The sequence below is a fragment of the Nodularia harveyana UHCC-0300 genome, from assembly GCF_034931085.1.
Lineage (GTDB): Bacteria > Cyanobacteriota > Cyanobacteriia > Cyanobacteriales > Nostocaceae > Nodularia > Nodularia harveyana.
In genome coordinates, this window is sequence record NZ_JAYGHG010000003.1 from 173014 (window position 1) to 225049 (window position 52036).

At 39.9% G+C, this 52036-nt stretch carries 40 protein-coding genes and 1 tRNA gene (1 of these 41 cut by a window edge); 16 read left to right on the top strand and 25 right to left on the bottom strand.

All coding sequences use genetic code 11. From position 1 onward, the window contains the following. From VB620_RS03485 to VB620_RS03500, 4 genes are all read right to left on the bottom strand, one after another. Positions 1–3619, bottom strand: the 5' portion of a protein-coding gene (locus tag VB620_RS03485; protein ID WP_323194742.1) for a TonB-dependent receptor. It extends 98 nt beyond the left edge of the window; the window shows 3619 of its 3717 coding nt (coding positions 1–3619); its start codon is at positions 3617–3619; the stop codon falls past the left edge of the window. Then, positions 3616–5070, bottom strand: a complete 1455-nt coding sequence (locus tag VB620_RS03490; protein WP_323194743.1) for a DUF11 domain-containing protein — start codon at positions 5068–5070, stop codon at positions 3616–3618. Before VB620_RS03490 ends, VB620_RS03485 begins: the two co-directional genes overlap by 4 nt. A gap of 225 nt (positions 5071–5295) precedes the next feature. After that, on the bottom strand, positions 5296–5862 hold the full coding sequence (locus VB620_RS03495; protein ID WP_323194744.1) for a hypothetical protein: 567 nt from the start codon (positions 5860–5862) through the stop codon (positions 5296–5298). Between the two features lie 151 nt (positions 5863–6013). After that, positions 6014–8524, bottom strand: a complete 2511-nt coding sequence (locus tag VB620_RS03500; RefSeq protein WP_323194745.1) for a beta strand repeat-containing protein — start codon at positions 8522–8524, stop codon at positions 6014–6016. Between the two features lie 545 nt (positions 8525–9069). Between VB620_RS03500 and uvrA the strand changes: the two genes are divergently transcribed. The 4 genes from uvrA (at position 9070) to VB620_RS03520 (ending at position 12966) form a co-directional block, all read left to right on the top strand. Beyond that, entirely contained in the window at positions 9070–11958 is a 2889-nt protein-coding gene (uvrA, locus tag VB620_RS03505) for an excinuclease ABC subunit UvrA (protein WP_323194746.1), read from the top strand. 201 nt (positions 11959–12159) lie between these two features. Continuing rightward, a tRNA-Met gene (locus VB620_RS03510) sits at positions 12160–12233 on the top strand. 152 nt (positions 12234–12385) lie between these two features. Beyond that, on the top strand, positions 12386–12721 hold the full coding sequence (locus VB620_RS03515) for a DUF6883 domain-containing protein (RefSeq protein ID WP_323194747.1): 336 nt from the start codon (positions 12386–12388) through the stop codon (positions 12719–12721). After that, entirely contained in the window at positions 12718–12966 is a 249-nt protein-coding gene (locus VB620_RS03520) for a DUF4926 domain-containing protein (RefSeq protein ID WP_323194748.1), read from the top strand. Before VB620_RS03515 ends, VB620_RS03520 begins: the two co-directional genes overlap by 4 nt. Positions 12967–13003: 37 nt before the next feature. On the opposite strand, the gene VB620_RS03525 is transcribed toward VB620_RS03520, so the two are convergent. The 5 genes from VB620_RS03525 to VB620_RS03545 all read right to left on the bottom strand — a co-directional run bounded on the left by VB620_RS03525 (position 13004) and on the right by VB620_RS03545 (position 19062). Continuing rightward, the gene (locus VB620_RS03525; RefSeq protein WP_323194749.1) at positions 13004–13819 is read right to left on the bottom strand and encodes a DNA adenine methylase; all 816 of its coding nucleotides are present in this window, start codon (positions 13817–13819) and stop codon (positions 13004–13006) included. Positions 13820–13909: 90 nt separating this feature from the next. Then, complete coding sequence (locus tag VB620_RS03530; protein WP_323194750.1) at positions 13910–16315, bottom strand: exonuclease domain-containing protein; 2406 nt, start codon at positions 16313–16315, stop codon at positions 13910–13912. 129 nt (positions 16316–16444) lie between these two features. Continuing rightward, complete coding sequence (locus VB620_RS03535) at positions 16445–16810, bottom strand: hypothetical protein (protein WP_323194751.1); 366 nt, start codon at positions 16808–16810, stop codon at positions 16445–16447. Then, positions 16807–16968: a plasmid partition protein ParG gene (locus VB620_RS03540; protein WP_323194752.1), complete on the bottom strand. Its 162-nt coding sequence runs from the start codon at positions 16966–16968 to the stop codon at positions 16807–16809. Before VB620_RS03540 ends, VB620_RS03535 begins: the two co-directional genes overlap by 4 nt. Positions 16969–17019: 51 nt before the next feature. After that, positions 17020–19062: an amylo-alpha-1,6-glucosidase gene (locus VB620_RS03545; protein ID WP_323194753.1), complete on the bottom strand. Its 2043-nt coding sequence runs from the start codon at positions 19060–19062 to the stop codon at positions 17020–17022. A gap of 139 nt (positions 19063–19201) precedes the next feature. On the opposite strand from VB620_RS03545, the gene VB620_RS03550 reads away from it, so the two are divergent. The 3 genes from VB620_RS03550 to VB620_RS03560 all read left to right on the top strand — a co-directional run bounded on the left by VB620_RS03550 (position 19202) and on the right by VB620_RS03560 (position 21397). After that, on the top strand, positions 19202–19813 hold the full coding sequence (locus VB620_RS03550) for a peroxiredoxin (protein ID WP_323194754.1): 612 nt from the start codon (positions 19202–19204) through the stop codon (positions 19811–19813). Between the two features lie 231 nt (positions 19814–20044). Further along, positions 20045–20581: a peroxiredoxin family protein gene (locus tag VB620_RS03555; protein ID WP_323194755.1), complete on the top strand. Its 537-nt coding sequence runs from the start codon at positions 20045–20047 to the stop codon at positions 20579–20581. 216 nt (positions 20582–20797) lie between these two features. Continuing rightward, positions 20798–21397, top strand: a complete 600-nt coding sequence (locus VB620_RS03560; protein ID WP_323194756.1) for an MBL fold metallo-hydrolase — start codon at positions 20798–20800, stop codon at positions 21395–21397. 97 nt (positions 21398–21494) lie between these two features. Here the strand turns inward: VB620_RS03560 and VB620_RS03565 are convergent, their stop codons facing one another. Together VB620_RS03565 and VB620_RS03570 are read right to left on the bottom strand one after the other, a co-directional pair. Continuing rightward, complete coding sequence (locus VB620_RS03565) at positions 21495–22394, bottom strand: ABC transporter ATP-binding protein (RefSeq protein ID WP_323194757.1); 900 nt, start codon at positions 22392–22394, stop codon at positions 21495–21497. A 52-nt stretch (positions 22395–22446) separates the two neighbouring features. Next, positions 22447–23220 carry an ABC transporter permease gene (locus tag VB620_RS03570; protein WP_323194758.1) on the bottom strand — a complete coding sequence of 258 codons (774 nt, stop codon included), beginning with the start codon at positions 23218–23220 and terminating at the stop codon, positions 22447–22449. A gap of 369 nt (positions 23221–23589) precedes the next feature. Between VB620_RS03570 and VB620_RS03575 the strand changes: the two genes are divergently transcribed. After that, positions 23590–25530, top strand: coding sequence for an FAD-dependent oxidoreductase (locus VB620_RS03575; RefSeq protein ID WP_323194759.1), 1941 nt, complete (start codon positions 23590–23592; stop codon positions 25528–25530). 102 nt (positions 25531–25632) lie between these two features. Then, positions 25633–26763 (top strand): Gfo/Idh/MocA family protein, encoded by a 1131-nt coding sequence (locus VB620_RS03580; RefSeq protein WP_323194760.1) that lies wholly within the window; start codon positions 25633–25635, stop codon positions 26761–26763. Positions 26764–26934: 171 nt separating this feature from the next. Here the strand turns inward: VB620_RS03580 and VB620_RS03585 are convergent, their stop codons facing one another. The 4 genes from VB620_RS03585 to glgX all read right to left on the bottom strand — a co-directional run bounded on the left by VB620_RS03585 (position 26935) and on the right by glgX (position 32602). After that, complete coding sequence (locus VB620_RS03585; protein WP_323194761.1) at positions 26935–27669, bottom strand: FkbM family methyltransferase; 735 nt, start codon at positions 27667–27669, stop codon at positions 26935–26937. A gap of 176 nt (positions 27670–27845) precedes the next feature. Further along, positions 27846–28664, bottom strand: a complete 819-nt coding sequence (locus VB620_RS03590) for a class I SAM-dependent methyltransferase (RefSeq protein ID WP_323194762.1) — start codon at positions 28662–28664, stop codon at positions 27846–27848. A 315-nt stretch (positions 28665–28979) separates the two neighbouring features. Then, positions 28980–29666 carry an HAD family hydrolase gene (locus VB620_RS03595; RefSeq protein ID WP_323194763.1) on the bottom strand — a complete coding sequence of 229 codons (687 nt, stop codon included), beginning with the start codon at positions 29664–29666 and terminating at the stop codon, positions 28980–28982. 785 nt (positions 29667–30451) lie between these two features. Further along, a complete protein-coding gene (gene glgX / locus VB620_RS03600; protein ID WP_323194764.1) occupies positions 30452–32602 on the bottom strand; it encodes a glycogen debranching protein GlgX in 2151 nt (716 codons plus the stop codon). Between the two features lie 523 nt (positions 32603–33125). Between glgX and VB620_RS03605 the strand changes: the two genes are divergently transcribed. Next, positions 33126–33977, top strand: a complete 852-nt coding sequence (locus tag VB620_RS03605; RefSeq protein WP_323194765.1) for an alpha/beta fold hydrolase — start codon at positions 33126–33128, stop codon at positions 33975–33977. Beyond that, positions 33961–35166 (top strand): 4-Cys prefix domain-containing protein, encoded by a 1206-nt coding sequence (locus VB620_RS03610; protein WP_323194766.1) that lies wholly within the window; start codon positions 33961–33963, stop codon positions 35164–35166. Before VB620_RS03605 ends, VB620_RS03610 begins: the two co-directional genes overlap by 17 nt. Before the next feature lie 76 nt (positions 35167–35242). Here the strand turns inward: VB620_RS03610 and VB620_RS03615 are convergent, their stop codons facing one another. Beyond that, on the bottom strand, positions 35243–36910 hold the full coding sequence (locus VB620_RS03615; RefSeq protein ID WP_323194767.1) for a bifunctional lysylphosphatidylglycerol flippase/synthetase MprF: 1668 nt from the start codon (positions 36908–36910) through the stop codon (positions 35243–35245). Positions 36911–37110: 200 nt separating this feature from the next. On the opposite strand from VB620_RS03615, the gene VB620_RS20830 reads away from it, so the two are divergent. Beyond that, a complete protein-coding gene (locus VB620_RS20830; protein ID WP_407674179.1) occupies positions 37111–37215 on the top strand; it encodes a DUF4282 domain-containing protein in 105 nt (34 codons plus the stop codon). Position 37216: 1 nt separating this feature from the next. On the opposite strand, the gene VB620_RS03620 is transcribed toward VB620_RS20830, so the two are convergent. The 4 genes from VB620_RS03620 to VB620_RS03635 form a co-directional block, all read right to left on the bottom strand. Next, a complete protein-coding gene (locus VB620_RS03620) occupies positions 37217–38731 on the bottom strand; it encodes a hybrid sensor histidine kinase/response regulator (RefSeq protein WP_323194768.1) in 1515 nt (504 codons plus the stop codon). A gap of 2 nt (positions 38732–38733) precedes the next feature. After that, positions 38734–39189: a response regulator gene (locus VB620_RS03625; protein ID WP_323194769.1), complete on the bottom strand. Its 456-nt coding sequence runs from the start codon at positions 39187–39189 to the stop codon at positions 38734–38736. Positions 39190–39280: 91 nt separating this feature from the next. Further along, a complete protein-coding gene (locus tag VB620_RS03630) occupies positions 39281–41551 on the bottom strand; it encodes an ATP-binding protein (RefSeq protein WP_323194789.1) in 2271 nt (756 codons plus the stop codon). Between the two features lie 779 nt (positions 41552–42330). Continuing rightward, positions 42331–43218: a cation diffusion facilitator family transporter gene (locus VB620_RS03635; RefSeq protein ID WP_323194770.1), complete on the bottom strand. Its 888-nt coding sequence runs from the start codon at positions 43216–43218 to the stop codon at positions 42331–42333. Positions 43219–43553: 335 nt separating this feature from the next. On the opposite strand from VB620_RS03635, the gene VB620_RS03640 reads away from it, so the two are divergent. Then, positions 43554–43907, top strand: a complete 354-nt coding sequence (locus tag VB620_RS03640) for a hypothetical protein (RefSeq protein ID WP_323194771.1) — start codon at positions 43554–43556, stop codon at positions 43905–43907. 289 nt (positions 43908–44196) lie between these two features. Here the strand turns inward: VB620_RS03640 and VB620_RS03645 are convergent, their stop codons facing one another. The 3 genes from VB620_RS03645 to VB620_RS03655 all read right to left on the bottom strand — a co-directional run bounded on the left by VB620_RS03645 (position 44197) and on the right by VB620_RS03655 (position 45811). After that, positions 44197–44442 (bottom strand): DUF4327 family protein, encoded by a 246-nt coding sequence (locus VB620_RS03645; RefSeq protein WP_323194772.1) that lies wholly within the window; start codon positions 44440–44442, stop codon positions 44197–44199. A 624-nt stretch (positions 44443–45066) separates the two neighbouring features. Beyond that, positions 45067–45480 (bottom strand): 30S ribosome-binding factor RbfA, encoded by a 414-nt coding sequence (gene rbfA / locus VB620_RS03650; protein WP_323194773.1) that lies wholly within the window; start codon positions 45478–45480, stop codon positions 45067–45069. Positions 45481–45604: 124 nt separating this feature from the next. Then, positions 45605–45811, bottom strand: a complete 207-nt coding sequence (locus tag VB620_RS03655) for a DUF751 family protein (protein ID WP_323194774.1) — start codon at positions 45809–45811, stop codon at positions 45605–45607. 158 nt (positions 45812–45969) lie between these two features. On the opposite strand from VB620_RS03655, the gene VB620_RS03660 reads away from it, so the two are divergent. After that, a complete protein-coding gene (locus tag VB620_RS03660) occupies positions 45970–46803 on the top strand; it encodes a DNA adenine methylase (RefSeq protein WP_323194775.1) in 834 nt (277 codons plus the stop codon). Positions 46804–46951: 148 nt separating this feature from the next. Here VB620_RS03660 and VB620_RS03665 read toward each other — a convergent pair whose 3' ends face one another. Beyond that, the gene (locus tag VB620_RS03665) at positions 46952–47494 is read right to left on the bottom strand and encodes an NUDIX hydrolase (RefSeq protein ID WP_323194776.1); all 543 of its coding nucleotides are present in this window, start codon (positions 47492–47494) and stop codon (positions 46952–46954) included. 232 nt (positions 47495–47726) lie between these two features. On the opposite strand from VB620_RS03665, the gene VB620_RS03670 reads away from it, so the two are divergent. Then, positions 47727–49262, top strand: a complete 1536-nt coding sequence (locus tag VB620_RS03670; protein ID WP_323194777.1) for a dolichyl-phosphate-mannose--protein mannosyltransferase — start codon at positions 47727–47729, stop codon at positions 49260–49262. Between the two features lie 31 nt (positions 49263–49293). On the opposite strand, the gene VB620_RS03675 is transcribed toward VB620_RS03670, so the two are convergent. Then, positions 49294–49782 (bottom strand): hypothetical protein, encoded by a 489-nt coding sequence (locus tag VB620_RS03675; RefSeq protein WP_323194778.1) that lies wholly within the window; start codon positions 49780–49782, stop codon positions 49294–49296. Between the two features lie 164 nt (positions 49783–49946). Between VB620_RS03675 and VB620_RS03680 the strand changes: the two genes are divergently transcribed. Continuing rightward, entirely contained in the window at positions 49947–51818 is a 1872-nt protein-coding gene (locus tag VB620_RS03680) for a serine/threonine protein kinase (RefSeq protein ID WP_323194779.1), read from the top strand. Positions 51819–52036: the final 218 nt, after the last annotated feature.

A 52036-nucleotide genomic window follows, 5' to 3' on the forward strand; every position in this document is an offset into this window, starting at 1 on the left:
GTGGCTGGGCTGGGGGAATTTTTTGTAACCCAAACCCGTTAAATAGTTCGTTGAGTTTGACAGTTATACCTATATAGGGACCACCGCCGGAACGTGTCCCGGAAAAGTCTCGGTCGTCAACTTTACCCAAAACATAGCCGGCGGCTAGTCTGAGGTTAGAGGTGAGGTAGTAACCAGCTTCCACCACAAACCCTGTCTCTGTATAGTTTGGTTGATGAATTACACGAGCCTCACCGACTAAATCCATGCTGTATCCCAAGCGATAGGTAGCCCTTAATTGTCCCAGATTAACTGTACTTGTACCGGCTAAATCGTTAGCTAAGTAAGAGGTGCTGTTACGTAGGGCATATTTACCGTAAAATTCCCATTGCCAATTTGGGGCGTAAATTGTTTCCAGGGCAAAGGTATGATCTTGAGAACCTGTACCAGTTCCTAACAATACGGTTTCGGGAATGGTTGCGGGATTTTTGCGGTATTCATAACGCAATAAGGCGTTAAATTTATCATTTTTGGGGTTACGGTAGGCTAAACCCACTTTCATGCTGGCTGTATCTCCTAGTCCGATTAATCTTTGGTTGGCGGAACTAGCTTGCTGATAACGAACTAAAGCGGTGAGGGATGATGAAACTTTGCCGATCACTCCTGCGGAAATTACGGTGTTACTACCACTGCCAGAGCTACGATGTTCATAACGGGCGCTGGCTTTATAGTTGGGGTTTTCTGTATATTCCAAGCCGACACTGTAACTATCGCCACCTGCGAAGCCAAGAGAGGCAGAGTTTTGACCAATGGCGACGGGTTGGAGGAATTGTTGTCCTGCACCGGTAGTTCCCAGAAAATCACCAAATACGTGTTCGTAAGCGACATTTAGCCGCAAACCAGGGGAAATTGTCCAACGGTTTTTTAAACCCACTGCGCCTTGGGTGGTCATTTGGTTAGCACCACCGAAAATTGAGTAGCGTCCGGTAATGCTGGTATCGGGAGTGAGTTGGTGTTCGCCGTTTACACTCAAATTGGTGATGGAGTTACCTGCAAATTGACCACCACTATAAAACTGTTGGGACAGACTAACATTCACTCCGGGTATTGCTGCCCAATTGATACCTAAGATGCTACGGTCTGGATAAACTGTGTCTGTTTGGTTGGAGACGGTGAGTTCGTTTTGGGCGAGGAAGGTGAGGTTTTTGGCGATGGGAAGGGTGAGACGCGATCGCAATTGGTCGGATTTGCGAGTTAAGGAGTCGCTAGCCAGGCGGTCTTCCCGATTTCGATGAATCCAATCAAAGTTTAAAGCCGCATCACCCAATTTTTGTTGTATCCCGGCGGAAATTGTGGTTAGGGAATTATCAACTTGGTTACCGGGAATGGCTGTAGAAGTTGGTGTAAATAATTCCTCGAAGGTATCTAAAGGTTGGGGTGCAATGCCAAAGTTATCTTCGTGGTCGTATCTTAATCTCGCTCTAGTTGTGGAGGTTAATTTACCTGTTAATTGCGCTCCATACCGAGTTTGTCCGGGGACAAAACTAACAGTGGCATTATTGGCAAAACCAGTATCCGCAAAGCGGTAATATGCACGACCTTGAAGACCATTAAAAATATCTCCTTCGGCTTCTAAGCGATAGGCTTGACCACTGACTAATCCCATTAAGTCGGAATCGTTGGTGGAATGGGCATATTCTCCGATCAATTTCCGGCCTGAACCCAGGGAAATCATGGCATCTGCGCCATACATTTCAAAGCCGCGCACTCCTTGATTTTCTTGGATGTAAGTTGCACCTAACCAGCTTTCTTCGTTAATGACGCGAGATAGGTTGTATTGCAAGCGTCCAGCATAGATGTTGCTCTCGGATTCTTGACCATCATATTGATAACTGGTGACGATGCGGCGAACTAATACTTCTCCATCCTCACTGATGTCTGTACGCAGGATGGGTTCCCGGAATAAAATTGTCCCGCGATCGTAATCAATTTCATAATCTGGGCCGCGGTTGAGTCGTTGACGTTGTAGAACGGTTCCGGGGCGATTCAGTTCTTCTAATTCCAAAAAGACGTTTTCACTACCGGGAACTAATAGCCGGCGTGAGAGGAAGTAAAAACCGCTAGTGCCATCTGGGGCGATCGCATCTCGTTGGAAAGCCTGGAGATTATTACCGTAAAAACCCGTAAATTCTAAGTCACCGAAGTTATAATTAGTTTTTAATCCGTGCAGTTGCCGAGTCAGGGCTGTATATTGCTGTGACTGGCGGGCAAATTCTTCGGTGTCGTAGTCTCCCCACATAGCATAATCGGGGCTGCTACCTGGGATCTCGCTGGAACGCTCAAACCGCAGATATAAGCTGTCACGGGAAGGAGTGAGGGCGTTAATTGTGGAACTATCACCGTAAACTGGATAGTTTTGCTCACGAAATTGATCTTGGCGAAATAACCGACTTTCACAGTTACAATCTTCGTTGAGATTATTCTGACTGTCATAAGCACCAGTAAATAACCAATCTCCTACTTTCCCGGTAGCAAATACTGCCGAACGCACGTCTAATTGGCTACTATTATCTTGGTCTGGGGGTAGAAAATCCCGAAATCTGCTGTAAAAATTAGTGCTTCTACCTCCAAAGCGGACATCTATCACCCCAGTTACTAAACTAGAGCGTAAAGCGGTTTGGAATTGTAATTGCGTAAAGGCTTCTAAATCGTTAGATGCGGCGCGGATTCTTACTGTTTGGGCTTGTAAAGGCGATCGCAATTGGGCTGTAAATTGTCCCCCCTTGGCTTCTACCTGAAATCCCGGCTGGTCTGGTTTGAAATCGGTACTGATAAACTCACCAGCTGTAGGAATCAGAGTAACAACACTCTTACGATTGGAGAGATTACCATTTTCATCCAGCAATTGACCCCTGACTGTAGCCACAGAACGACCATCAGCAGGAACACGCGCTTCTAGGGTTTCCACTGTGAGTTGGGTGGGCGCTCCCCGCACTGTGACACTAACGGTAATTGCGGTTTCTGTGTCACCTGCTATTTGTGCAGAAATCTCGTTTACCCCTTCTTTCAGGGAAACACCATACCATGTCTGCGTGACTAAGTTAGTCTTTTCATTAGTTTCTGTTCTCCCAATTAAACTCACATCTGCTAATACGCCGTTGACACGCAGTTCGATTTCTTGACCTACGGGAAATTGCAAAATTACTGTACTGGCTGGTACATCTGCAATGGCGTTGGGAGCGGGTGTGAGAATGTTAACAACAGGCGGTGTTTCTGGTGTCTGTGCTAGTTGAATTAAACCTTTGGGTAGTGGTTGATCTCCTGTGGGTTGAAATGAGGGAATTTCTTTGGAAGGGGTGGGTAAAACAGGTGTTTGACTCTCGGCTTTTAACTTGGCTATTTGACGCAACTTTTCCCGGAATTTCGGGTTTGTTGTGGGTTGCGGTTTGGTTAATTCAGATGATAAGGAATCCCCAGTCTCCAATTCCTGCTCCCCAGTCCCCTCGAAGTTAAGAGAAGTATCAGAGTTTTCCGGCGCTGCGGCCTTAGCGATCGCGGGATATAATATCATGCTGATAGATCCGGCTATGGCTACCATCAACTTCAAATTTAAGGTATTTCCTGGTATTATGGCTTTCATTTCTCAACTTGCTCCTCAAGGCTGGGGGTAACGGCGAAGTTCATACGTACCAACCCACCAGGCTCTAAACGGACTAAGCGAGATTGGCTATTGCGTTCGCGGAATTTTTTATTAGGAGCCAAGGTATAACCAGGGATGCTACTGAGGTCTAAAACTCCTGTATGACTTCCAGGTAACATATTGGCTACGGAAAATAAGCCGTTTATATCAGTAGTAATGCGGTTACCATTTTGTAAAATTACCACAGCATTACTAATACCCGGTTCTCCCTCTTGTTGTTCACCATCAAAGTTTTGATCAACAAAAACCCGTCCGATAATGGTTCCTGAATCTGAGGTAATTCCGGCTCGGATTCTTAAGTAGTGGCTAGCTGGTCCATCTTTGATCTCAAAATTATTATCAACCCGTTGTGCATTCACAATCGCACTATTGCGACCAGAACCCCGCACAGCATCGGGAGTTAGTTGCACAGCGTAGGCTATATTTAATATTTTCCCAGTGGGAATGGTTGTTGGTAGCTCAAATGTGATGGTAGAACCGTTGTGTGAGGCAGCTATTTCCACTGGTTGACGATCCATTTCTGCTACAACTGATGTGGATAAAAACCTAAATCCTAAAGGTAAATTATCAGTCACTATTAAATTGTTTAAAGCTACATCACTTTGATTCCGAATCGAGAGCCGATAAATGGCTGTATCACCGGGTTCTGCTGTGGAGCGATCGCCTGTTTTAACAATCTGTAACTGATTACTTTGACACATCCCCGTGCTAAATCTAAAAGCTAATAAATCTAGTCCCACAGTTTCAGCATTGGGGACAACAGCCACTGTATCTGTGATGCTAGTACCCCCTGTAGTCGTGATGGGTTCACCATCTAAAGAAGTCGCCAAATATCGAATAACATTATTATTACTGTCCCCAGTATTTTCTAATATTTCAATTTTTACCCGTCGTTGTTGATAAATAGAATTACTTGGGGGATTGACTACAAAAATATAGGTTCTTCCGGGGTCAGTTTGACCAATATTCGGATCTAGTAAAAAGTTATAAGTACCGCGTGGTTGTTCATTACTCAAGACATAGGGATTAATATTCTGACTATTTGGTGCTAATCCAGCCGGAATATTATTATTAGGAATATTCGGTACTTCTGTTAACGTCAAGGGAACTATGTTGCCTAATTCTGTTCCTGTGGGGTCGTTAGGATTAGGTTCATAAACACCTACAGAAAAACCTGTATAGTCTGGTAAAAGTTCACCACTACAACCCAAAATTCTGCCGAAGGGGTCAATTAATGCCGTGTTAACCGTCTCTATATTTCCAGAACTACCTTGAAATTGTAAATCGGTCCCAGGAACTGTATAAGTATAACTAGCCTGATTTTTAATAGCTGGCGCAGTCTCAGATTTTGCGGCTTTGATATAGATAGAACTGTATAATATACCTCCCATAATCAAAGTTGTGGTTAACCTTGGTAACCATCTGTAATTAAAAAACTTTTTTTTGTTATTTGCAACCCGATTCACTAAATATTTCTCCTCTGGCGTGGGTAGTAAATAGAGGGATGTAGAGATATAGTTTTAGTCAATCTCTACAATAATTTGGCTTCATATAAAATCGGTTTTATCAACAGAAATAATAAGACCAAATTTCCCATCAAAAAATTCCCCAACAATTTAGCGCACTTGCACTTGATAATTGGCTGTGACTGTGGTTTTGGCATTTACCACTGGTAAATATAAGCGGATATGAGTGTAAGCTGTGGCTGGTGCTGGTTTAACTTCTACATTGCCATTAGGAAGAGTAACTTTAACTGTAGGTTGATCTACAAAGCTACGTCCGCCATCAATGCTATAAGTGATTTTGCTGTTTGCACTCACATCAGTTTTTGCTGATTTCAGCACATATACCATCCCTTGAGGAATGGGTTGGTTGAGAGTCAGATTTTTGACTGGGCGATCGCCTGTGTTTTCGCCCTTTAAGGTATAACGTAGTACGTCCCCTGGTTGGACGGTGGCTTTACCTTGTAAAAGTTGCCATTTTTTAACTTGCTTACCTTGCTGATCTTCGGTTGTTACTTGCTTTTCGGCTTCTAAGCGTAACTGGACTTGACCTTTTTTAGCATTTTGCGCGATCGCAATCCCAGATTCCCCAAGATTGCCTAATACTGGTATATTACCGACAAATGGCACTGTGGCAATTAGAGCGATCGCACCTAAACCGACAATTGAAAATCTTTTCATTTTTATCACCTCAAAAACTGCTGTGATCTGATTGTTATTGTTAGATGTAGAGACATAGCATTGCTACATCTCTACTAGATGACAGGGCTAAAAGATTGCATTTTCTTGATATTTATGCTCTAAATTAGCTCTGTCAATCCATTACACAGACTTAGTTCACTCTGCGTTGGAAAGTAAAGGTCCCAGTCCCAGTGATACCGGGAGGAACAGTTCCCACAGTATTAGTATACTGAGTCACATCAGTAGCTGGGGTTGTCCCGGTTATGTCAGTACCGAGAGTTACAGGATTACCATTGAAGAACTGAATCGTTAAAGTTCCAGAAGAAGCCGCAGCCGAGCCTACGACGTTGCTGGTATCAATAACAGTATCGCTATTGTTATCTAAAGCCCAGTTATTCGGTGCAGTAATACCATTTTCCACAATTACCACATTGCTAGCGCTCAAAATCACGTTAGTGTTACTACCATCTTGAGCTTCGGAAATATTGGTATAGGTAATCCGGTACTCAATAATGTTTCCTGGTGCTGGCTGCTTATTAGTGGTGCTAAAAGTGCCATCAGTACCCTGTACAGCAGGGCCAGTTCCCGGTAAGATCCGTGAGACTTTCTCTAGTTTCAAGAACCCAGTATACACACGGTCGATAGTAGTATTCTGAGTTTCAGTTTGTAAACCAGGGGTAGCATCATCCACAAAAGCTGTAACGGGTACTGGGAAACCCCTGTCAATATCAGTAGATAACGGACTATTAGCAGGTAAATCCACTGAAACAGTGTAGTTTACATTGCCTCCTGCTGGGACGTTAGGAATGGTGATGTATTCAGCAGCGTTATCAATTGGAGTACCACCAAAAGTAAACTGAGTACCATCCCAGACGTAAGTTCTCGTCTCATTATTAGCGTTAATGGTGACTTCTGTACCAGTAGGTAAATCACCAGGAGTTGCTGGTGGTGTGGGTACTAGGGAAATCGGAGCCGCAGCACCACCAGTATTTTGTATTGTGTTATCGAAAGTTACAGCACCTGGGTCAAGTGTGTCGCCTGGTGCTAAACCTGCGGGAACCGGAGTTGATCTGTTGGTGAAGTCGTCATTATTATTGTTGGGACCAACTGCATCTGGTTGATTATTCGGACCATTGAGAACAGAAACGGGAGCATTGATGTCAAAGGTGTTGGCTTCACCACCAGGACCAGTACCCTGGTTGTTATTGGTGTTGTCACCAATGGGGTCAGTACCAGTGTTGGTTAGGTCTGTTGGGTCGTTAATGAAACCATCGGAAATTCCAGGAGTTGTATCTGGAACACCATCTCCATTGGTATCTGTACTCACGCCATTCTCATCTAGAGGAGGATTAACACCATCATAGTTACTGGGATTATCGTCCCCAGATTCGTCATAAATAATGTTATCTGGAACACCATCCGTATTCGCGTCTACTGGTGGAACACCATCGGTTTGACCAAATAATTGGGCAATGTTGTTGACAGTTACAGTCGCAGCAGTCACAGTATCTCTAACTTTGACCTGCAATGAGAAGCCAGGTACTGTTACACCAGGAGCAACACTTGTCAAGGTTCCGGGGTCATTAATAAAACCAACACGGGTGACAGTACTCAAATCACCAGGAGCAGCAGTAGTCCACGCTGCTTGATTAGCATCAGTTGTCACTGGAGTAGTGGTATACACAACTTGCCAATTAGCTGGTGCTGTGGGGGTGGCGGCTAGTTCAGTATTTAGGGGAATTGCATCAGAAACTAAGATGCGAGGTTGTTGCGAACCATTGAGGTTGATGTTTGTTCCCACTAATGCTGTGGGGACAATTCCACTACTTGTGGGGTCGGTATTCCCAACTTCCAAACTCAAGCTATAGTCTAATGTGTCATCTGTGATGGCTGGAGTTCCTTGGTTGGTATAAGTACCCCTAACTTTGCGAACTGTAGCGAAGGCATAAGGCTTCGGCGGCACAGCACCTACAGTCGCCTCTGGGGTAGCACTAGCTTCTCTAATATCCGTTGGGTCTGTTAGTTGTCCAGGTACTTCATTAGGAACACCATCGGCGTTATCGACAGTATAAACATCAAGAGCGTCAGGAGTACCCCTCTGTTGGTTCTGATCATCATTAGGTGTATTACCTAATTGAACGCCAATGATCTGATTTTCAGTCGCACCAGCGTTTACAGTCACAGGAACCCGGACTAACACTGAACTATCGGGGGGAACTGAACCAGTGATTAATTCAGTACCAGGAATAGTATTCCAAGTATTTCCACCATCTTCACTGACTTCTATAACACCCGCAGTACCAGGTCCAGTGACAGTTACCGCATTTGGAATACTAAATCTACCTGGGTCGTTACCAACGTTAGTAACAGTGTACGTATATAAGAGGCTATCGCCGGGTACTGGTGATGTATTATCCACGCTACCAACAACGGTAACACCGGCGACTTCAGCTACAGTTACTATAACTGGGTTAGATGTGGAGTTGATGGTTGTTCCATCAGGGTCTTCATAGGTAGCGGTGGCGGTGTTACTAATGTCTTGGCCTCCGGCAGCACCTGCACCTATTACAGGTAAGGCAAATTGGAAAAAACTACTAGTTAATAATGCTGTTGCTACTAACGAGCGATAAAATTTTGATTGCTTTTTCTGGGAATGCTTCATCTCAATTCTTATTTATGTGTTTGTACATAGTTACGGATGGTTGACCAAGTTCTGATACATAAATTTACTTTACGTCCTCAGTCAATTTGCTGGTTTTTTGCGTCCTGAAATCAGGTCTTTAGAGGCATGAAAATCATCATATTCTTATATGGGCATAAATATGTCCTGTGTTTATACTTATTTAATTATGTTGATTTGATGAAATATATTGAATCAATCTAAGTAAATTCCTATGGTCATCAAAGGATGATATTCTTACAATTCTTACTAGACAAGACTTATAAGCCAAAGACTATTTTTTTCATTATCAGAATAAAAAATACAAGTTATTTAAATTAGTCGGTGATGGAAAATTACTTATTAATATGATTACTGTGAGTATTAGTATCTTTATAAAGAAAGCATAAAAAATAGCACAAACATATCCGCAGAATGTTATGGACACATTACAGCTTGCAACAGTACGACTGTTCTGTGATAACTGAATTAAAGATAGTATTATGAAGGATTGTTTCTAGTCGCCTCTTAGGTATCACTAAGCCGATATGTCAGATCACAAGCTCGCCCCATCTTTAAATGGACATCTGCCCCATTCTCACGACAATAGCCAGAATACCATTCGGATTCGGGGTGCTAGGCAGCATAATCTGAAAAATATTGATTTGGAATTACCGCGCGATCGCCTGATTGTGTTTACTGGTGTTTCGGGTTCGGGTAAGTCTTCTCTGGCCTTTGATACCATTTTTGCTGAAGGTCAACGGCGGTATGTGGAGTCCCTCAGCGCCTACGCGCGGCAATTTTTGGGTCAATTGGATAAACCGGATGTGGAAGCCATTGAGGGCTTAAGTCCGGCGATTTCCATCGATCAAAAGTCTACTTCCCATAACCCCCGTTCTACTGTGGGGACGGTGACGGAAATTTACGATTATCTGCGGCTATTATTTGGTCGTGCTGGTGAACCCCATTGTCCAATATGCGATCGCTCCATCGCACCCCAGACCATAGATGAAATGTGCGATCGCATTTCCGAACTACCAGACCGGACTAAGTTCCAAATTCTTGCGCCGGTTGTCCGGGGAAAAAAGGGGACTCACCGCAAGCTGTTATCAAGTCTCGCTTCTCAGGGTTTTGTCCGGGTGCGTGTAGATGGGGAAGTGCGGGAACTCTCTGACTCGATAGAATTAGATAAAAATATTACCCACACCATAGAAGTTGTTATTGACCGCTTGGTGAAAAAAGACGGTATTCAAGAGCGTTTGGTAGATTCTTTGTCTACGTGCTTAAAACAGTCTGGTGGAATTGCTACCATTCTTGTCAGTGTGACATCTGAGAATGGTGAAGATACAGAAGAAGAATTAGTATTTTCCGAAAACTTTGCTTGTCCGGTACATGGGGCGGTTATGGAAGAGTTATCCCCCCGCTTGTTTTCCTTCAACTCCCCTTATGGTGCTTGTCCCCATTGTCACGGCATCGGGACTTTAAAGACATTTACGCCTGATTTGATTGTACCAGACCCGGAAGCACCAATTTACGCGGCGATCGCACCCTGGTCGGAAAAAGATAATTCTTATTATTTGGAACTGCTTTATAGTGTCGGACAATCTACTGGTTTTGAGTTGCAAGCAAGGTGGAGTCAGCTAACAGTAGAACAGCAGCATACAGTGATGTATGGGGAGAAGAAGGAACGAACCGCAGAGGCGCAGAGGACACAGAGTTTTAAGGGTGTGATTCCGATTTTGCAACGTCAATATGAGGGTGGAACGGAGTTAGTTAAGCAGAAGTTAGAGCAATATTTGGTTGACCAACCCTGTGAGGTTTGCGGGGGAAAACGTTTAAAACCAGAGGCTTTAGCGGTACGTTTGGGACAATATGGTATTTTAGATTTAACAGGGGTTTCCATTCGGGATTGTCGGCAAAGAATTGATCAGTTAAAATTGAGCGATCGCCAAATTCAAATCGCTGATTTAGTCCTAAGAGAAATCAAAGCTAGATTGCAATTTTTATTAGATGTAGGCTTAGATTATCTCACCCTCGACCGTCCCGCCATGACCCTTTCTGGTGGAGAAGCCCAACGCATACGTTTAGCCACACAAATCGGTTCTGGGTTAACAGGTGTACTTTACGTTTTAGACGAACCCAGCATAGGTTTACATCAACGAGATAATGGACGCTTACTCAAAACTTTAACTAAATTACGCGACTTAGGTAATACTTTAATCGTTGTAGAACACGATGAAGAAACCATCCGCGCCGCCAATTATATAGTTGATATTGGACCCGGTGCAGGAATCCACGGCGGAAACATTATTTCCCAAGGGAATTTAGAAACCTTACTCGCAGCCGAAGACTCTTTAACAGGCGCTTATTTATCCGGAAGACGAGTCATTCATACACCCGCAGAACGGAGAAAAGGAAACGGGCGCAGTTTAGTTATTGAAAACGCCCATCGCCACAACTTAAGAAATATCAATGTCGAAATTCCTTTAGGTAAACTCGTCGCGGTTACAGGTGTTTCTGGTTCCGGTAAATCAACCCTAATTAACGAATTACTTTATCCCTCATTACAACATCATTTAACCAAAAAAGTTCCCTTACCCAGACATTTACAAGAAATTAAAGGCTTAAATGCAGTTGACAAAGCGATCGTCATCGACCAATCACCCATAGGACGCACACCCCGTTCTAACCCCGCAACTTATACAGGTATATTCGATGCAATTCGGGATGTCTTTTCCCAAACAGTCGAAGCCAAAGCCAGGGGATATAAACCCGGACAATTTTCTTTTAACGTTAAAGGTGGACGTTGTGAAGCTTGTAGCGGTCAGGGTGTAAATGTCATTGAAATGAACTTTCTTCCCGATGTTTATGTCCAGTGTGAAGTTTGCAAAGGTGCAAGATATAACCGGGAAACCTTGCAAGTCAAATACAAAGATAAATCAATTTCAGACGTTCTCAACATGACCGTTGAGGAAAGTTTAGAATTTTTCCAAAACATTCCTAAAGCTGTTACCCGTTTGCAAACCTTAAATGATGTCGGTTTAGGTTACGTCAAACTTGGACAACCTGCAACCACCTTATCAGGAGGAGAAGCCCAACGGGTGAAATTAGCCACAGAATTATCTCGCCGGGCGACAGGTAAAACCCTGTATTTAATAGATGAACCAACCACAGGGTTATCTTTTTATGATGTCCATAAATTGTTGGATGTGTTGCAAAGATTAGTAGATAAAGGAAACTCAATTTTAGTCATTGAACACAACTTAGACGTGATTCGTTGTTCTGATTGGGTGATTGATTTGGGTCCAGAAGGTGGCGACAAAGGCGGAGAAATCATTGCTGCGGGTACACCAGAAGAAGTCGCCAAAAATTCCCGTTCTTATACTGGACAATATTTGCAGCAGGTGTTACAGCAATATCCGGCGGTGAGGACATAAGAGGATGTTTCACGCAAAGGCGCAAAGGCGCAAAGGTGGAAAGGTTGGAAAGCTGGAAAGGTCAGGATTCAGTAGTTACATATTCATGAACTCTTCTCATCCTCTCCGCGCCTCTGCGCCTCTGCGTGATCAAAAAATAATCTCTCAAAACACTAGCCATCCCCAAAATTCTATGCTATGATGACAAAGTATGAAACGCAAGGCTCAGTAGCTCAGTTGGTTAGAGTACGGGACTCATAAGCCTGGGGTCGTCAGTTCAAATCTGACCTGAGCCATTTAAAACAGATAAATTTAATTATTATTTAACTATTGAATAATGGGTGCAAACTCTTTATTCATAAACCTTTGTCTAGTCTTATGCATCTGCATCAAGCTTTTTGAACCATATTCTTTACTAATTAAAAAATAAATAGAGCAAAACTGAATAGTGAAAACACCAGGAAATATCATTATTCCACAGGAAAAGCTGACTTGCTATCTTCTAGTCCCCCGCATCAAAGATGATAAATCCAAGTTTTTAGCCCAAGCAGGATTTACACAAAGTAACCCAGAAGATTTATTAACAGCTATTTTTCAACTCACGACTACCAACGAAACAATAGAAGATATCACTAATGAATATGGAACCTTTTACACCATAGAAGGAAATCTACAAGGAGTAAATGGTCAAAGTTTAGCAGTTGTCACAGTTTGGCTAGAATCAAAACATGACCAGAATTTTCGGTTTATTACTCTAAAACCAAAGAAGGATAAAAATGGATGAAGTTATCACTATATCAGTACGTCGCTCTCAATTGTGATTTACCACAATACAACCTCAAAAAGGGTGATGTTGCTACGTTAATTGATTATGTGACTCATCCTAGTGGTGGTGAAGATGGTTATATATTAGAAGTCTTTAATGCAGCAGGTGATTCTATTGCTGTTTTTACTGTTCCTATGTCAGCAGTGGAAAAAATGCCTAGTGATGCAGTGCTGGCTATTCGTCCATTAGCAGAGTTAAAATAGTTATCTTATTTTCCAGTAATTAGGGAAATTATTACCACTACCGAATGTGAGTATAATTGCTGATGAATAACTCTTTACCTTTTGCTGCGCTACCTTGTTTGTAGTTATTCATGGCATACTGCAATTCCCACTCCCATATCTGAGAGTCGGGAAATTTTTCTCTAATTTGAGGTGAATCATCGTAAGTTATTAACCAACGGTGATGACATTCTCTGAGCAATTCCGCAAATCTTTGATGCTCAAATGTTGTGTGTAAATCACCATCTTTACCATATAACCTCGATTTAGTCGCCGTAAAATAAGGTGGGTCTAAAAATATAAAGACGTTTTTCCCCTCTGTGTCTAATAGTTCGCTGTAATCTAAGTTAGTGATTTTGACATCATCGGTTAAAATTTCTGCTAATTTCTCTAGTCGTTCTATTGAGGAGTAGGTAAACCGTTTCTGAAAAGCTTGCTCAGAATAACCTCCAGATTCTACAGTACCAGAAAAGGTAATTCTATTGAGAATAAAAAAGCGGGCTGCTCTCTCAAAATCAGATAATGTTTGAGTATCTATAGTGGTTAGTTCTTTAAATAGGATTTTACCATCTGTATATTTATCTTTTACCCGGCGGATTTCTTCGACTAGCTGGGGTAAATTAGATTTCGCATATTTCCAAAATAGAAATAATTCGCGGTTTAAATCGTTTATCCAGATTTTTAGGTGAGGAAATTTCTGCTTTAAGTAAATAAAGACGGAACCTCCTCCTACAAATGGTTCTCGAAATTCAGAGAAGTTTTCAGGTAAGTGTTCGGCTATTTGGTTGATGGCTCTAGACTTACCACCAGGGTATCTTAATGGGCTTTTTATCATGGAGGAATGAACCACAAAGGACGCAAAGGACACGTTCGCGTAGCGTCTCCCCTTGGGAGAAGGAAGAGGGGAGGAAGGAAGAAAAGATTTTTATTTGGTGGGTGGTGTGAAACCAAGCATGGAAAAAATCCAGTGATACCATTCTGGATGGGTGATGAGAACGTTTAATGCTGATGCTAAGTCTATGTTGTCTAGGTCTTTGTTATATATGCTGATAATTAAATCATAGATGAGGTCTAATAGAAGTCTATCTTGTTTATTTAATGGGGTGAATTTGCCGTTAGGACTATTTTGCAGTTGGTTAATATATTCTTTTCCTACTTTACCTGTGATTTGTGGTAGACGTTCATCTCTGATTAATTGAAACTTGGTTTGCGGATGAATAATTACTAATTCGTTGAAGTTACCAATGCGGTTGGTAAAGGGAGTACCGTTGATTTGCAGAAATCCAATTACATAATTCTGATTACTGTTTTCTATGACGATATGCTCTGGTAATTTTCTTTTACCTAAGCGATACTGGGTGAGTTTAATGGGTTTGATGTGGTTGAAGGCTTCGGCTATTGTCTTTAATTTACCAATATCATCATAGTCAGCAATGATGGCGGAGTTAGTATATTTTTGCTCTAATTCTTTTTGATGTTGAATGAGATACTCAGTTACAGGGTTGGCTGGGGCGGTTTCAGTTCCATCAGGTAAGTAAGATAATAGTTTTTGATTCAGGTTATTTAAGTCTATAGCAGCAGGTTCTTGAATAGCTTGTATCAACTGTATTAAAACTTCCATTGATACCTGTTGCTGTTGTTGTAAAAGTCTCAGTTGCTGTGCTATTTTTTCCTGGTTATCTAGTTCATATATATCTGTTTTTTCAATGGTTAAGGGTATTCCATGCACTCTATAGTTATAGTAGTCAGCCGCACGGTTTAAGGCAGACCTAATGGGTTTTTTCGCTAAAATATCATCTAAATCTTCTGGCTGAAATATCTGCTGTAAGTTAATGTTTACAGATTGCAGTTTAATTTGAATAATTTCTTTAATTTCTGTTTCTGTGGGTTGACGTAAATAAACTTGAGAGGGGAAACGCCCCAAAATAGAGTTGTCAAAGGTTGATTTAAATTGTTCCCATCTGTCAGGAAATAAATTGAGAATAATTAAGCTGTTGGGAACATGGGTAAAAATTTCTTTGATAGCTTCCCCAAAGTTTAATAAGATTTCTTTGTTATGGGGAAGTCCTAAGCCTTCTAACTGGTCAAAAATAATGATTAAAGGTTCATCGAGGCTAGATAGTTTACCTAAAACTGATATGGCTTCTAAGGAAAAGGCTTCTTGACTAATTTCTTCTCCCCAATTGGGTAAGCCAATGGTTTCTGCTTCTTCATCTGTTAACACATTACCGGCTAACCACCGAGTGGTAATATTCCTATATCTATAATCTGTATAGCTACAATATTTGACCATTCCTTTGATGATAGATAAGGCAAAACTTCCCGCAGCGTAGTTGCTCATCCACCATTCATTAATAGTCTTTTCAATATACAGCCAATATTCTCGCTTGCGTTGGGTATTTTCTGCGCCTAATGCGTTGATGTGATTTTCTTCTAGTTGATATAAGGCTTTGATGATTTCTATATCTTTTTGTTTGACATCTCTGTGAGGAAGACTGAGGATTTTCCGAAAGGTGTTAATAATTAAGTAGTCTAGTTGTGGGAGGTGTCCAACTTTTTGGACTAGAGATTCTAATATGCGGCTATATATATGATAAAGTACGGATTGAGAATTATTCGGCTGACGAATAAATAATAATCTGTTACTGGATAGTCGCTCTTGTGCTAGTCTCATCATCAGGTGAGTTTTACCAGAACCAGGCTCGCCAATTACTACTATGCCTTTACTTTGATGGTTGGTATCTCTTTTAATATCATTTAAACCTGTTTTGAGGGTGAGAAATTCTCTCTGATAGGTGTTGAGGGAATCGGGATGATTTTGAAATGGAGTGTCAACTCTACTGCTGGTAAATGGATTAGGTTGTTCTTTGAGTTTTTCTAGCATGATTTTTCTATAAAGATGGTAGGTAAATTCAGCATCATATCTGGCACTATGTGCCATGTCGGAAATGAAATATTGCTGATTAGCCCGTAAGTTAAAATATTTGCTTAAATAATCTAAAGAATAACTTTCTAATCCGTTCCAGGTATTTTTCGCTAAGTTCCAAGTACAGTCAAATTGTAATTTTGGCCAAATTAAACCTACTTGGCGGAAGTTATATTTGAGAACTTCAATATCATGTTCTGCGTAATGACAGATGATTTTTTTACCCTGAACAAGTGATAAAAATTCTCTGAGTAGGGTTTTTAAGGTTTTCAGGTTAGGACTATTTGGAGATATGCGGGGATGGTCGCTAGAGAAACCTTCATAAATTACTAAGCCTTGACTATCTATCAGGGCTAATTCACTTAAGTCCGGTTGTCCTTCGGTATCTAAAACAACAAAATCCATATGACTGTAATTATACTTTTTTTATTGTATCATTAGTATCAATCAATGTAATGCTATTCAGAATAAAAGACCTACTTTTCTCTAAAAATCAAATAATTTTTTAGTATCTATTGAAAACAGAATCGCTAGTTAAATATTATTTTCCTCATTGCGCTGCATTAACTTTGCTAAAATTATCTCTAGTCTTTCTAAAGCAGCGTTAGTTGAGTTTTGGCTATCTCTTAATTCCAGAACTACATCATCTAATATCGCGTTTCTCGCTCTAGTGGTATCTATAAAGTCGCTGGCATTGTCTACAAACCTATCAATTTTTGCACCCATAGCCTGAACGGTTAGGGATAAACCGTCAAGCTGGTTTTGGGTAATATCTTGACGGTCAATTAATCGGTTAATTTTGTGGTCTGAAGATTCCGCATATTGTGCAGTGGAAATTAACAGATGTTTAACAGTGTCTAATTCATTTTCAAAATAGTCTAAACGCTGTGGGTCTCTCATGGTGATTTCTCCTGTGTTAACCATTCTTTCAACATTTGATTAATAACTTGTCCCATTGGTTTATTTTGTTTGGCACAAGCTACTTTAAAGTCGGTCTTAACCTGTTTATCTATATAAACACTTAACTCTGTCATCCCTTCTGGAATCTTTTTAGGCATTTTTTTTATTAACTCGATATCTAGTATTCTCGCATTACCTCCAGGATTTGGCTAACTACGTATTACGCGATTGCTCGATTTAGTTATTCTATCACTAGACGATCGCCAGTGTCTGATTACTTCGGCAACTGACCAAGCTTGGGCGATCGCACCTTTAGGTTCATGAGGCGAATCTCCATCAAAAATCTCTGAAATCGAGTGAATACAGCCGTCATTCAGGAAGTGGTCTAGCAATGGTTGCCAATCAAAGGGTAAGGGTCTTTCTGGGTAACAACGCTGCCACGCACGGGTAAAGGGACCAATTAGCCAAGCCCACACAGTCCCTTGATGATAGGCGCGATCGCGCTGTTCTGAGTCCCCTGTATATTTACTGATATAATCGGGGTCGCCTGGGTCAAGACTACGCAAACCATAGGGAGTCAGTAACCGGGAAGTCGCTAAATCCACTACTGCCCGCCCTTGATGTTGGGAAAATCCGCAATGATGCAGAGATAAGGCTAAAACCGCATTGGGACGAATCTGGGAATTGCGACCATCATCTGGATCGATGGTGTCGTATAAATAACCCATCTGTGGATTCCAGAACTTTTGCAGAGAAATGGTCACTTGTTGGGCTTGGTGAGTGTAACGCTGTGCTTGCTTGGCTAAACGTGCCGCATCACCATAATTCATTTGGCTTAACCGTTCCGCCCATTGACTCATCCAACATAAAGCCGAATACCACAGGGCATTAATTTCTACTGCTTTCCCATCGCGGGGCGTTACAGGTTTTCCCCCAATCACCACATCCATCCAGGTGAGGGCGACACCGCACACATCCCAACTAACTAACCCATCAGTGGCATCAACTTGGATGTTATAACGTGTACCACCCATAAATGCTTTATGAATTTGCTGCACTACAGGAAATTGTGCTGCTAAAAATTCCCAGTCCTGGGTAGCTTCTAAGTAAAGTCCTAAAGTTTCAATCCACCATAAAGCGGCATCAATACTGTTATAAGACGGTTCACCACCAAAATCAGGAAAAACGTTAGGGATTAAACCGTGGCGACAGTAACGCCCAAAGGTTTCTAATAGCCCTTTTGCTAATTCAAAGCGCTGTGTAACTAAGGCTAAACCCGGTAAAGCAATTAAGGTATCACGTCCCCAGTCGTTGAACCAGTGATAACCTGCAATGACTGTGGGGCCAGCGATGGAGGCGCGATAAACTATAAATTGGTCGCTAGCTGTTAATAATTGCTGCCAAATGGGGGAAGAAGATTGATTTTTGACTGGGGCGAAAGTTTGCGATCGCCTTTGTTGTTCTGCTTCCACAGCTGCGGCGAAAATTTCGGGACTCAGCAGAGTTTGCATGGGGTCGGGAAAACCAATCTTTGCTTCTAGGGTGACTGTATCTCCCGGTTGGAGTTTGACTGTTAGGTAACCAGGACTGTAAAGGTCTTCTTTATCTCTTAATCCTCTGGCTGTTTCTTCTGGTAACTGATAATCCCAATACCAAACTGCATCGGCTTGATATTCTCCTTGAGTCCAACGTAAATGCCAAGGTGTGCCGAAGTTTCCGGTAAACATGGCTTGCAGACAAACTTGATTTTCGCCGAGTAGTTGGGAAAATTGTAAACCAGGATCAGCTTTTTGCTGGTGATGAAAGTCCCGATCGCCTATGAGTAGCCGTAGCCTTAAAATGGCGGTATCACGGCCTTCATAGCGATATTGCATCAATAGCCGATGGGAACCCATATCTTTTTCCCCATCTCCCAAAGCATGAGGCATCAATAATTGTCTTTTTATCTGCCAGTTATCTTCTTGCCAAATCCATTGCGGAACTGGGTTAATATCAAAAGAGTGTAGCAGTTTGTAGCCTTGGGGGGAAACTTGACCATCAGCCCAAAAGTTCGTCCCTAATGCGATCGCTTTTCCTGATACTTCTAAACTGGCTTCTAAGTGAGAAAATAGCAAGGTGCGACCAGAAGGCGGATTAGTCGCCCCCAATAGCCAACCATGATAAGTGCGGGTGCGAACATCAGAAATAGTCCCACTAGCAAAACTCCCCAAGCCATTGGTAAGTAACCATTCTCTTGTATTTAAATCAGGCATTTGTTACTCAAAATCGTTATGACTATGATACAGTCGTAACAGATTGTAATTAAACTGTAACAATTGTAAATGGGTGAGTGTTAACTAACCCAAATTCCCAAGTTATTATACTTATATAAGTTGAAGGAGAATTGGCTGAATGTCCCTCACTTACACAACAGAAGGATGCCTCCGTGTTGGTCAACAGGCTCCTGAATTTACGGCGACTGCTGTGGTAGACCAAGAATTTAAGACAATTAAACTTTCCGACTATCGCGGTAAGTATGTCGTTCTGTTTTTCTACCCCTTAGATTTTACCTTTGTTTGCCCCACTGAAATCAGCGCATTTAGCGATCGCTACGAAGAATTTAGCAAAGTTAACACTGAAATTCTCGGTGTTTCCGTAGATAGCGAATTTTCTCACCTAGCCTGGATTCAAACTGACCGCAAATCAGGCGGTGTGGGCGACCTCAACTATCCTTTAGTTTCCGATATCAAAAAAGAGATTAGTGCCGCTTATAACGTCCTAGATCCAGCCGCAGGTATTGCCTTACGCGGTTTGTTTATCATTGATAAAGACGGTGTACTACAGCACGCCACCATTAATAACCTTGCCTTTGGTCGCAGCGTTGATGAAACCTTGCGGACATTACAAGCACTTCAGTATGTTCAGTCCCACCCTGATGAAGTCTGCCCAGCCGGTTGGCAACCAGGGGATAAAACCATGAATCCTGACCCTGTGAAGTCTAAAGTTTACTTCTCTGCTGTCTAGATTTTTCTAACAGGTCACATTGCTTAAACCACAGATGTACAGAGATGAACACAGATATTGCTTATTTAGTGTTAGTTTCTATATCTATCTGTGGTTTTTGGTTAGAACAGGGAATAGGGAACAGGGAATAGCTTTGAAAATCTCTAATTTTGAGGGGTTAATTATCTGTTTCTGTCCTCACATCCTGGGCAGTTACTATATCAATTTTTCATAAAAAATAGGTAAAATAATATGCTAACTTCTAATGATTTTAGTGGTTTATTAAACGAGCGCTTCTTTCGCAATTTTTTCCCCATTCCAGCGATTAATCAGCTAAGACTGGGAGTAGGAACCCCAGATTTTCAACTGCCCGATATTACTAATGGGACTGCGGTAAAATTATCAACTTATAAAGGAAAACAACCAGTCTTACTGGCATTTACGCGCATATTTACAGAAAAACAATATTGTCCCTTCTGTTTTCCTCACATCAAAGCTTTGAATCAGAACTACGCAGAATTTAAAAGTCGTGGGATTGAAGTTTTAATGATTACGAGTACCGATGAAAAGCAAAGCCAAATAGTTGTGCAAGATTTAGGGTTACAAATGCCCTTGCTAAGTGACCCTAGTTGTCGAGTGTTTCAGACATACAAAGTAGGACAGGCTTTAGGTGCGCCTTTACCAGCCCAGTTTGTATTAGATAAAGATGGTAAATTAGTTTACAGACACTTGTTTTCTTTCTTGGATCATAATGCTAGTGTCGAGACATTATTAACACAGTTTAATTAACCCCATCCCCAGACCCTGATGAAATTAAGCAGGTGTAATTTCCATTGATCTACAAGCTTCTGCACGCTTAAGAGGCGGCACATTGCCAGTAGCCATTGAACTCAGCTAATTGCAAAATAATATCTATAAGCATTGAATTATAGACGGGTTTATTGATACATTATTGATGCTGAACTCTAAATCCCTTGTTATTGAAGGTACTGCACCAGAATTATTATGAAGTCTCTACACCGTCCTGATCTATATGGCTGGTCTACTTTCAATCCGGCAAGAAATATTGATTTCAATGGGATTGCTTGGGTTCGTCCTGAAGGAAATATCTTGGTTGACCCAGTGGCTTTATCAAATCATGATTGGAATCATTTGCAATCTCTTGGTGGTGTGCATTGGATTGTGTTGACTAATTCTGAGCATATTCGATCTGCTAAGGAAATTGCGGATCAAACCTACGCCAAAATTGCTGGACCTGTAGGAGAGAAAGATAATTTTCCCATACATTGCGATCGCTGGTTAGCTGATGGTGATCAGGTGGTTCCAGGGTTAGAAGTGTTGGAACTCCAAGGTTCTAAGACTCCAGGTGAATTAGCCTTGTTACTGGAAGAGACGACCTTGATCACAGGGGACTTAGTACGCGCCCGCAAAGCTGGTAGTTTAACAATTTTGCCTGAAGAGAAGTTGTTGAATCGTGAGGCTGCTATGGCTTCCATCAAACGGCTAGCAGCACTACCTCAGATAGAAGCAGTATTAGTGGGTGATGGTTGGCCTGTGTTTCGGGATGGTGGCGATCGCTTACAAGAACTTCTCGCAACTTTATAATTCTAATTCCTCTGTGTCCTCTGCGTCTCTGCGGTTAGTTATTCCCCAATTTCTAAAGACTATAAATTTTATGGGGTGGGAAAAATACCCGCCCTGATCAACTGGATTTTCCTTGTGTCACTTCCAAATAAATGTGTTCTAAACCCACAGGTTGACGGGAAATTGAATCAAGTTCTATACCTTCAAAGCGGGAAATAATTTCCTTTAATTCTAAAGTTTCCGATAACCAAAAAGCTAACTGATTCCCATAATATTTGTGTATAAAACCATATTTCTGGGCGCGGGCGATCGCCTCCTGCTTTTGAGCAGTTTCCACTAATATTACTTCTTGGGCTGGAATCAAATTACGTAACTCAGTTAAACTCCCCTCAACTAAAAGTTGACCACCTTTAAGAATGCCAATTTTGTCACAGAGTCGCTCGGCTTCATCTAATAAATGGGTAGTTAATAAAACAGTAACACCTTGACATTTTAATTGTCTAATTAACTCCCAAATCTCATACCTAGCTTCAATATCTAATCCTGTTGTTGGTTCATCTAAAATAACTAACTGCGGCTGATGTACTAAAGCTACTGCAATATTTAACCGTCGTCGCATTCCCCCACTGAGAGTTTCTACAGGACTTTTAGCTTTATCTAATAAATTAACAGATATCAGAGTTGCTTCGACTTGTTTTTGGCGTGTTTCCCGACTTAAACCATAAATTTTGGCAAAAAAATTCAGATTCTCCTCACAGGATAAAGTTTGATATAGTAAATTTTCTTGGGGTGCAATACCAATGATTTTTTTTGTAGCTTCCGAAACTGGCTGCTCATTGATTGTCACATCGCCACTATCAGCCTTGAGTAAATTACAAATAATATTGATTGTTGTAGTTTTTCCCGCTCCATTTGCACCTAATAAACCATAAACTTTTCCAGGTTCAATATGTAAATTTAAATTTTGCAGAACTTTGATTGATTTATAAGATTTATTTAAGTTGGTGATTTTCAGCATAAAGGATTTAATTATTTATTGCAGAATCAGAGAGGAGTAAACAAGGATTTTTTTAAAGTCTTCTTTCTACCACCAACATTCGCCGATAAGATAACCAACCAACTATCACCATTACCAAAGAAAACACCAATAAAAACCAAAAATGTGATTCAATTGTACTAAAGTCAGACCCCTGAGATGAAACCCCTACTAGAGCCTCATTCATGTGATAAATAGGATTAAATCTGGCAATATTAATCAGGCTTTGGGGAAACAGAGAAGCAGGTAAAAATGCTCCCCCTAGAATTAATAAAGGAACTCCAAAAGCAGCCACTAAAGCATTAACATCTTCAATGCGCCGTGCTAATTGAGTCCCCAAAATAAACCCTAAACCAACATACGCCACTATACTCATGCAAATAATTGTCAATCCTAACAGCAGAGAACCATTGAAAGTCGCGCCCCAAAAGGCCGCAATAGTATAAATTAAAAGTGTCTGTCCCCCACCAATGCAACTATGAGCCAGAAAAATTCCTAAAAAGTAGGATATTCCACTTAAGGGGGAAATAAACAGGCGTTTGAGAGTTTGCTGTTCTCTTTCTGCAACTACGGTGGCGACACTACCACCCAAACAGCTAAAAAATAAAGCCGCACCGACTAAGCTAGAGGGTGCAGCATAGGCAAAAGCTTCCGCTAGTGGTAGTTCTGCCCGTTCTGCTAAAATAAATCCACTGAGGATTAACACAGAAATGGGGAAAATACTCCAAAAAATCAGGCTGCGTCTACGGCGCAACAGTTCAATTAAGATGCGCTGAGTTACAGCTATGGTTTCACGCCAATACTTCATGACTGCTACTTAACCCCTGGTAGCGAAATAATAAATAATATACTAAACTATCAAAGAATCTTCTAATTTGTGAAGCCAAACTTTGCCGTTTACTATTATATCAGATAAAAATGTGGATTTTCAAATTTTACAATTAAGTATTGACAAATTCTCTAATTCTGTAAAAATTAATTTGTTTAGGATAAATTGAGAGAACAAAAGTAATTTAACAACTTACGAACTAAACTCACAGAGAAATTTTGACCAGTTTATGGTTAATATTTTTTTGGCGCTATATCCCAATTACGAAACAAGTAAAACAGAAACGGAATTAGCCCATAGTCATTATTTCACGCAGTCTTTGATCATGAAGCTTTAATTTTGCCAACCATGAGTTTATTATTTAATTCACCAGAATCATCTACTATATCCCGGCGGACACTACTAAAGTTGTTTGGTATTAGTGCAATTGTCGGCGGTACAGGATACTCTCGATTTTCTAAACCCCAGCCGACAGTTTATCAAAAAGATACTCTCGATTTACCACAATTATTAAATCAAAATAAAAGTGTGGTGGTGGTTGGGGGTGGTTTAGCTGGTTTAGCTTCTGCTTATGAATTAAGTCGCAGGGGTTTTGCGGTGACACTTTTAGAAAAATCGCCGCAATTGGGTGGAAAAATTGCTAGTTGGCCGATTGAAGCTGCTGGTGAATCTTTCATGATGGAACATGGCTTTCATGGATTTTTTCCGCAGTATTATAACCTGAAAAGTATAGTTTCGGAACTGGAGATCACTAATAATTTTAAATCATTAAATTTTTATTCTCTTGTTTATAAAGATCCGAAATACCAACCGGAAATATTTCGCCCCAGTAGTTCGGCTTTTCCTTGGAATATTGTAGATTTAGCGATCGCCTCTCCTAATCGCTTACGTTGGGGAATTAATTTAACTAAGTTTAAACATTTACAAGTTTTTCAGGCTATTACAGGTTTTGAGCGAGAAAAAAATTATCGGCGCTTTGATGATATTTCTGTGGATGAATGGGTAAAAAGCGATTTTCCCCAGGGTTTATATGATTTGTATTTCTTACCTTTTGCTAAATCTAGCTTAAATGCGCCAGATGAGATGAGTGTGGGAGAACTGATGCAGTTTTTCCATTTTTACTTTTTTGGGAACCCGGAAGGATTAGCTTTTAATGGGACTGTGGATGATATGGGGACTAGTTTAGTCCAACCGATTGCTCAGTTTATTGAAAGTAATGGGGGACAAATTATTACTAATGCTACGGTGAGTGAAATTCCGGCTGGTGATGGTAAGATTGAGCAGTTAAAATATTATCTGGATGGTAATCAAAATAATGTGCCTTTTTGGGTAAAGCGCAATGCAATTATTACCAATGATCAGGTAGAATATTTTGGTGCGGCTGATGGAGTGTTTGCTTTATCATCTGATAGTAAAGAAGCAATTTCGCTGACTTGTACACATCAAGGATGCACTGTTAAACAAGCAGGGGATGGTAATTTTCATTGTCCTTGCCATGGGGCGGTGTTCGCTGCTGATGGTAAGGTGTTAAAGGGTCCAGCCGAACGAGATTTACCGAAGTTTCAAGTATTGGAAAGACAAGATGAACAGTTGCAGTTATTAGCAGTAAATCATCAATCAGCACCACCGCAGACTATTACCGCAGATTATTATGTGTTTGCGACTGATGTTCCTGGTGTGCAACAACTGTTTAAGCGTGTCAGTGGAGATGTAGATGTAAGAGTGCGATCGCAAGTTGAGCAATTAAATATTGCTGATCCTTTTGCAGTGTGTCGTTTCTGGTTTGACCAAGATTTTGAGTGGGAACAAAGTAATTTTACTTCTTTATCTGGTTATAAGTTAACAGATAGTATCACTCTTTATCACCGCATACAAAAACAATTTATTGATTGGTCAGAACGCACCGGTGGAAGTGTGGTGGAGTTACACGCCTATTGCTATAAGGAAAAAGAATTTCCCACCCAAGAGGCTTTATTGGCGACTTTTGCAGCCGAACTTTATGAAATTGTCCCTGAGTTGAAAGCAGCGAAAATACTACATCGAGAAATTGTCAATCAACGTAATTTTTCGGGATATCCACCCCAGAGTTATGCAGAACGTCCAGAGTCTAGTTCTGGTATTTCTAATTTAATGTTTGCTGGGGATTGGGTGAAAATGCCTTTTCCTTGTGGGTTAATGGAAAGGGCTGTGAGTAGTGGTTTATTGGCAGCTAATGAAATTTTACATCGTGAGGGTTTACAACGGCGATCGCTGTTAACTGTGAATCCAGAAGGGATGTTACAAATTTAGTTCACCAAGCCACGTAACACAACCTAATACCAATTATCAACCTCAAAAATCCATCTTTCCTTTGCGCCTTTGCGCCTTTGCGTGAGTTAAATTAATTAAAATATGCCTTCTCAAATCCCCACAAATCAAAATAAAATTGGTGTTGCCATTCTAGGTACTGGCTTCGGTCAAAAAGTCCATATTCCCGGATTTAAAACCCACCACCGCACCGAAATAGTCGCCATTTATCATCGAGATATTCACAAAGCCCAAGCCATAGCCCAGAAACATAATATCCCCCATGCTTGCGACAATATCAACGACATCTTAGCATTACCAGAAGTGCAAGCCGTGAGTATAGCCACACCACCATTTCTGCACTATGAAATGGCTAAAGCAGTGCTACAAGCCGGCAAACATTTATTATTAGAAAAACCCACAACCCTAAACGTTTTAGAAGCTAAAGAACTATATGAATTAGCGCAAGCAAAAGGTGTAACTGCTACAGTAGACTTTGAATTTCGCTTCATTCCAGGATGGCAATTATTCGCCGAATTATTAGCCAGTAACTATGTAGGAAAAAAACGCCTAATTAAAATTGATTGGTTAGGTTCCTCCCGCGCCGACACATCCCGCCCTTGGAACTGGTATTCATCTCCAGACCAGGGAGGTGGTGCATTGGGGTCATTAGGTTCCCACGCCTTTGATTATATATCCTGGCTATTTGGGCCAGTTAGCAGATTAAACGCCCACCTGAGTACCGCCATTCCCGCACGAATTGACCCTACTAACGGAGAATTAAAACCAGTCAACACAGACGACACCTGTTTGCTATCCTTAGAATTAGCCGATGGTACACCTTGCCAACTTTCCATCAGTGCCGTAGTTCACGCATCTAGGACACATTGGGTAGAAGTTTATGGCGATCGCGGTACACTAGCATTAGGTAGTGAAAATCAAAAAGATTACATACATGGATTTCGCCTTTGGGGTTCTCAACCTGGTCAACCCCAGCAAGAAATAGAAATACCCAGCCGATTAGCCTTTCCCCAAAATCACGCCGACGGTCGCATTTCTGCATTCATCCGTGTAGTAGACCAATGGGTACAAGGAATCGAAAACCACCAACAAATCATCCCATCCTTACGAGAAGGCCTTTATTCACAATTATTAATGGATTTATCCCATAAATCTCACACAACATCAAGCTGGATAGATGTCCCCAAACTAGAAAAATTCCTCACAGATTATTAGACATAAACTGATTATGTAAATAAGAACAAGTCTCTTGATAACAGCCGCCCATCATATCAGCCGTACAAGTTACCCCAGCGACGAGAATACCTACTTAGAAAAAAAACAGCCCCACCCATAGGATGAGACTTTATTTGAGACTTAAAATCTGATAACCTCATTAAATCTAGCTTAACGAGATAAAAATAATTCGTTGACATATCGTTGTTTTGGATCAATGTGAAAACCTTGTTCAGCTAATTTATTTTTCACAACTTCAGTCTTTTCTGAACCTAGAATATTTGAATGAAGTTCGATACAAATTTTTCTGACATTGTGTAAATTTGCATATTGCAATAACTCATATTCACCTCCCTCAATATCGATAACTAGAAAAGTTGGATCAATGCGTTGAATTTCCTCATTGAACGGAACGACAGGAACCTGAATTACTTGATCATCAGGACGGCGTTGAATAGTAGAAGAAGACCAAAAACTTTTACCAACATAAAAAGTTTGCTCTCCGGAAGTTTCGCCCAACAAACAAATATTTAAATTGGGGTTGACATTATTTAACGCAAACGTCTGTCGGATCGATGATTCTAAGGCCGGATTTGCTTCATAGGTAAATACATTATCAGAACCTAGTTTACGAGCGCAGTAACTAGAAAGTAAACCTAAACCGCTTCCCAGTTCCATCACACGATCATCTTGCTCTAATTTGGCTTGCAGAATTTTCAACTCAGAAGCTTCATAAGAACCAGCATAAAGTGCTTCCAACGGACCTCGACTAATATCGGCTGAAATGGGGAGTTTAATACCCCCAATTTCTACAACCTGTGGTTTACTAACTTCTCGGATTCTCAGCTTTAACTGACCAGCTAACTTGTTAAGGCGATACTCTATTTTTTCAATCAATGAATACATAAAGGTTATATCTAAGAGGGTTTGCAAGGGGTAAATTTACTGCTTGACTCAAGTTAATGTAAGATACACATTTAATATCAGAGATGTCGTGAGAATAAGCACCTGATTAACGGTAGATGAAAGAAGATTTAGCCGTTTTAGGAATAACAGCCTCAGATAAATTGCGAGTGAGTTGATTATTTGAATAATAGAATTTCATAGGTAATCAGGTCAAATAAACTAAAATACTCTAACCCTGTAGCTGTAACCCAATCATAAAAACTATTCACGATTAACTTATTGATTACTGAATAGGTAGGCTGAACATTTTTATTAATATTAACTACCTCTTCTAGTGCAAATCCTGTCTTTTTACCAATATTTTTATAATCGTTTAAACCAATAAATTTGATATTATTGGTGGCTTTTGATCCATAGGTATCAGTAATTAGACGATTTAATACTTGTTTCTCCAATTGTTGCCAAAGGCGATTTATTTTTTCATTAATAATGAAATCTACTACTATTAATTTGCCTCCTGGCTTGAGGTTTTTCCTCACTTCCTGAAAGAAAATTTCTCTACTAGGAAAAGCAAAGATACATTCAAGAGCGATCGCATAATCAAATAAATGCTGAAATTTCGGTAACTCACAAGCATTAGCACAAACAAATTCAACCCGATTATCATTTTTTGGTTGAATAATTTCTCTCGCTCTAATTACCTGCGCCTCATCAATATTTACTCCCACTAAATTTAATTGAGAAAAATCATTATTCAACATACTGATTGTGCCACCAAAACCACAACCCACATCTAAAATACTAGCGCCATCACTAATCTCACTTAATTGAATCACTTTTTTAGAGAGATTATTAGCAGCTATACCAAAGTCTAATAAAGTACCTTGGGATTGAGAAGGATTTTCCCAGTAACCCCAATGAATATGTTGACCAAATGCTTTTTCTAGTTGCTGATCTTCCGCAAATTTATCAATGAGAGTATCAAAATAGCCCACAAGTTAATTACCTTAGTCTTCAATCTTTTAACTAGAGTATACTCTGTAATTTCTTAATTTGTCTCCCCTCTCTATCAGCCTAGTCTTTACACACATGGAGCCGGGAAGAATAACCTCCTTGTCCATCAATATGATTAACATCTGCAAAAAATATAGAAACCTTATATATCCTTTCCTTACCAGGGTTCAGGAAAACGCAGATGTCAGATTAGTGATATATAATTGTGAGTGTCAGGAACCCTGGGATAAAAAAGTATTGCAGACTTAGCCCAACAAAGAAGTTTCAGGTAGTCGCCACAATTTGACCTAATATGACTAGGGATAATTTTTAATCGGTTCTCCAAATAACTCTCCTAATAATTCCCTGGTTTCCTCCAAAGAGTCTAATACTCGATAAGCCCAACCTTTTATTTCCGCAGAAGGTGCTTCAATATCCGGGACCATAATTGGACACATCCCCGCCCTAAAAGCTGCTTCCACACCTACAAAAGAATCTTCAAAAACCACGCACTGCACAGGATCAATATTCAAGCGGCGACTAGCTTCCAAAAAAATATCTGGTGCAGGTTTACCCGCCGTCACATCTTCACTGGTGACAATTGTACTGAAATATTCATTAATTCCCGCATTTATTAACCGTCGCATCGCTCTAGTTCTACCCGTCCCCGTGGCTAATCCGATGATCACACCCAGGTCACTGAGTCCATAAAGCAAATCTAATACCCCTGGCTTCATGGGTAGACCTTCTTGTAATTCTCGCTGATCACCAATTTCGATGCGTTGCAGAGTCACAGATTCAAAAGGCAGACTGTCACCATAGATTTTTTTAAGTAATTTTTCCCGCCATGTCAAGTCTCGCCCGACGAACTCCAGATATAAATCATCGCTCATCTGATAACCATGACTTTTTAGAGCTTGCTTCCAAGCCCAGCGAGCAATACTTTCCGTATCAAACAGCAGACCATCCATATCAAAAATGACGGCTCGGTAAATTGATAACACATTCAATACCTTGATGCTTGTCAACAATTAACTATTTAACTATGTTTTCACCCAGGAATAAACTGATTTTCTGCTCCAGGTAAAAATTAAAATCAAAAAAAATTCTGAAATTGCTGTGCTGTCAACGATTTTATTGATATACTTATTATATAGTCAGAAAAATTAATCTTACTTGATTTTCCTGTCTAAATTTTTGCTTGACCCTTTCTGGTCATTGGCATCAAACACTTCGTGTATCTTAATACAATTTATCGCAGACAGAAAATATAGAAATGCAGATGAGTTGACTATCTGTAATTTTAGCTTTTTCTCACTTGCTAAAGCTATAAAATAGAACGCTCAGGTAATAGATATAGTCTAGCCTGGCAAAGAACTTAGGAGAACCTTCTCGGCTTCAAGCCCAAGCATTGCAGAATCTATCCTTGGGAAACGACTCAAATATATATTGACTCTACTAAAGAGATTTTTCAGTAGCTGTCCGAGTTTACCTGAATCAGAAATGAGAGAACAGTATCTAGATATTCATCTCTCATGAATTGGTTTGACTAAACTTGTCAAGATGCAGAACTTAGTTGATTTTTACACACCACTTGTTGATTTAATTGGAGGAAATTTGATTATTTTATCTTACCTTAACATGACATCGCTATTAGTTAAAAATTCTGGTTTATTAGTTTGGATGTCACCTTTTATGACCGGATTAATCGAATCATCAGAGACAATATATCATCATTTACCAATTTGAAATAATCGGGGATTTCAACCCCGACTGTCACATAAGTTAACTATTCTTCATCCTCAACTAAAGTCCTACCTAAACGCTTTAAAACCACAAGCGATCGCCCAGCCACTGAAATTGGCGTATCATCAATATACCGTTTGCCCCGTTGTACAAAGCGTGGCTTAGTCGTGTCAATAATCGTCAACCACTCCCAACTCTGTAACCCTTGGGGAATAGAGAACTCTAACATTTCATGGTGAGCATTAAAACACCACAAAAAACAATCATCCATAATCCGTTCACCCCGTGGGCCAGGAGTAGCAATTTCTTCACCATTCAGAAATATTCCAATAGCCTTAGTAAAACCTTCATTCCACTGTTCTTCCGTCATCTGCTGACCATCGGGATTAAACCAACCAATATCATGCACCCCAGAACCGTGAATCGCCCTACCTTGGAACCACTTACGTCTGCGGAAAACCGGATGCTTGCGGCGAAAATCAATCAGCTGACGGGTGAAATCTAACAACGCCTCATTTTCCTCTGGTAAATCCCAATCTAACCAAGAAACTTGATTATCTTGACAGTAGGCGTTATTGTTACCTCCTTGAGTCCGCCCCATTTCATCCCCCATCACCAACATTGGTACACCTTGGGAAAGCAGTAGAGTAGCCAGAAAGTTCCGCCGTTGCTGCTTCCGTAACTTGCGGACTACCGGATCATCAGTTTCCCCTTCTACACCACAGTTCCAAGAGCGATTATGATTTTCCCCATCCCGACTGTTTTCCTGATTGGCCTCATTGTGCTTGTGGTTGTAACTAACTAAATCATTCAGAGTAAAACCATCATGGGCTGTGATAAAATTAATACTAGCACTGGGATTCCGTCCGTTTAACTGATACAAGTCAGAACTACCAGTAAACCGATAAGCGAACTCTGCTAAACGACTATCTTCACCCCGCCAAAAGTCGCGCACAGTGTCCCTATATCTGCCATTCCATTCCGACCACAGCAAAGGAAATTCACCCACTTGATAGCCGCCTTCCCCCACATCCCAGGGTTCAGCAATCAACTTTACGTCAGCTAAAACCGGGTCCTGATGAATAATATCAAAGAAAGCCGCCAGTCTGTCAACTGCGTAAAGTTCTCGCGCCAGTGCCGAGGCCAAGTCAAAGCGGAAACCATCGACGTGCATTTCCAGCACCCAGTAACGCAGACTATCCATAATCAGTTTCAGCACCTGGGGATGGCGGACATTTAAAGAATTACCGCAGCCAGTAAAATCCATATAAAAACGGGCGTTACCATCCACTAGCCGATAATAAGAAGAATTATCTATACCCCGCAGAGATAAGGTCGGCCCTAAATTATCGCCTTCCCCAGTATGGTTGTAAACTACATCTAAAATCACCTCAATTCCGGCTTTGTGTAGTGCTTTAACCATTTGCTTAAACTCTTTCACCTGCTGTCCATGACCAGCATTAGCACTATAGCCAGTGTAGGGAGCGAGATAACAAATAGAGTCATAACCCCAATAATTTCTCAGTCCCGTATCTACCAGGTGTCGCGGGTATGCCAGATAATGATGGACGGGCATTAATTCCACAGCTGTCACACCCAAAGATTGCAGATGAGAAATGCTAGCCGGATGAGCTAGTCCAGCATAGGTTCCCCGCAACTTATAAGGAATTTCTGTGTGCAGTTTGGTAAAACCTTTAACGTGGGCTTCATAAATTACTGTTTCGTGCCAAGGGGTTTGTAGCAGTTTATCCCCTTCCCAATCAAAGGATTCATCCACCACTACGGCTTTAGGTACGAGGTGTGCGTCATCCAGTTCCGAAAATCCTAAGTCCTGTTCAGGATCATCCCAACGATAGCCAAATATTTCTTCCCCAAAACCGATTTCGCCGTCAAGTGCCTTGGCGTAGGGGTCTATGAGCAGTTTATTGGGGTTAAAGCGGTGTCCTTCCTGGGGGTTAAAGGGGCCGTGTACCCTAAATCCATATCGTTGCCCAGGGACAATGGCGGGTACGTAGCAATGCCAAGTAAAGTTACTAACTTCTGTGAGGGTGACTCTAGTTTCTCTATTTTGCTTGTCAAATAGACATAATTCAACTCCTGTAGCGTTTTCGGAAAACAGCGCAAAGTTAGTGCCTTTACCATCCCAAGTTGCTCCTAAAGGATAGGGTTTACCAGGCCATAGAGAAAGATACATATTTTTAAGCTTCCTTGAGGGCAGAAATATAGTTATTTCAGTATGGGACTAAGTGAGGAACTAGAGCAACACCAGTTTTTTATTTACCTATATTTTGAGTAAATTTATTAAACTAATCTAAATTAACGGGAAAATATGTTATCAGATAACATTATTTACGGTATTTATATGGATAATTAAGTATGAATAAAATTATTGATAATTAGTAATATTTAGGAGGTAATTTTGAATAAGGATTTATTAGCTTTTCTAGCTAGTATAATTTTTAGTTTACTGATGATTAATTTAATTAACAGTTTTAAGTTTTCTAGTTTTGTGACTTTCAGTATAGCGATTTATGCTAGTTATCTACTGATGTTTTTCGCTATGTTACATCATTACATTTCTAAATCTAAAAAAATCAAATAAAATATCTATTTTGGCATCTCTTAGCTACAATTATTTGTGGCTAATTAATTCTTTGTATAGCTAGTCTACAGAGAATTAATATAAATTGGTAATTATCTTATCAATATTGATCATAATGCCTTTACGTAAAACGTTATCAACACCTGATATTCAACTTTCCTATTTAGAGTGGAACCAAGGTGAAGAACCTTTACTGCTGTTACATGGTTTAGCTGATAATGCTCTGGTTTGGTCTAGCTTGGGAGATAACCTAGCGACAAATTATCACATAGTTGCGCCGGATATGCGTGGTCATGGTGAAAGTAGCAAGCCAGAAGATGATTATAGCTTTGGTAGTGCGATCGCGGACTTAGAAGCCCTAATGGATGATCTGGGATGGACTTCTGCACACGTTGTCAGTCACTCATGGACTGGTAAACTCGCCGCTATCTGGGCTAGACAAAATCCAGAACGCTTACGCAGCATGGTTTTGGTTGACCCCATCTTTATCTGGAAAATGCCCAGTTTATTCCGGTTAACCTTCCCCCTGTTGTACCGTGTCTTATCTTTCCTCAAAGGTATGGGTCCCTTTGCTAGTTACGCAGAAGCGGAAGCACAAGCCCGTCAGTTAAAGCAATATGAGGGCTGGACTAGCTTACAACAGCAAGTATTTCAAGCCGGAATTGAACAAAAACCAGATGGGACCTGGGGGAGTAAATTTACGATCGCCGCCCGTGATGGAATTTTTGACGACGTAATACGTGTTCCTGGTTTTATTCAACCTGTTGATACTCCTAGTTTATTCATTCAGCCAGAAAAAGGTCTAAATCGGCAAAATTGGCAAATTCAACCGTATAAAACTCACCTGAAAAATTTCCGCTTGTTACAGGTTCCTGGTAATCATTGGCCATTTTTAACTGAACCTGAAGCATTCAACCAAACTATAGCGACATTTTTAGCAGAATTTGATCATGAGTCTTTGTATTAATCCAGTTTGTCCCCAACCTGATTACCCAGATAGTCAAGACCGTTTTTGTAAAAGTTGTGGTTCTCCATTGGAGTTACTTGGACGTTATCGGGTGATTAGTTTATTGAGTGATCAAAATGGTTTTAGCAAAGTCTATGCAGCTGATGAACAAAATACACCCAAAATTCTCAAGGTACTGAATCAAGAGTTATCAAAGGATGCCGAAGCAATAGAAATGTTTTGCCAAGAAGCATCACTTTTAGAATATCTCAATCATCAAGACATTCCTCAATTTTTAGGGTATTTTCAGTATCAAACTAGAAATGGTTTAATTCTCCACTGCATTATGATGGAAAAAATTGACCAGCCTCAGTTAAATGCTTGGTTACAGCAGCAAAATGCTCTGATTTCTCCCGCAGCATCTGTGGACTGGTTAAAACAATTTATTCCGAAAAATGTAGTCAATACTTCTCAAACTCATGTCAGTTTTCTCCATGCGCCCAAGAATGCTGAAAAAGTACCTCTAATATCTCTATTTACGGCGCTGTTAGCTGCTTTAGGTTTACTGAGTTTGACAGCTTTAGCAACACTTTCTCCTCAGTTTATTAGTTGGTCTACATCAACGCAATCACCACAAAAAAAAGGTAATGTCGATTACTTTTCATATCAGGAAGGTAGAGATAGTCAAGGTAAAGTTGCTCAGTTTAATGTAGCTGTTTTATCAGTTAAATATAAATGGTTGGCTGGGAGTAATTTTCAAATTAAATATCGTGATCAAATTATTAGTCTTGAGGTTTTAAAGTTGAAGTTAGACCAAGCCGGGATTCAACAAATCATGGCAGAACCTAGTGAAATTATCGCTGTGGGTATGGCTGGTTGTGGTAATCCAGCAGTTGAACAGCGCCTAGCTTTGGAGCGCTCTCGGCAAATTCAAGGTTTAGCAAGTAGGTTATTTAGCAATACACCCAGTGTTGAAGGCTATCGCTTATTAAATCTGGGTCAGTTTCAAAGGAGTAATTGTCAGGAAAATCAAAATATCACTGCATACCAAGGAAGTGTGATGATTATTGGTGTGAAGGAAGCAGCAGCAGGTGTAATTCTTGATGAGGCTTTACGGGATAGGTTAGAAAATAAACCTTTTGCTGATTTTAAGTTACAAGATTATTCTTTGGGGTCGGTTAAAGATTTTATTACTATAGTTAGTGATTAATCATAGTAAATATTATATCTTTATAACCCTATATATCCACGATTCTGGGAATATATCTCTGCTGTGAAAACATCTTTTAAGCACCTGGTTTAAAATAATCTAGTAATCTATCTCCGGAATCTGCTCTTACTAAGGCCACGACGATATCGGGTAGTGCAGCTAAATTGGAATACACTAGGTAACGAGGTTCCCAACGAGGACTAAATTTGTCCTTAAATGTATGCAAACCCTTAAAATTATAAAACTTATTTAAGTGTTCGTAGAGATATTTTAATCCTTTCTCCAATCTCGGAGAATCTGGGGTTTCACCAACTCCAGAAAGTGCAGATAATCCTAAATTGAAACTATCATATTTCATTTGCTGGAAGTGCTGAAACATTGAGATAAATAAAAATTCCATTGTCCCTTTCTCAATTTCTGTATGTCTTCGCATCAAGTCGATAGTAATTTCATTTTTCTGATACTCTGAGATTACATTTGCAAAAGCACTAATTGTTCCTTGTGGACTATATACAGCGATAATTTTGCATTCACGCAAGTAGGAATTATCAAACCAACCAACAGAAAACTTTTTCTCGGCTCCTTGCATCATTTTCAGCCATTCATCACTTACTGATTTCAATTCTTTTAATAATTCATTGGCAATGGGTGGTTGATAAAATTTAACTTGATGACCCGACTTGTTCAGCCGATTGAGAGCATTTCTTAAGTTTTGATTAGCTTTACCTTGAAGAGTAAAATTATGTAGATCAATAATTGCTTCTTCACCAATTTGAACAGTATGGTAGCCTAAAGATTTATAGATATCTAAATCATCTGGTAAAGTTTGGTAATATGCGGGATACCAATCATTTTTTTCACAAAATAGTTGAAACCCAATAATTATTTCTTGCCTTTCTTCAACCGGTCCAATGGGATCACCTAAAGCTATTGCACCTCTACCTTTTGCTACGTAAGCAATAAAACTTTTCCCAGAGGGACTGAAATAATAATTTTTATCATCGAAGAGAGTGAATCTTGCTAAGGAAGATTTTCCATATTGTTCTAAAATTTCTTTGGCTCGTTCTCTTTCTACTTCTAAAGCCGGATTTCTCAATAAAACCGGACGTAAGAGCATGAATAAAGCATAACCTAATGTGGAAGCCCCTATAAAATATATTGAGTCAGCGAAAAATTTCCCAAACCGCGTTGTTGGTTCTAACCCGGAATTATCGGCTGTGAAAAACATGGACAACGTTTGCAGCAATGCTTGTGGTAGGTCAAAATTAACTGTGTATTGTCTATCTAGCAGGAAGAAACCAACAGTACCGTAAGTTAGGGTAAACAGCAATGCAGCCATCAAAACTTGGATTCCTTGGGTGATAGAAGGACGGTCTGATTGTGCTGTGAAAATAGGACGCATGAAAATAAGTTGACATAGCAAGACTCCAGCCAGGAGACTTTCTTCAAAGTCTAATCCTTTGATTAAATGGCTAATAATAGATACAATTAGCAGTCCTATGGTTAGCAACCAAGCTACTCGCTTGCGGCGTAATAAATTAGCTGCTAGAGTTAACAGTATAAATCCAGCAATTGCTGCAAAAAAATGACCACTTGCCCGAATTTCAAAAGGGACAAATTGCGCTATTAATTCTGTGCGTTTGGGTAAATTGGGAGTAACCGCAGATATTAAGTTAACAATACCTACTATGGCGGTTAAAATAGAGGATGTCCACAGTCCAATCTGTTGACGTTTATTGAGCAATTGCTTTTCCTCACTTTGTTTAATTCTTTTATTGTGTCGCGGAGGGAGTTTAATTTCAAGCTGGTTTGAATGCAAATTAAGCTATAGTGCCGCAGTTGGTTTTTGATTGTCCCAAAAAAGTAAACAATAGCAAGCCAAACACAGAGAAAGCTTTTGAAATTCTGAACTATTTTAAGTATTATGAATAATATTTAATATTAATAACTACACTGTTATTCTACGTGGTATTAATCAGAGTAGGATTAGAGGACTTTATTGTGGCGTTTCGCACAGCTGAGAATACAGAAAGTTTGAGAAATCCTTAAATTATTTACAAGGTAACTTGATGGTAAAAGTAGTTCCTAGTCCTTTTCCTGGGCTATGTGCGGCGATAGTACCTCCGTGTAATTCTACTAAATGACGAGCGATCGCTAAACCTAGTCCTAAGCCACTTTTTTTCTTAGTAAAATCGGCTTGACGATACCTTTCAAACACGTAAGGCAGAAATTCTGGGTCGATACCAATACCTGTATCACTAACTTGAATTAATACTGAAGACTGATCAATTTTTGCCAGTTGCACTTTTACCTTTCCACTGGGTGGGGTGAATTTAATGGCGTTAGAAAGTAAATTACCTAAAACTTGTAGCAGACGGTAAGCATCACCCATAATTGGGGGAATAGGTTCTTCAATTATGCATTCTAAATCAATGTCCTGAACATCAGCAGAAGGGTAAGCTGTTTCAACAGCCTCCTTGATAATACTGACTAGATTGACTGGGTAGACTTCTAATTGTAACTTACCCCGGAGGATGCGGGACATATTCAGTAGGTCTTCTAGGAGTTTCGCCTGAGATTCCGCATTGCGTTCAATAGTTTCTAGAGCGTTGCGGATGGTATCAGGATCTAGTTTTCGAGTCCGTAGTAATTTCGCCCAACCCAAAATGGCATTCAGTGGCGATCGCAAATCATGAGATACCATAGCAACAAACTCATCTTTACTTTTATTAGCAGTCTCAGCTGTCTCACGGGCGATTTGTTCCATATGCAATAGTCGATCTCGTTCCGCTTCCAAGTGCTTGCGATGGTCTATATTAGTGCTACTCCCAAACCACTTAATAATATTTCCTTGCTCATTCTTCATCGGCACAGCCCTTGCTAAATGCCAACGATAGCCGCCGTCGAATTTTCTGTAGCGCAGTTCCTGTTCATAAGGTTCTCCGGTCTGCAAGGACTGCATCCATGCGTCTATGACTATTTGAATATCATCTGGATGTATAACTTTTGTCCAACCCATCCCCATTCCCATCTCAATACTTTGGCCAGTAAATTCACACCATCGTTGATTTACATACTCATATTCACCATTAATATTAGCAATCCAAACCATCTGCGGGATGGCATTAGATAAATAACGGTAGCGTTCCTCACTACGTTGCAACTCCCGACTCAAATGAATATTTTTAATTGCTGAACGTATAGTTGAGCGCAAACGCTCCCCTGTAGTTTGTCCTTTAACTAAATAGTCTTGGACACCACTTTTCATTGCTAGTACCGCCACAGTTTCATTACCATAACCAGTTAACATAATTACGGCTGGTATGTGATGTTCTGATTGCTGTTTTAATTGCGCTATAAATTCCAAACCATCCAAGTCTGGCAGCAAGAAATCTAATAAAATTGCATCAGGCTGAAACTGCCGACATAATGTCAACGCTCCTTCTCCCGATTCTTCTTCCAAAATTTTGTAACTGTATTCTTGGTCTTGTAGTAAATAACGACGATAAGCCAAGCGGTCTTCAGGACTATCATCGACAATTAAAACAGTAAGCGGTTGCACCATAACTAATTGTTAACAGCATCGGGGAGGATGACGATATCTAACCAATAAGTGATGAAAGTCTGAATAGTTTCCACTAATCTATTCATATCAATTGGTTTCAACATATAACTCGCTACATAATGGCGATAACATATTTCAATATCTTTAGGATTAGATGATGTGGTAAATACAACTACAGGAATATATTTTAAGTCTTGATCTTCCTTTATTTGTTTTAAGACTTCTCGTCCATCCGTTCCCGGTAAATTGAGGTCGAGTAAAATGAGGGCGGGACGAGGAAATTTTTGGCTATTACTGTAAGTCCCGGTGTGGTAAATAAAGTCTAGTCCATCATCCCCATCTCTACAGCGAAAAATAGGATTGATCACAGCTTGTTTTTTCATGATTCGACTCAAGGCTTCAAAGTCTTCATCACTATCTTCAATTACTAATAAAGGTTTGGCAAAATTACCTATCATGGTGTTTATTAAAATTTTTATAAAATGAAAACTATCAAGGAAGTCAGAACAAAAAACAAATTAGCAAATTCCTATACTACTAACTAGTATATTAGAAAACATTTTGGTTTATTCCCTGCAATGTGAAATAAAATGTGCTGCCTTCACTGTAGATTGAGTCTACCCAAATTTTCCCTCCATGTCGTTCTACTATTTTTTTGGCGATAGTCAAACCCGCCCCAGTTCCTCCGCCATATTTACTGGGTGCGTGTAGTCGTTTGAAAATTCTAAAAATTGCTTCAAAGTGTTTCTCTGGAATACCAATGCCATTATCTCGGATGTAGAATGTGATTGGTAATGGTGGTTCATCTATATAACCAATGGAAATCCATTTTTCGGGTTTATCATTGTATTTAATCGAGTTAGTAATTAAATTATTAAAGAGTTCGCCAACTTGGATGCGATCGCAATACACTGTTGGTAGTGGTCGAGGAATCCGAATATCTATATTCATCTCCTCAATGCGGGCGGTTAATAAGTCTAAACTGCGATGCACGAGACTATTTAAATCTGTGGGTTGCATGGAAATATCTACTCTTCCCAACCGCGAAAAATGCAGCAGCGAATCAATTAAATCATCCATGCGCTGCGTCAAACGAATCAATGTTTTTAATTTAGTTCTGCCTTCTTCATTAATTATGTCACCGTAATCTTCCATCAAGAAGTTAGAGTAATTGTGAATACCCCGCAGTGGTTCTTTTAAATCATGAGAAGCTATATAAGCAAAGGCATCTAATTCATCATTACTGCGTTCTAGTTCTATATTTAGCTGCGCTATTTCATCGGCTTTCCGCAGCACTATGCCAATAATTGCACTTCTCAACTCTAGGGCTGCATTGACTTGATATGATTTCCACGGCTGAGATTTTAATAGAACTGTTTCTTTCCATAAATCAAAGGATTTCCGGGGTGATAGGCTAATATTACCATTTTCCTTCACTTTTACAGGTTTATGAGGATTCCCTCCCCAATCCACAGTTTGCACTACTTCTGGGCGAAACCATAAAACATAGTTTTTTTGACTTTTGGAAATGGAAAGTGCTATCAAACCGCTAGCCACATCCCGCAGTTTTTCCCCCTCTGGGTAAACTTGAGAGAGCGAATCAGTGTAGAAAATTTCCCCCTCTTGGTTCTGGTTTATCCATTCCACTAAATCTTGAATATCCTGTTGTGTAGGAGTTTTCCCTACTGTGAAATATTCTCCCCGAAAACACACAGATGCACCTTCAGCATTTACTAGATTCAGTAGATTTGGTTGTTTATTAATTAAACCATCAATGAAGTTATTTTCTAATGACATATACTCCACTAACTTGGAGTGACAAGATTTTAAATTTATCTTATCTTCTATATATTCACTATCTTCTTTAGCCGCTATTTCTAAAGATATAATTTCCCCCAAAAGTTCACAGGCGTTACGAATTTCGTAGGGAATATATTTTGGAGATTGATGATGACAAGATATGAGTCCCCAGAGGTTTCCATCTTTCATAATGGAAATTGACATGGATGCTGTTACGCCCATATTTTGCATATACTCAATGTGTAAAGGCGAAACACTTCGTAATACTGACTGGCTCAAATCTAGAGGTGCGTCAGTTAAAGGATTATTGGTTGGTATAATTGCCGCAGGTTGATAGTGGACATTGGGTATTAATCTGATCCAGTTTTGGCTATAGAGTTTTCTGGCTTGGGCGGGAATATCAGAAGCTGGATAACTTAATCCTAAATAAGGTATTAGGTATTCTGGCTTTTCTTCAGCAATAACAGTGCCATGCCAATCTTGATCAAATCGATAGAGCATTACTCTATCAAAACCAGTAATTGTCTTGACTTCTGTTACTAATATTTTACCTATTTCTGCTAAACTATAAGTATATTTTAGTTTGGTAATTGCTAATTTAATAAGATTATATAATTTCCGGAAAATATAACTTTTTTCTGGATTTTTTGGTTCTAATTCTAAAATTAAAACTCCATCAATACGGTGAAGAATACCATCATATTTGAGAGATTTATTTCCAGAATGTATATTTATTTCAATTGGGTTAAATATGAGTAAATTTTCTTGTTTTAGAGCATCTTGTAGTAGATTTATTTGTTCTGATTCTAGTAAAAAGTTTAACTTTTGATTAAGTAATTCTTCTGGGTTTAAACCAAAGAAATCAAATGTATTATTGCTAACTTGCAGAATAGTTAAATCTGATTCTTTTAGAGCAAACATAACTCCATGTGGTTGAATAGAACCAGGAATATGAATTGGCTCTTGATTACAGTTACTGATGTCAATTTTGGTAGGTATTGTAATATTATTGGTACTCACGTTTAAGTTCTGGTGATTATTAAGTAATTGGTAAACATCCTTTAATATTTTCACACAGCAGTTTCTTGAATTTTGTCAAACACTCTTAATAGTCAGATAGTCCTTATTCCCAGCATAACTATAGTCGAGAGATAATTGATAGGATTTATGCTAACGAGTTATACCTGTCTGTATTCGCAGTTCACAATTAATCTAAAATTGCTATATTTTCGCAGAAATCGCTATTTATACTCATGTAAATAAAGTTGAAATAACATTAATTAATGTTACGTTTTACAAATATTCTCGATATCTCAAGCCTTCTATATTTTAAGTGACTAAAAATTTCAGCCAAATTGCTAGTGAAGGAGTAGCTGAAGATAGTTTTTTAGTGGAAAAAAGCTGCGATCGCACTAAAATTGCCCATGACTTTATTACAAATAATCAGAACTTTTCCTACACTAATATCGAATGCGTGCTTTGGAGGCTAGTTTTCAGATTGATTTAGCTAAACCAGTTGACCCAAAAGAGTTACTGGTTAAAGTGATGAGTTTGGTGAATTTGGGCAATTTGACATACCTCCTCGTCCTAAAGAAGCGAGGATTCCTTGACACTTCGCTGGAACACGCCACAAGTGGTCTTATCGTCCCTCCATGTCCGTTTAAAGTCTCCCAATGCCCTATGGCGACTATGCCCAAATTTTAACATAAAGCCGTCCTAGAAGGCGATGCACTGAGCAGTTCGACAGGCTCACTGTAACACTTGTCGAAGTGACGGGGCTTGTATCCCATTATTTTCGGTCAATAACTAATTTGCTCAGATTGGTATGTTGGTGGCTCGATATGAATTAAAATCCTCACGGGACTAAAACGTTGTTCTAGTCGCCTTTCTACTTCTTCGGTAATCAGATGGGCGGTTTCCACATCTGCTGCTTCTACTATTAAGTGCATTTCGATGAAGACTTGGCGACCCAGGACACCCCGTGAAGCGATGTCATGACAGTTAATTACTCCGGGAACAGCAGTAGCGATCGCATGAATTGTTTCTGGTGCGATCGCCATTTGATCTACCAGCCAAGGTAAATTACTTTTCACCACTGATAAACCAGTCCAAAACACCAACAAAGCCACAGGAAAAGCTAACACCACATCCAGCCATTGATAACCTAGCCAAACCCCGATCAAACCCCCAACTACAGTCATAGTTACCCAAATATCACTCATGGTATGTGCCGCATCAGCAATTAGAATGGGGCTACCTACCCGCTTACCTACACCACGTTCATAAAACGCCACAAAAATATTTACACCCAGGACAATCAGCAATAGCCACAACTCCACAGGTGATATGTTTACAGGTTCACCACCATGAATTATCCGTTCAACAGCACCTTGGAGAATTTGCCAGCAAGCTATGGCTAAAAAAGCCGCAATCCCTAAAGCCCCCATAGCTTCAAATTTCTGGTGTCCGTAAGGATGTTCCATATCTGGTTCGGGGGCAGAATATTTAATCGCAATTAATCCTAAAATATTGTTTGCCCCATCAGTAATACTATGCAAAGCATCAGCTGACAAACTTAAAGAACCTGTCACATACCCCAAAAATCCTTTCAATCCAATCACTAACAGGTTCAGTAATAGGGTGATAATTAAAACCTTTCGTACTTCGCGGCGGTTGTCGTAAGTCATAAAACATATTTTTAATTTGTTGTCATGACTACTAATGTAAAACTAAAAACTCAGATTAAGTGTATCAAAGTCTTACGCAGTCAGAATTATATCTGTCTGTAAACTCTATTTTTTTATTGCTTTAGTGAGATAATTTCTAATTAAAATTCTCTATAACCCTGATAGATCCACGCGATCGCTATCATCATCACAGCAGATTATTATCATTAATCACCGTAATTTTTGGTATAAACTTTTTCACATCACCAGCTAAAAATTTGCCTAATAGCCGAGAAAGTCTCCGCGTCAATTTCCGGTAACATAAGTAATTATCAGTAAGTCTTCACAAATAACTCATGTCTTCAACTCTTCTGACACTGAATCTAGTTGAGGGTTCTGTCTCCTTCAGTTTTTCACCCGCAGCAGCAAGGGAATTAAAGGCAGCAACGGATCAATTAATGACCAGTCTCAAAGCTGTCGCTAATAAACCCACTCCTGGCGGCGGTAAAGTTACTCCTCAGCCTCCTCTGGAATATCGCCACACTGGGGAGGTATTTGTAGAAGTTTTTTGTAATCCCAATATTTGGCCGACCCCCTTTGCTGCTAAAGTCTTGCTGACTATCCGCAATCTCAACCTCCGCTTAACTACAGAAGCTGAACTGACGCGCTTGATTGAAGACGTTAACCAGTATTTAGAGCAAGTGGAATAAAAAATTAACGGGGCAGTTTAATCTCTTAAGCTACCCCGATTAGCAAATCTACATTCAGATATTCAATGGATCAAGACGGATATAAATCAGATTTTAATACTTCGACGCTATGAGAAAACTAAGATTCTGGATGTGGAAATATGTATCAAAGCTAGAGATTATCCGAGCCAAAAATGCTAACAATTGCTCACGTGTTCTTCCTACTATCCTTTGGTGAACATAAATTGTCAGCAATATCCTCTTCTGGGTTCAGCAGTCACTTATGGGACAAACCCGAATCACATACTCTTTAGTCGTTTTCCCATTGTTCACGACCAATTAGATCGCCAATGCGATCGCGTAATAAAAAGTCGCATTTTTCTAACTCACATTCCACACAAACCCATTCTCTCGCTGGGATGTATTGGCAGAGGGTATATATTGGCTGTTGCCTACTGACCATTCCCCTTTCCACCAATCGGCGTGCTTCATCTTGGATTACATCCAAAGAATAGTAAGAAGAATATTTGATAGAAGGCACCGTATTCACACTCATGGTTTTTACTCACAAAGTTTACAAGTAGATAGTGTTCCCATTAAATGCTAGGAACAAACATGACAACGATTAGACTTGTGGCTAGGATTTTGTAGTTTGCTATACGGAACTGATTTTATTTTGACGCTATACACATTCAAATTATCTAAAGAAATGTTAAGAATGTCAACAAATCCTGACTAATAAAAAAAACTTCCCGTAATTTCTGTTCCTAGTGTAGTTAACTTAACTTACTAGCGAGATAGTTTGATTTATCTTCAACATATCTCAAGGTCTTGCTGCCGTTGATTTTCAGCCTAATTTATGCCTGGAAATCATATCATAAATTATGTAAATCATCTCAAAAATAATTACATTACACCTCCAATTCTCTGATTTTGGTATTTATAGCAACCGCCAAGGTGGTTAGGACACAAACGGATCATAAAACCATTGTAATTAAAGAGTTTCAAGGCTTCCCCCTGCTCCCTGCTATATTCCCAAGGCTAGACTTTGAGACACTGGTCAATGAGTGTGATTATCACTGCCTTGTAACTGTTTATAGTTAGATAAGAACAGACGAGATCAGATCACGTCTGTCAGCTGTTTAGCTAATTCCCTGGGAGTGAATTTTGCTCAACTTAGCTATTCTAAAAATTCATCACCCTCATCGCTATTATCCCCTGCTGTTAAATTTTCAGGCGATCGCTCATACTCCAACTTATTCAACAGCGATAGCACCTTAGTACCCCGTTCAATCGAATCATCCTCAATAAAAATCACTTCTGGGGTACGACGTAGCCTGACTCGTGAACCTAATTCGCTGCGAACAAAACCCGTTGCTGACTTTAACCCAGCCATTGTTTCTGACTTCGCCTCATCTGTACCATAAATACTCACGTAGACCTTGGCGTGTTGGAGATCACCCGAAACATCCACAAAAGTAACACTCACCATTCCCGTACCCACACGATCATCCTTAATACCGTGGAGTAGCATTTGGCTAACTTCCCGTTTAATCAACTCAGCAACGCGGGAAATGCGGCGATTAGTAGCCATAAAATCCTGCCTCCTCACAGAGGTTGTACAACATAAATTATATAAATCAATTGGGGAAAACAGAGATTAACGCACTCCATTCCCATAGCTAATGGCTACAGATCCAAACCCTTCTAGCTTCAGCTTAGACTGCACTCAAGCCCAGCATCGCCCGGAGAGTGAGACTCACAAACACAAGGCTACCCACCAAGAAACCCAACAGAGCCATCAAGGTTATCGGGCGTTTTAACAGTGGCATTAAAGGCTCAATCGAGTTCAGAAACACCCCTAAGAGGATAGTAATGAAGTAGCGGGGGTAGCGAAAAACGTTATCCCAAAATCCGTCAAACATTTGAATTTAGACTGCCCTATTATACGATTACATTTGCTGTCATATCTATCCAATTGTAATCTATGTAGCCCGAAAATTACTCAACTCCCATAAAATATGCTTTGGCAGCTATATTTGTTATATTTAATAGCTCAGTTTTTTAGTACAACTGCAAATAAATGCTAGGTCAAATCTCCAAAGAAACTTTCCCTCGTCCCTTTTTAAAATGGGCGGGGGGTAAAAGTCGGTTAATCACACAATATATTGACTATTTTCCCAAGCACTATACAACTTACTACGAGCCATTTTTAGGTGGTGGAGCAATTTTTTTCTATCTTCACCCCCCAGCCGCTAGATTAACTGATATTAATGCCGAATTAATTAATACTTATCGTTGTGTTAGAGATCATGTTGAAGAATTAATCGCTTTGTTACAAGAACATCAAAACCAGCATAGCAAAGATTATTACTATCATATCAGAGCCAATCCAGAAGGTAATGATATCCAAAAAGCAGCTCGTCTTCTTTATCTGAATAAAACTTGTTTTAATGGACTTTATCGAGTTAATTCTCAGGGAAAATTTAATGTCCCATTAGGAAGATATAAAAATCCTAATATTTGTCCTGAAAATATCCTCAGAGCCGCTTCTGACCAGCTTTCCACCGCAGAAATTAAACAAGCAGATTTTACAAGCATCCTCACTTATGCCTATAGTAGTGATGATTTTGTTTATTTTGATCCCCCATACTATCCTGTAAGTCAAACTAGCTATTTCACAGCCTATAGTAGCTATTGTTTCGCTGAGAATCAACAATTAAAACTCAGAGATATATTTGCAGAACTAGCCCAGCGTGGAGTCAAAGTTATGTTGTCTAATTCAGATTGTGAATTTATTCGTGAACTTTATAGAGACTTTAAAATTCATCCAATATCAGCTAATAGGTCTATTAATGCCAATGCTAAAAAAAGAGGAAAAATCACCGAAGTCTTAGTTACTTCCTATGAAAATTGATGATAATATAAAATCATTATTTTCCTCTAATTATGAGGTTTGAATTATCTATCTTTGTACTCACAGCCCCGTCAGAGTTGCTATACTTAGCAAAGGAGAACTCACATTTTTTTATGATAAAATTGACTAACAAAAGTGCTAGTAAAAACTAAAAATTACTTAACCACCACTGCATAAAAATAGCACGACATTGTAAACAATGAAGATTTTTAAGTAAGTCATTAATACAATTACTATTGATTGGGTAAACTGCCCCAATATATTCTGGGTCAATTTCCGGATTAGGTTGAATTTCAGCTACAAAACCATAAAGTTTCTGATTAGAAAAAGAACTGTTTACCATCCAACCTTGAGTATTTAGGGCTGAAATTTTGCTAATATTCTTTTCACTAATTCCCAGTTCCCGCAATAAAATATCTGAAACTGCAAATTCGGGAGATTCACCATCGCGCACACGACCACCAGGAAAGTCGAGAGTTAATTTCCCGACTCCGGGACGATAGCTAGGTGGTGGGAGAATCACTGAATTATTCTGAATCGGTAATACGACCACTGAATCAGCTTTTTCAACACGCCAATATTCTAATATTTGACCCTGATTATCTTTCAGATATTCACCAATCACAGTCAGCCATTTCGAGCGTAATTCCAAAAACTGATTCTTGACTTGCCACTCCTCTGATTGTTTCATAAAGTTGATTGCGATCGCATCCAGATAGTTACTCTCTCGATTTAGTTACAAACTAGACTTTCTTGCCTCTTCGTTATTTTCTCACAATTGGTTAAGATTGCTATATATAGGCAGCTAATACCAATTTCATGTAAGGCTGCACAGAATTATGAAATCCATTAATTCATCTCCGTTCATCCACTTTCAATTGTTCTATGCAGCTTCATCTTAATTTGGTATAAACTATTGACAAATGACTAAAAACTGGTTCCGAATTGGGCTATTAAGCATATTTTTGATATCGCTGTCCTTACGTTTTTGGGGATTAGAGCGATTTAATACTCTCGTATTTGATGAAGTTTACTTTGCCAAATTTGGTAATAACTATCTCACCCAGACACCATTTTTTAATGCCCATCCGCCCCTGAGTCAATATATCATCAGTATTGGCATCTGGATTGGTAGTCATCTTCCCTTTGGAAAAGATACAGTAAATGAACTTACAGGTTCAATGCGATCGCCTTGGAGTTATCGTTGGTTAAATGCCCTCACAGGCTCATTTATTCCTGTCATCGTCGCAGCCATTGCCTATCAATTAAATCATCGGCGTAGTTTTGCCTTACTAGCAGGTTTATTTACAGCTTGCGATGGTTTATTTTTAGTTGAATCTCGTTATGCTTTAAATAATATTTATATTGTCATATTTGGCTTATTAGGTCAATTGTTTTTACTCCTAGCCTTAAATAGCCAAAATCAGCAACGTTATTGGTATTTAGTCCTTTCCGGCATCAATTTTGGCGCATCAGTTGCCACTAAATGGAATGGCTTATGGTTTTTATTCGGTGCATATTTAATTTGGACATCAGCTTATCTCATTCAGACAATCCAATCTTTTCCTGATACCAGAATTACCTTAATATCACCAGCAACATTCATCAGACAAACCCAGATATTTTTGAGCGCATGGTCTGACAAATGGGTTAATAAAAATAAATCATCCCCAGAAAATTTCCTTCAGACACCACTACAAAAACTGACGCAAATCAATATATTCCAAATGCTATTCTATTTGGGAATTATCCCAGCTATAGTCTACAGCATCATCTGGATTCCTCATCTCCAACTAGATAGAAGATATGGATTTATAGCCGTACATCAGAGAATTTTGAGTTTTCACCTCCAGATGGGTGGAAACAGTGCAGATGTCCATCCTTACTGTGCAGCATGGTATAAATGGCCGTTAATGAATCGACCAATTGCCTATTATTATCGAACAGCCGAAAGTATTCATCAACCATTATCGCTATTGCAGCCGGATTTACCTACTGAAACCGGAAAAATCATTTATGATGTCCACGCAATGGGGAATCCTTTTTTATGGTGGTTCGGTGTCGCCGCTATTGTGTTTTTAGCAATAATGCTGTTATTACAACTGGTGATTCCAGCATTTCCACAAAAGCGGTATTCTTTACCTGCAAATCTGACTGTTAATACTGGAATTGCCCTATACTTAGTTTTAAATTACGCTGCTAACTTATTACCTTGGGTTAAAGTCACCAGATGCGTTTTTATCTACCATTATATGTGTGCTGTGGTATTTGCATTTATGGCGATCGCCTGGTTTGTTGATCAGTGTCTTCATAGTTATTATCGCCAAATTCGGGCAGTAGGAGTAACCATAACCTTCATAATTATTGCAGCCTTCATTTTTTGGATGCCTGTATATTTAGGTTTACCCCTATCCCCTGAAGGTTTTAAAATCAGAATGTGGTTCAGCAGTTGGATTTAAACATCTTGTCTGGTGAGTATCCTGTTCAGTTTCAATCCTCTGGTAAATTAGCAAACACCTCGCCCACTAAATCCCTAGTCTTCTCCTCCAAGGACTGCCAATCCACCTCACCCGCCTGATCAATTAAACTAGGATCAATATTTGCAACTTCACTCACAGCAGAGTAATTTAAAAAACACACTTGATAACAAATTTCCCACAAATCTATACTTACCTCATGCTGTTGACGTTGCAAAAGCAAATGATATCCTGGATGGGGCATTGGTAGATCAGCAAGAGTAGCGCGAATTTCGTCACCCTCTGCTGAGGTTGCAGTTTCCATATCTTGCAATAACTGAGTCACCACAGCTTTAACATCATCACTGGTATTAGCTGGCCAAATCAAAACATCGTGGTAACTTCCCTTCCAACTACACCCATCAAGATGCTTGCGAATATGATCGACAACACGAATAAACGCAGGTTGCATCAGGAGTTCGGCCTGTTGCCATGTGAGTTGATTAGTTATTCTAGGTGGCATTGGCAGTAAAAGGGAACACTAAATGACAAATAAACAGTCTAAATTAATAGAAACGCTAATTTTTTAGTTTAAATCTTTATCCCAAGATAGCGGATTTCATGACATAAAATTTGGAGATACTTATTACCAGCAGAAAAATCAGGTAATAACTCTGAGGGGAAAATATGATCGGCAAGCTACTAGACAATCGTTACCAAATTATCCAAGTCCTCGCTCAAGGGGGATTTGGTCAAACCTATATCGCCCAAGATACCAGGCGGCCAGGGAACCCTATCTGCGTCGTCAAGCACCTGAAGCCTGCAACTTCCGATCCCAGAGTTTTTGACACAGCCAAACGCTTATTTCACAGCGAAGCCGAAACCTTAGAAAACTTAGGGAATCATGACCAGATACCCCGGCTACTGGCTTACTTTGATGAAAACCAAGAATTTTATTTAGTACAAGAATATATAGCCGGACACACCCTAGCTGAGGAACTCATACCCGGTCAGCGTTGGCATGAAAACCAAGTCATGGAACTCTTGCAAGGAGTCCTGGAAATCCTCGAATTTGTTCACAGCCAAGGCGTAATTCACCGCGACATTAAGCCAGATAATATTATCCGTCGCGCCTGTGATCAAAAATTAGTGTTAGTAGATTTTGGGGCAGTTAAGCAGTTAAGATTACCAATGGTCAGCGTGGGAGCGCCACCTTCAGCTACAGTTGCCATTGGGACTCCAGGCTATATGCCCACAGAACAAGGGCAAGGTAAACCCCGCCCCAACAGTGATATTTATTCCTTGGGTATGATTGCCATTGCCGCCCTCACGGGAGTAGCGGCGGTAGAATTACCAGAAGACCCGAACACTGGGGAACTCCTGTGGCAGGATTTAGCAGACGTAAACTATCCCTTGGCAACGCTGCTTACTAAAATGGTGCATTATCACTTCAAAGACCGCTACCAAAGCGCCACAGAAGCACTAAAAGCTTGTATAAGCACAGTTAGCCCTGTACTGAATGCCACACCTGCACCACCCTTTTATAATCATCACTATCAACCTAAGAGGTCTTTATCTCAAGTATCCTCACAAAAAACCGTTGCAGTTGCGCCAGTAAATCCCGTCGTTGCTAAACCAGTCCATCAAGAATCTCACAAGTCCGACCCGTGGCCATTTTTAATTGGTTTATTTTTAGCGACTGGATCTGCGGTTTTAGCGACAAATGTCTATCCCAATGTCAGGAATTTAGCGATTAATAGAGCGAATAATACCACCGCTAACTGCTCGGCGGTGGTCGCTGGTAATTCTAATGTCCGTTCTGAGCCTACCTCGATTAATTCTGATAATATTTTGCAAACTATTGGTAATAATACTGGCTTTGAAGTCACCGGCAAGCGCACACAACGAGGTTGGGTAGAAGTTAAATTAAACTCTGGTCGTTTGGCTTGGGCGCACAGAGATGTAATTACTAATAATCAACAGTGGGTGGCTTGCCTCAGAGACAAAGGCATTGCTATTAACACAGTAAATGATAGTAATTTGATTACCTCACGACCTATTCCTCAGCCGCAGCCAGAACCTACGCCAGAAGTTATAGAGACACCAAATCCATCACAGTCTAGTGATGATACTGAAAAAATTATAGAAGAAGCTAAAGAAAAGTATGAATCAGGAGATTTACAAGCAGCAATTTCTCTATTACGGTCTATTCCTGGTCATGCTTCTGTTGGCTTGAGAGAAACAGTAGGGATGATTAATCAGTGGCAAAAAGATTGGGCTAAGGCCGAGGAGGTCTTTAATGACATCAATCAGGCTATAGACGACGGTGAATGGGACAAAGTTTTAGATTATAAAAACCATTCGGAAAGGTTGCCCGATACTAAATACTGGCGCAATAAAATCCAATCTTTATTTCAAGAAGCAGATAAAAATCTAGAAAAACAGTCATCACCTGAAGGAGATTCTTCGGATAAGTCTCCATCAAAAATTCCGGATGCTGAACCAGCATCTACTACAGAGATGAATGCTGGTAATGGGGAACCACCCACAGAAGAATAATATTTGTTTACTTTCTTCCTTTTGGTCTACTGTATACACACAAATGATCCTATGGGAGCCAGTGCTTTGCTTTGGTTCCCATAGAAAGCTGTTACCAAAAAACTGGGTTTAAAGCCCCGTCCTTCTAGGACGGCTTTTCTTTAATTTTCTCATTAATTCTCTGAGTACATCATTTTGAGTACGATTTTTTTCCATGCAATACTCCACAAATATCTCGT

Excerpts from the sequence above, each read along its gene's own strand:
- VB620_RS03490 (WP_323194743.1), bottom strand. The coding sequence starts at position 5,070 with ATGGGAGGTATATTATACAGTTCTATCTATATCAAAGCCGCAAAATCT.
- VB620_RS03495 (WP_323194744.1), bottom strand. The coding sequence starts at position 5,862 with ATGAAAAGATTTTCAATTGTCGGTTTAGGTGCGATCGCTCTAATTGCC.
- VB620_RS03500 (WP_323194745.1), bottom strand. The coding sequence starts at position 8,524 with ATGAAGCATTCCCAGAAAAAGCAATCAAAATTTTATCGCTCGTTAGTA.
- uvrA (WP_323194746.1), top strand. The coding sequence starts at position 9,070 with ATGTCAGATCACAAGCTCGCCCCATCTTTAAATGGACATCTGCCCCAT.
- VB620_RS03520 (WP_323194748.1), top strand. The coding sequence starts at position 12,718 with ATGAAGTTATCACTATATCAGTACGTCGCTCTCAATTGTGATTTACCA.
- VB620_RS03525 (WP_323194749.1), bottom strand. The coding sequence starts at position 13,819 with ATGATAAAAAGCCCATTAAGATACCCTGGTGGTAAGTCTAGAGCCATC.
- VB620_RS03530 (WP_323194750.1), bottom strand. The coding sequence starts at position 16,315 with ATGGATTTTGTTGTTTTAGATACCGAAGGACAACCGGACTTAAGTGAA.
- VB620_RS03535 (WP_323194751.1), bottom strand. The coding sequence starts at position 16,810 with ATGAGAGACCCACAGCGTTTAGACTATTTTGAAAATGAATTAGACACT.
- VB620_RS03540 (WP_323194752.1), bottom strand. The coding sequence starts at position 16,968 with ATGCCTAAAAAGATTCCAGAAGGGATGACAGAGTTAAGTGTTTATATA.
- VB620_RS03545 (WP_323194753.1), bottom strand. The coding sequence starts at position 19,062 with ATGCCTGATTTAAATACAAGAGAATGGTTACTTACCAATGGCTTGGGG.
- VB620_RS03550 (WP_323194754.1), top strand. The coding sequence starts at position 19,202 with ATGTCCCTCACTTACACAACAGAAGGATGCCTCCGTGTTGGTCAACAG.
- VB620_RS03555 (WP_323194755.1), top strand. The coding sequence starts at position 20,045 with ATGCTAACTTCTAATGATTTTAGTGGTTTATTAAACGAGCGCTTCTTT.
- VB620_RS03560 (WP_323194756.1), top strand. The coding sequence starts at position 20,798 with ATGAAGTCTCTACACCGTCCTGATCTATATGGCTGGTCTACTTTCAAT.
- VB620_RS03565 (WP_323194757.1), bottom strand. The coding sequence starts at position 22,394 with ATGCTGAAAATCACCAACTTAAATAAATCTTATAAATCAATCAAAGTT.
- VB620_RS03570 (WP_323194758.1), bottom strand. The coding sequence starts at position 23,220 with ATGAAGTATTGGCGTGAAACCATAGCTGTAACTCAGCGCATCTTAATT.
- VB620_RS03575 (WP_323194759.1), top strand. The coding sequence starts at position 23,590 with ATGAGTTTATTATTTAATTCACCAGAATCATCTACTATATCCCGGCGG.
- VB620_RS03580 (WP_323194760.1), top strand. The coding sequence starts at position 25,633 with ATGCCTTCTCAAATCCCCACAAATCAAAATAAAATTGGTGTTGCCATT.
- VB620_RS03585 (WP_323194761.1), bottom strand. The coding sequence starts at position 27,669 with ATGTATTCATTGATTGAAAAAATAGAGTATCGCCTTAACAAGTTAGCT.
- glgX (WP_323194764.1), bottom strand. The coding sequence starts at position 32,602 with ATGTATCTTTCTCTATGGCCTGGTAAACCCTATCCTTTAGGAGCAACT.
- VB620_RS03605 (WP_323194765.1), top strand. The coding sequence starts at position 33,126 with ATGCCTTTACGTAAAACGTTATCAACACCTGATATTCAACTTTCCTAT.
- VB620_RS03610 (WP_323194766.1), top strand. The coding sequence starts at position 33,961 with ATGAGTCTTTGTATTAATCCAGTTTGTCCCCAACCTGATTACCCAGAT.
- VB620_RS03620 (WP_323194768.1), bottom strand. The coding sequence starts at position 38,731 with ATGGTGCAACCGCTTACTGTTTTAATTGTCGATGATAGTCCTGAAGAC.
- VB620_RS03625 (WP_323194769.1), bottom strand. The coding sequence starts at position 39,189 with ATGATAGGTAATTTTGCCAAACCTTTATTAGTAATTGAAGATAGTGAT.
- VB620_RS03635 (WP_323194770.1), bottom strand. The coding sequence starts at position 43,218 with ATGACTTACGACAACCGCCGCGAAGTACGAAAGGTTTTAATTATCACC.
- VB620_RS03640 (WP_323194771.1), top strand. The coding sequence starts at position 43,554 with ATGTCTTCAACTCTTCTGACACTGAATCTAGTTGAGGGTTCTGTCTCC.
- VB620_RS03645 (WP_323194772.1), bottom strand. The coding sequence starts at position 44,442 with ATGAGTGTGAATACGGTGCCTTCTATCAAATATTCTTCTTACTATTCT.
- rbfA (WP_323194773.1), bottom strand. The coding sequence starts at position 45,480 with ATGGCTACTAATCGCCGCATTTCCCGCGTTGCTGAGTTGATTAAACGG.
- VB620_RS03655 (WP_323194774.1), bottom strand. The coding sequence starts at position 45,811 with ATGTTTGACGGATTTTGGGATAACGTTTTTCGCTACCCCCGCTACTTC.
- VB620_RS03660 (WP_323194775.1), top strand. The coding sequence starts at position 45,970 with ATGCTAGGTCAAATCTCCAAAGAAACTTTCCCTCGTCCCTTTTTAAAA.
- VB620_RS03665 (WP_323194776.1), bottom strand. The coding sequence starts at position 47,494 with ATGAAACAATCAGAGGAGTGGCAAGTCAAGAATCAGTTTTTGGAATTA.
- VB620_RS03670 (WP_323194777.1), top strand. The coding sequence starts at position 47,727 with ATGACTAAAAACTGGTTCCGAATTGGGCTATTAAGCATATTTTTGATA.
- VB620_RS03675 (WP_323194778.1), bottom strand. The coding sequence starts at position 49,782 with ATGCCACCTAGAATAACTAATCAACTCACATGGCAACAGGCCGAACTC.
- VB620_RS03680 (WP_323194779.1), top strand. The coding sequence starts at position 49,947 with ATGATCGGCAAGCTACTAGACAATCGTTACCAAATTATCCAAGTCCTC.